This window comes from Mycobacterium sp. GA-2829, assembly GCF_001499965.1.
Taxonomy (GTDB): Bacteria; Actinomycetota; Actinomycetes; order Mycobacteriales; family Mycobacteriaceae; genus Mycobacterium.
This window is the reverse complement of record NZ_LQIT01000021.1, coordinates 1-54978: the sequence shown is the minus strand read 5'-3', so window position 1 is coordinate 54978 and position 54978 is coordinate 1. Positions and strand designations below refer to the sequence as shown.

The 54978-nt window shown below is 68.5% G+C and carries 67 protein-coding genes and 2 pseudogenes (1 of these 69 only partly in view); 54 read left to right on the top strand and 15 right to left on the bottom strand.

Annotated features, from left to right (window positions below):
• Window positions 1-290, bottom strand: partial view of a zinc-dependent alcohol dehydrogenase family protein gene (locus AU194_RS14320; RefSeq protein WP_059089918.1) — the 5' portion only. 691 nt of this gene lie to the left of the window's left edge; only the first 290 of its 981 coding nucleotides appear in the window; its start codon is at window positions 288-290; its stop codon lies beyond the left edge, outside the window.
• Between the two features lie 73 nt (window positions 291-363).
• Here AU194_RS14320 and AU194_RS14315 point away from each other — a divergent pair, with 73 nt between their 5' ends.
• Complete coding sequence (locus AU194_RS14315) at window positions 364-1113, top strand: deoxyribonuclease IV (protein WP_059089917.1); 750 nt, start codon at window positions 364-366, stop codon at window positions 1111-1113.
• A 94-nt stretch (window positions 1114-1207) separates the two neighbouring features.
• Window positions 1208-2260, top strand: a pseudogene (locus AU194_RS14310) (phosphatase PAP2 family protein); the annotation flags it as partial.
• On the opposite strand, the gene AU194_RS32605 reads toward AU194_RS14310, so the two are convergent.
• On the bottom strand, window positions 2255-2596 hold the full coding sequence (locus AU194_RS32605) for a cupin domain-containing protein (RefSeq protein ID WP_082698651.1): 342 nt from the start codon (window positions 2594-2596) through the stop codon (window positions 2255-2257). The pseudogene AU194_RS14310 and the gene AU194_RS32605 overlap by 6 nt on opposite strands.
• Window positions 2597-2656: 60 nt before the next feature.
• Here AU194_RS32605 and AU194_RS14305 point away from each other — a divergent pair, with 60 nt between their 5' ends.
• The 4 genes from AU194_RS14305 (at window position 2657) to AU194_RS14290 (ending at window position 6792) form a co-directional block, all read left to right on the top strand.
• Window positions 2657-4285 carry an acyl-CoA dehydrogenase family protein gene (locus AU194_RS14305; protein ID WP_059089916.1) on the top strand — a complete coding sequence of 543 codons (1629 nt, stop codon included), beginning with the start codon at window positions 2657-2659 and terminating at the stop codon, window positions 4283-4285.
• 88 nt (window positions 4286-4373) lie between these two features.
• The gene (locus AU194_RS14300) at window positions 4374-5312 is read left to right on the top strand and encodes a crotonase/enoyl-CoA hydratase family protein (RefSeq protein WP_059089915.1); all 939 of its coding nucleotides are present in this window, start codon (window positions 4374-4376) and stop codon (window positions 5310-5312) included.
• A gap of 2 nt (window positions 5313-5314) precedes the next feature.
• The gene (locus tag AU194_RS14295; protein ID WP_059089914.1) at window positions 5315-6031 is read left to right on the top strand and encodes a PaaX family transcriptional regulator C-terminal domain-containing protein; all 717 of its coding nucleotides are present in this window, start codon (window positions 5315-5317) and stop codon (window positions 6029-6031) included.
• Window positions 6028-6792: a crotonase/enoyl-CoA hydratase family protein gene (locus AU194_RS14290; protein ID WP_059089913.1), complete on the top strand. Its 765-nt coding sequence runs from the start codon at window positions 6028-6030 to the stop codon at window positions 6790-6792. Before AU194_RS14295 ends, AU194_RS14290 begins: the two co-directional genes overlap by 4 nt.
• A 45-nt stretch (window positions 6793-6837) precedes the next feature.
• On the opposite strand, the gene AU194_RS14285 is transcribed toward AU194_RS14290, so the two are convergent.
• Together AU194_RS14285 and AU194_RS14280 are read right to left on the bottom strand one after the other, a co-directional pair.
• On the bottom strand, window positions 6838-7251 hold the full coding sequence (locus AU194_RS14285; RefSeq protein WP_059089912.1) for a DUF3060 domain-containing protein: 414 nt from the start codon (window positions 7249-7251) through the stop codon (window positions 6838-6840).
• Between the two features lie 26 nt (window positions 7252-7277).
• Entirely contained in the window at window positions 7278-7637 is a 360-nt protein-coding gene (locus AU194_RS14280) for a DUF3060 domain-containing protein (RefSeq protein WP_231743370.1), read from the bottom strand.
• A gap of 142 nt (window positions 7638-7779) precedes the next feature.
• Here AU194_RS14280 and AU194_RS14275 point away from each other — a divergent pair, with 142 nt between their 5' ends.
• From AU194_RS14275 to AU194_RS14235, 9 genes are all read left to right on the top strand, one after another.
• Window positions 7780-8325 (top strand): DUF3558 domain-containing protein, encoded by a 546-nt coding sequence (locus AU194_RS14275; RefSeq protein ID WP_059089910.1) that lies wholly within the window; start codon window positions 7780-7782, stop codon window positions 8323-8325.
• Entirely contained in the window at window positions 8325-8840 is a 516-nt protein-coding gene (locus AU194_RS14270) for a DUF3558 domain-containing protein (RefSeq protein WP_059089909.1), read from the top strand. The genes AU194_RS14275 and AU194_RS14270 overlap by 1 nt, the downstream gene beginning before the upstream one ends.
• 68 nt (window positions 8841-8908) lie before the next feature.
• Window positions 8909-9547: a TetR/AcrR family transcriptional regulator gene (locus AU194_RS14265; protein WP_059089908.1), complete on the top strand. Its 639-nt coding sequence runs from the start codon at window positions 8909-8911 to the stop codon at window positions 9545-9547.
• 309 nt (window positions 9548-9856) lie between these two features.
• The gene (gene rpsL / locus AU194_RS14260; RefSeq protein WP_011558401.1) at window positions 9857-10231 is read left to right on the top strand and encodes a 30S ribosomal protein S12; all 375 of its coding nucleotides are present in this window, start codon (window positions 9857-9859) and stop codon (window positions 10229-10231) included.
• A complete protein-coding gene (rpsG, locus tag AU194_RS14255; protein ID WP_011558402.1) occupies window positions 10231-10701 on the top strand; it encodes a 30S ribosomal protein S7 in 471 nt (156 codons plus the stop codon). Before rpsL ends, rpsG begins: the two co-directional genes overlap by 1 nt.
• Window positions 10702-10770: 69 nt before the next feature.
• The gene (fusA, locus tag AU194_RS14250; RefSeq protein ID WP_082698650.1) at window positions 10771-12876 is read left to right on the top strand and encodes an elongation factor G; all 2106 of its coding nucleotides are present in this window, start codon (window positions 10771-10773) and stop codon (window positions 12874-12876) included.
• Between the two features lie 77 nt (window positions 12877-12953).
• A complete protein-coding gene (gene tuf / locus AU194_RS14245; RefSeq protein ID WP_059089907.1) occupies window positions 12954-14144 on the top strand; it encodes an elongation factor Tu in 1191 nt (396 codons plus the stop codon).
• 120 nt (window positions 14145-14264) lie between these two features.
• Window positions 14265-15092, top strand: a complete 828-nt coding sequence (locus AU194_RS14240; protein WP_059089951.1) for a cutinase family protein — start codon at window positions 14265-14267, stop codon at window positions 15090-15092.
• Between the two features lie 70 nt (window positions 15093-15162).
• On the top strand, window positions 15163-15987 hold the full coding sequence (locus tag AU194_RS14235) for an SHOCT domain-containing protein (RefSeq protein WP_059089950.1): 825 nt from the start codon (window positions 15163-15165) through the stop codon (window positions 15985-15987).
• On the opposite strand, the gene AU194_RS14230 is transcribed toward AU194_RS14235, so the two are convergent.
• Window positions 15988-16821 carry a universal stress protein gene (locus AU194_RS14230; RefSeq protein ID WP_059089906.1) on the bottom strand — a complete coding sequence of 278 codons (834 nt, stop codon included), beginning with the start codon at window positions 16819-16821 and terminating at the stop codon, window positions 15988-15990.
• A gap of 122 nt (window positions 16822-16943) precedes the next feature.
• On the opposite strand from AU194_RS14230, the gene AU194_RS14225 reads away from it, so the two are divergent.
• The gene (locus AU194_RS14225; protein WP_082698649.1) at window positions 16944-17795 is read left to right on the top strand and encodes a mycofactocin-coupled SDR family oxidoreductase; all 852 of its coding nucleotides are present in this window, start codon (window positions 16944-16946) and stop codon (window positions 17793-17795) included.
• On the opposite strand, the gene rocD is transcribed toward AU194_RS14225, so the two are convergent.
• Entirely contained in the window at window positions 17782-18990 is a 1209-nt protein-coding gene (rocD, locus tag AU194_RS14220) for an ornithine--oxo-acid transaminase (RefSeq protein WP_197417625.1), read from the bottom strand. The two genes, AU194_RS14225 and rocD, sit on opposite strands and share 14 nt — an antisense overlap.
• A 5-nt stretch (window positions 18991-18995) precedes the next feature.
• The gene (gene ddaH / locus AU194_RS14215) at window positions 18996-19793 is read right to left on the bottom strand and encodes a dimethylargininase (protein ID WP_059089904.1); all 798 of its coding nucleotides are present in this window, start codon (window positions 19791-19793) and stop codon (window positions 18996-18998) included.
• Window positions 19794-19906: 113 nt separating this feature from the next.
• Between ddaH and AU194_RS14210 the strand changes: the two genes are divergently transcribed.
• Together AU194_RS14210 and AU194_RS14205 are read left to right on the top strand one after the other, a co-directional pair.
• On the top strand, window positions 19907-20353 hold the full coding sequence (locus tag AU194_RS14210; RefSeq protein ID WP_059089903.1) for an Lrp/AsnC family transcriptional regulator: 447 nt from the start codon (window positions 19907-19909) through the stop codon (window positions 20351-20353).
• A gap of 23 nt (window positions 20354-20376) precedes the next feature.
• Window positions 20377-21582 carry an NAD(P)/FAD-dependent oxidoreductase gene (locus AU194_RS14205; protein ID WP_197417624.1) on the top strand — a complete coding sequence of 402 codons (1206 nt, stop codon included), beginning with the start codon at window positions 20377-20379 and terminating at the stop codon, window positions 21580-21582.
• 24 nt (window positions 21583-21606) lie between these two features.
• On the opposite strand, the gene AU194_RS14200 is transcribed toward AU194_RS14205, so the two are convergent.
• The 3 genes from AU194_RS14200 to mftR form a co-directional block, all read right to left on the bottom strand.
• Window positions 21607-22860 carry a VOC family protein gene (locus AU194_RS14200; protein WP_059089901.1) on the bottom strand — a complete coding sequence of 418 codons (1254 nt, stop codon included), beginning with the start codon at window positions 22858-22860 and terminating at the stop codon, window positions 21607-21609.
• Entirely contained in the window at window positions 22857-23375 is a 519-nt protein-coding gene (locus AU194_RS14195) for an RNA polymerase sigma factor (RefSeq protein ID WP_059089900.1), read from the bottom strand. Before AU194_RS14195 ends, AU194_RS14200 begins: the two co-directional genes overlap by 4 nt.
• Before the next feature lie 100 nt (window positions 23376-23475).
• Window positions 23476-24087 carry a mycofactocin system transcriptional regulator gene (gene mftR / locus AU194_RS14190; RefSeq protein ID WP_059089899.1) on the bottom strand — a complete coding sequence of 204 codons (612 nt, stop codon included), beginning with the start codon at window positions 24085-24087 and terminating at the stop codon, window positions 23476-23478.
• Between the two features lie 94 nt (window positions 24088-24181).
• On the opposite strand from mftR, the gene mftA reads away from it, so the two are divergent.
• From mftA to mftG, 7 genes are all read left to right on the top strand, one after another.
• Window positions 24182-24274 carry a mycofactocin precursor MftA gene (mftA, locus tag AU194_RS14185; protein ID WP_082698648.1) on the top strand — a complete coding sequence of 31 codons (93 nt, stop codon included), beginning with the start codon at window positions 24182-24184 and terminating at the stop codon, window positions 24272-24274.
• A 2-nt stretch (window positions 24275-24276) separates the two neighbouring features.
• Window positions 24277-24564, top strand: a complete 288-nt coding sequence (gene mftB, locus AU194_RS14180) for a mycofactocin biosynthesis chaperone MftB (protein WP_059089897.1) — start codon at window positions 24277-24279, stop codon at window positions 24562-24564.
• Window positions 24561-25748: a mycofactocin radical SAM maturase gene (gene mftC, locus AU194_RS14175; protein ID WP_059089896.1), complete on the top strand. Its 1188-nt coding sequence runs from the start codon at window positions 24561-24563 to the stop codon at window positions 25746-25748. Before mftB ends, mftC begins: the two co-directional genes overlap by 4 nt.
• A gap of 6 nt (window positions 25749-25754) precedes the next feature.
• A complete protein-coding gene (gene mftD, locus AU194_RS14170; RefSeq protein ID WP_059089895.1) occupies window positions 25755-26948 on the top strand; it encodes a pre-mycofactocin synthase MftD in 1194 nt (397 codons plus the stop codon).
• Window positions 26949-27035: 87 nt separating this feature from the next.
• The gene (mftE, locus tag AU194_RS14165) at window positions 27036-27767 is read left to right on the top strand and encodes a mycofactocin biosynthesis peptidyl-dipeptidase MftE (protein ID WP_059089894.1); all 732 of its coding nucleotides are present in this window, start codon (window positions 27036-27038) and stop codon (window positions 27765-27767) included.
• A complete protein-coding gene (mftF, locus tag AU194_RS14160) occupies window positions 27764-29176 on the top strand; it encodes a mycofactocin biosynthesis glycosyltransferase MftF (RefSeq protein ID WP_059089893.1) in 1413 nt (470 codons plus the stop codon). The genes mftE and mftF overlap by 4 nt, the downstream gene beginning before the upstream one ends.
• A gap of 7 nt (window positions 29177-29183) precedes the next feature.
• A complete protein-coding gene (gene mftG / locus AU194_RS14155) occupies window positions 29184-30620 on the top strand; it encodes a mycofactocin system GMC family oxidoreductase MftG (RefSeq protein ID WP_369804117.1) in 1437 nt (478 codons plus the stop codon).
• On the opposite strand, the gene AU194_RS14150 is transcribed toward mftG, so the two are convergent.
• Window positions 30607-31269 carry an aspartate/glutamate racemase family protein gene (locus AU194_RS14150; protein ID WP_059089892.1) on the bottom strand — a complete coding sequence of 221 codons (663 nt, stop codon included), beginning with the start codon at window positions 31267-31269 and terminating at the stop codon, window positions 30607-30609. The two genes, mftG and AU194_RS14150, sit on opposite strands and share 14 nt — an antisense overlap.
• Window positions 31270-31280: 11 nt before the next feature.
• A complete protein-coding gene (locus tag AU194_RS14145; RefSeq protein ID WP_059089891.1) occupies window positions 31281-32882 on the bottom strand; it encodes an MFS transporter in 1602 nt (533 codons plus the stop codon).
• Window positions 32883-32993: 111 nt separating this feature from the next.
• Between AU194_RS14145 and AU194_RS14140 the strand changes: the two genes are divergently transcribed.
• Window positions 32994-33638, top strand: coding sequence for a TetR/AcrR family transcriptional regulator (locus tag AU194_RS14140; RefSeq protein ID WP_059089890.1), 645 nt, complete (start codon window positions 32994-32996; stop codon window positions 33636-33638).
• Here the strand turns inward: AU194_RS14140 and AU194_RS14135 are convergent.
• Both AU194_RS14135 and AU194_RS14130 read right to left on the bottom strand, forming a co-directional pair.
• Window positions 33604-34866, bottom strand: coding sequence for a cytochrome P450 (locus AU194_RS14135; protein WP_059089889.1), 1263 nt, complete (start codon window positions 34864-34866; stop codon window positions 33604-33606). The two genes, AU194_RS14140 and AU194_RS14135, sit on opposite strands and share 35 nt — an antisense overlap.
• A 92-nt stretch (window positions 34867-34958) precedes the next feature.
• Complete coding sequence (locus AU194_RS14130) at window positions 34959-36209, bottom strand: cytochrome P450 (RefSeq protein WP_059089888.1); 1251 nt, start codon at window positions 36207-36209, stop codon at window positions 34959-34961.
• 163 nt (window positions 36210-36372) lie between these two features.
• Between AU194_RS14130 and AU194_RS14125 the strand changes: the two genes are divergently transcribed.
• From AU194_RS14125 to rpsQ, 12 genes and pseudogenes are all read left to right on the top strand, one after another.
• Window positions 36373-37920, top strand: coding sequence for a carboxylesterase/lipase family protein (locus AU194_RS14125; protein ID WP_197417623.1), 1548 nt, complete (start codon window positions 36373-36375; stop codon window positions 37918-37920).
• Between the two features lie 354 nt (window positions 37921-38274).
• Window positions 38275-38580: a 30S ribosomal protein S10 gene (gene rpsJ / locus AU194_RS14120; protein ID WP_003883485.1), complete on the top strand. Its 306-nt coding sequence runs from the start codon at window positions 38275-38277 to the stop codon at window positions 38578-38580.
• A gap of 12 nt (window positions 38581-38592) precedes the next feature.
• Window positions 38593-39246, top strand: coding sequence for a 50S ribosomal protein L3 (gene rplC, locus AU194_RS14115; RefSeq protein WP_059089886.1), 654 nt, complete (start codon window positions 38593-38595; stop codon window positions 39244-39246).
• Window positions 39247-39894, top strand: a complete 648-nt coding sequence (gene rplD, locus AU194_RS14110) for a 50S ribosomal protein L4 (protein ID WP_059089885.1) — start codon at window positions 39247-39249, stop codon at window positions 39892-39894.
• Window positions 39894-40196 carry a 50S ribosomal protein L23 gene (rplW, locus tag AU194_RS14105; protein WP_059089884.1) on the top strand — a complete coding sequence of 101 codons (303 nt, stop codon included), beginning with the start codon at window positions 39894-39896 and terminating at the stop codon, window positions 40194-40196. Before rplD ends, rplW begins: the two co-directional genes overlap by 1 nt.
• Window positions 40197-40228: 32 nt before the next feature.
• Window positions 40229-41062 carry a 50S ribosomal protein L2 gene (gene rplB, locus AU194_RS14100; protein WP_059089883.1) on the top strand — a complete coding sequence of 278 codons (834 nt, stop codon included), beginning with the start codon at window positions 40229-40231 and terminating at the stop codon, window positions 41060-41062.
• A 15-nt stretch (window positions 41063-41077) separates the two neighbouring features.
• Window positions 41078-41359, top strand: coding sequence for a 30S ribosomal protein S19 (gene rpsS, locus AU194_RS14095; RefSeq protein ID WP_003892827.1), 282 nt, complete (start codon window positions 41078-41080; stop codon window positions 41357-41359).
• Window positions 41356-41814 (top strand): annotated as a pseudogene (gene rplV, locus AU194_RS14090) (50S ribosomal protein L22); the annotation flags it as partial. The gene rpsS and the pseudogene rplV, both read left to right, overlap by 4 nt.
• A 5-nt stretch (window positions 41815-41819) precedes the next feature.
• Window positions 41820-42686 carry a 30S ribosomal protein S3 gene (rpsC, locus tag AU194_RS14085; protein ID WP_059089881.1) on the top strand — a complete coding sequence of 289 codons (867 nt, stop codon included), beginning with the start codon at window positions 41820-41822 and terminating at the stop codon, window positions 42684-42686.
• A 2-nt stretch (window positions 42687-42688) separates the two neighbouring features.
• Window positions 42689-43105, top strand: coding sequence for a 50S ribosomal protein L16 (gene rplP / locus AU194_RS14080; RefSeq protein ID WP_059089880.1), 417 nt, complete (start codon window positions 42689-42691; stop codon window positions 43103-43105).
• A complete protein-coding gene (gene rpmC / locus AU194_RS14075; RefSeq protein WP_059089879.1) occupies window positions 43105-43338 on the top strand; it encodes a 50S ribosomal protein L29 in 234 nt (77 codons plus the stop codon). The genes rplP and rpmC overlap by 1 nt, the downstream gene beginning before the upstream one ends.
• Complete coding sequence (gene rpsQ, locus AU194_RS14070) at window positions 43338-43646, top strand: 30S ribosomal protein S17 (protein WP_059089878.1); 309 nt, start codon at window positions 43338-43340, stop codon at window positions 43644-43646. Before rpmC ends, rpsQ begins: the two co-directional genes overlap by 1 nt.
• Before the next feature lie 29 nt (window positions 43647-43675).
• Here rpsQ and AU194_RS14065 read toward each other — a convergent pair whose 3' ends face one another.
• Window positions 43676-44386 (bottom strand): TetR/AcrR family transcriptional regulator, encoded by a 711-nt coding sequence (locus AU194_RS14065; protein WP_059089877.1) that lies wholly within the window; start codon window positions 44384-44386, stop codon window positions 43676-43678.
• Between the two features lie 55 nt (window positions 44387-44441).
• Here AU194_RS14065 and AU194_RS14060 point away from each other — a divergent pair, with 55 nt between their 5' ends.
• The 16 genes from AU194_RS14060 to AU194_RS13985 form a co-directional block, all read left to right on the top strand.
• A complete protein-coding gene (locus AU194_RS14060; protein WP_082698647.1) occupies window positions 44442-45098 on the top strand; it encodes a DUF2306 domain-containing protein in 657 nt (218 codons plus the stop codon).
• Between the two features lie 9 nt (window positions 45099-45107).
• Entirely contained in the window at window positions 45108-47456 is a 2349-nt protein-coding gene (locus AU194_RS14055) for an arylsulfatase (RefSeq protein ID WP_059089875.1), read from the top strand.
• Between the two features lie 18 nt (window positions 47457-47474).
• Window positions 47475-48347, top strand: coding sequence for a formylglycine-generating enzyme family protein (locus AU194_RS14050; RefSeq protein WP_059089874.1), 873 nt, complete (start codon window positions 47475-47477; stop codon window positions 48345-48347).
• A gap of 183 nt (window positions 48348-48530) precedes the next feature.
• Window positions 48531-48899, top strand: coding sequence for a 50S ribosomal protein L14 (gene rplN / locus AU194_RS14045; RefSeq protein ID WP_059089873.1), 369 nt, complete (start codon window positions 48531-48533; stop codon window positions 48897-48899).
• Entirely contained in the window at window positions 48900-49217 is a 318-nt protein-coding gene (gene rplX / locus AU194_RS14040; RefSeq protein WP_059089872.1) for a 50S ribosomal protein L24, read from the top strand.
• Between the two features lies 1 nt (window position 49218).
• Window positions 49219-49782, top strand: a complete 564-nt coding sequence (gene rplE / locus AU194_RS14035) for a 50S ribosomal protein L5 (protein ID WP_059089871.1) — start codon at window positions 49219-49221, stop codon at window positions 49780-49782.
• A 4-nt stretch (window positions 49783-49786) separates the two neighbouring features.
• A complete protein-coding gene (locus tag AU194_RS14030) occupies window positions 49787-49972 on the top strand; it encodes a type Z 30S ribosomal protein S14 (protein ID WP_059089870.1) in 186 nt (61 codons plus the stop codon).
• A gap of 77 nt (window positions 49973-50049) precedes the next feature.
• The gene (gene rpsH, locus AU194_RS14025) at window positions 50050-50448 is read left to right on the top strand and encodes a 30S ribosomal protein S8 (RefSeq protein WP_059089869.1); all 399 of its coding nucleotides are present in this window, start codon (window positions 50050-50052) and stop codon (window positions 50446-50448) included.
• A 13-nt stretch (window positions 50449-50461) separates the two neighbouring features.
• Window positions 50462-51001 (top strand): 50S ribosomal protein L6, encoded by a 540-nt coding sequence (gene rplF, locus AU194_RS14020; protein WP_059089868.1) that lies wholly within the window; start codon window positions 50462-50464, stop codon window positions 50999-51001.
• A 2-nt stretch (window positions 51002-51003) separates the two neighbouring features.
• Window positions 51004-51417, top strand: a complete 414-nt coding sequence (gene rplR / locus AU194_RS14015; RefSeq protein ID WP_059089867.1) for a 50S ribosomal protein L18 — start codon at window positions 51004-51006, stop codon at window positions 51415-51417.
• 34 nt (window positions 51418-51451) lie between these two features.
• A complete protein-coding gene (gene rpsE, locus AU194_RS14010; RefSeq protein ID WP_197417620.1) occupies window positions 51452-52117 on the top strand; it encodes a 30S ribosomal protein S5 in 666 nt (221 codons plus the stop codon).
• 2 nt (window positions 52118-52119) lie between these two features.
• On the top strand, window positions 52120-52302 hold the full coding sequence (rpmD, locus tag AU194_RS14005) for a 50S ribosomal protein L30 (protein WP_059089865.1): 183 nt from the start codon (window positions 52120-52122) through the stop codon (window positions 52300-52302).
• Complete coding sequence (gene rplO / locus AU194_RS14000) at window positions 52299-52748, top strand: 50S ribosomal protein L15 (RefSeq protein WP_059089864.1); 450 nt, start codon at window positions 52299-52301, stop codon at window positions 52746-52748. The genes rpmD and rplO overlap by 4 nt, the downstream gene beginning before the upstream one ends.
• Before the next feature lie 135 nt (window positions 52749-52883).
• Complete coding sequence (locus AU194_RS13995) at window positions 52884-53618, top strand: SDR family oxidoreductase (protein WP_059089863.1); 735 nt, start codon at window positions 52884-52886, stop codon at window positions 53616-53618.
• Entirely contained in the window at window positions 53599-54558 is a 960-nt protein-coding gene (locus tag AU194_RS13990) for an AraC family transcriptional regulator (protein WP_059089947.1), read from the top strand. Before AU194_RS13995 ends, AU194_RS13990 begins: the two co-directional genes overlap by 20 nt.
• Before the next feature lie 130 nt (window positions 54559-54688).
• A partial coding sequence (locus tag AU194_RS13985; RefSeq protein WP_157576088.1) for a DUF222 domain-containing protein occupies window positions 54689-54978 on the top strand: 290 nt, incomplete at its 3' end.

Sequence of the window (54978 nt, the reverse complement as noted above, 5' to 3'; positions counted from 1 at the left end):
CAGGTGCCGGATTCGTACGTGGGCAGGAGGAGGACGCGCTTCCCGACGATGTCACGGTCCACGTCCGCGCCGGCCTCCTCGACGATGCCGACCCCTTCGGCGCCGACGCCCGCGGGCGGCTGAGGGCGGACGAGGTATCTGCCGGCGATGAGCAGGATGTCCGACGGGTTGATCGCCGCGGCTTCGAGGCGGACCGCGACCTGGCCGGCCGCCGGTGTGGGTGGTGGGCTGTCGATCAGGTCGACCGAATCCTCGGGCCTGCCGAACCGGGTCAATTGGAGATGCTTCATGACGCTGAGTTTATGACGCTATACCCAGACTTGGCCAGTGTCGGGTGTCGGTGGGCGTCTCTAGACTGGCCTCGTGCTCATCGGTTCCCACGTCCGCAGTGACGACCCACTGGCCGCCGCCCAGGAGGACGGCGCCGACGTCGTGCAGTTCTTCCTCGGTGACCCGCAGAGTTGGAAGAAACCCAAACCCCGCGAGGACGCCGACGCGCTGAAGGCCTCGAGCATCCCGCTCTACGTGCACGCGCCGTACCTGATCAACGTCGCGTCGGCGAACAACCGGGTGCGCATCCCGTCGCGCAAGATCCTGCAGGACACCTGCGACGCGGCCGCCGAGGTCGGCGCGACAGCGGTGATCGTGCACGGCGGGCACGCCGACGACAAGGACATGGAGGCCGGGTTCGAGCGGTGGGCCAAGGCGCTCGACCGGCTCGAGACCACGGTGCCCGTCTATCTGGAGAACACCGCGGGCGGCGACCACGCGATGGCCCGGTACTTCGACACCATCGGGCGACTGTGGGACCACATCGGTGACTTCGGCATCGGCTTCTGCCTCGACACCTGCCACGCGTGGGCGGCGGGGGAGGCGCTCGTCGACGCCGTCTCCCGGATCAAGCGCATCACCGGCCGCATCGACCTGGTGCACTGCAACGACTCCCGCGATGCCGCGGGGTCGGGGGCCGACCGGCACGCCAACTTCGGCAACGGCCAGATCGACCCCCAACTGCTCGCCGCGGTGGTGCAGGCCGCCGATGCGCCCGTGATCTGTGAGACCTCAGACGAGGGCCGCAAGGACGACATCGCGTTCCTGCGCGAGAACGTCTGATTGTCACACTTCGATACCGAACAGACATCGAACGGCGGGTATCCAAGGGGTTAACTAGGCTGACTCGGGCCAGCCCCGACTCCGAAAGGCCCCAGTGTCCGCGATTGACCAGCCGTCGATTGTGCTGACGCGACCCGACGCCACGTCGAGGGAGCGCCGGTGGAAGATCGCGCGGTGGACGGCGATCGCGGCCTGGGCGGCCTTCGTGATCTACCGGACCGCCACCCACGGCTTCGCGTTCAACCGCGAATGGCTGCTGATCTACATCGCCTCCGGATTGATGGCCGCCAGCATCGGACAGAGCCGCCGGATGCTGTACGTGATCCGCGACTGGCTGCCGTTCGCGCTGCTGCTGCTGGCCTACGACCTCAGCCGCGGCGCGGCCACCCTCATCGGGCGGCCGACCCTGTGGCACTGGCAGGCCGATGCCGACCGGTGGCTGTTCTTCGGCACCATGCCGACGGTCTGGCTGCAGGAGCGGCTGAAGCAACCCAAACCACCGGTGTGGGAGATCGGCATCAGCACCGTCTACATGTCGTTCTTCATCCTGCCGTACGTGATCGCCGGGGTGCTGTGGCTGCGCAACCGCGAGGAGTGGAAGGCGTTCGTCCGGCTCTTCGTGGGGCTCAACGTCGCCGGGCTGATCGTCTACGCCCTGGTGCCCGCCGCACCGCCGTGGGCCGCGGCGCGCTGCACCGCCGCCGACGTGGCCGACGGCCCGTCCGGTCCGTCGTGCATGTTCCGCTCGGCGCGCGGGGTGCCCGACGGCGGTGTGCTCGGTGCGATGCAGTCCAGTCAGGACGGGGCGAACCAGTGGGTCGAGCGGATCGTCGGCCGCGGGTGGGGTGCGATGAACCTGCACTCGGCCAGCGCGCTGATCGATCAGGGGCAGGCCAACGTCAACCTGGTGGCGGCGATCCCGTCGTTGCACGCCGGGATGACCGCCGCGATCGCGGCGTTCCTGTGGCACCGCCTGCATCGCCGGTGGCGGCCGCTGCTGGTCGCCTACGTGCTGGTGATGGCGTTCACGCTGGTCTACACCGCCGAGCACTACGTCGTCGACATCCTGCTGGGCTGGGCGTTCGCGGCCGCGGCGGTGTTCGCGTTGAACCGCTACGACGCCCGGCGGCGATCGCGGACGTCAGCCGGCGGTGAGATAGACCTTGCGGAGGGGCTCGGTGACCGTCCAGACCGTCTGGGCGCCTGCCGCGAGCCGGACGACGTCGCCGGTCTCGAGGTTGAGCGTCGGGCTGTCGTCGGCGAACTCGACCCGCGCTGACCCGCTGAGCACGACGAACACCTCGTCGGCCTCGACGTCACGCATCCCGCCGACGCTCATCTCCCAGACGCCGACCTCGACGCCGCCGAAATCGGTGAGCGTGCGGACGGCGGTGGTGGGGTTGCCTTCGGTCACCTGATCGTCCGGGACGGGTTCGTGGTCGAGGGCGAGCGTGGCGGCGGAGACGGCGGAGTTCGGTTGCACCCGGTCAGTATGTCATTACAACTCTTGTGCGGTTGTCGGCTGAGGTGTAACACTGCAGACATGCCCGACACGCATGTCGTCACCAACCAGGTCCCGCCGCTGACGGACCACAACCCGGCCACCTCGCCGGTGCTCACCGAGGCGCTGATCCGCGAAGGCGGGGAGTGGGGCCTCGATGAGGTCGTGGAATTGGGAGCGCTCGCCGGCAGCGCGCAGGCCCAGCGCTGGGGTGAGCTCGCCGATCGCAACCGTCCCGTGCTGCACACCCACGACCGGGTCGGCCACCGCGTCGACGAGGTCGAGTTCGACCCGGCCTACCACTCGCTCATGGAGACCGCGATCGCCCACGGTCTGCACGCGGCGCCGTGGGCCGACGACCGCCCCGGCGCCCACGTCGTCCGCGCGGCCAAGACGTCGGTGTGGACACCCGAACCCGGCCACATCTGCCCGATCTCGATGACCTACGCCGTCGTCCCTGCGCTGCGGTTCAACCCCGAACTCGCCGCGGTCTACGAACCGCTGCTGACCAGCCGGGTGTACGACCCCGAACTGAAGGTGCCGTCGACGAAACCCGGCATCACCGCGGGCATGTCGATGACCGAGAAGCAGGGCGGCTCCGACGTGCGCGCGGGCACCACCCAGGCGGTCCCCAACGCCGACGGCACCTACTCGCTGACCGGGCACAAGTGGTTCACCTCCGCGCCGATGTGCGACATCTTCCTGGTGCTCGCCCAGGCGCCAGGCGGGCTCTCCTGCTTCTTCCTGCCGCGCATTTTGCCCGACGGCACCCGCAACCGAATGTTGTTGCAGCGCCTCAAGGACAAGCTCGGCAACCACGCCAACGCCTCCAGCGAGGTCGAGTACGACGGCGCCACCGCGTGGCTGGTCGGCGAGGAGGGCCGCGGGGTCCCGACCATCATCGAGATGGTCAACCTCACCCGGCTGGACTGCACGCTGGGCAGCGCGACGAGCATGCGCAACGGGCTCACCCGCGCCGTCCACCACGCCCAGCACCGCACGGCCTTCGGCGCACACCTCATCGACCAACCGCTGATGCGCAACGTGATCGCCGACCTGGCCGTCGAGGCCGAGGCCGCCACGATGGTCGCGATGCGGATGGCCGGCGCCACCGACGCCGCCGTGCGCGGCGACGCCCGGGAGGCGCTGCTGCGCCGGATCGGCCTGGCCGCCGCGAAGTACTGGGTGTGCAAACGCGCCACCCCGCACGCCGCGGAGGCGATGGAATGCCTGGGCGGCAACGGTTACGTCGAGGACTCGGGGATGCCGCGGCTCTACCGCGAGGCGCCACTGATGGGTATCTGGGAGGGTTCCGGCAACGTCAGCGCGCTGGACACGTTGCGCGCCATGGTCACCCGCCCCGACAGCGTCGAGGTGCTGTTCGACGAGCTCGCGCAGGTCTCCGGTGACGATCCGCGCCTCGGTGTGCACGTCGACGAACTCAAGCAGGCGCTCGGCGACGTCGAGACCATCCAGTACCGGGCCCGCAAGGTCGCCGAGGACATCTGCCTGGCGCTGCAGGCAGCGCTGCTGGTCCGGCACGGCCACCCCGCCGTCGCCGAGGCGTTCCTCGCCACGCGATTGGACCGCCGCTGGGGCGGGGCGTTCGGCACGCTGCCCGTCGGGCTCGACCTCGACCCGATCATCGACCGCGCGCTGGTCAAGGCATGACGGTTTTCCGCGAACAGACACAGATTCGCGTGATCGCGCGGCGATTCACGCGAATCTGTGTCTGCTCGTGCGGGGGAGGGGACGCGCGATGACGCACGCGATCAGGCCCGTCGACTTCGACAACCTCAAGACCATGACCTACGAGGTCACCGGTCGCATCGCCCGGATCACGTTCAACCGCCCCGAAAAGGGCAACGCGATCGTCGCCGACACCCCGTTGGAGCTGTCCGCGCTCGTCGAACGTGCCGACCTCGACCCGAACGTCCACGTCATCCTGGTGTCCGGGCGCGGGGAGGGGTTCTGCGCCGGATTCGATCTCTCCGCCTACGCCGAGGGCTCGTCGTCGGCCGGAGGCGGCAGCCCGTACCGCGACACCGTGCTCTCCGGTAAGACCCAGGCGATCAACCATCTGCCGGACCAGCCGTGGGATCCCATGGTCGACTACCAGATGATGAGCCGCTTCGTCCGCGGTTTCTCCAGCCTGTTGCACTGCGACAAGCCGACGGTGGTCAAGATCCACGGCTACTGCATCGCCGGCGGCACCGACATCGCGTTGCACGCCGACCAGGTGATCGCCGCCGCCGACGCCAAGATCGGCTACCCGCCCACCCGCGTCTGGGGGGTGCCCGCCGCCGGCATGTGGGCCCACCGGCTCGGGGACCAGCGCGCGAAACGCCTTCTGCTGACCGGGGATTCCCTCACCGGGCGCCAGGCCGCCGAATGGGGACTGGTCGTCGAGGCACCTGAACCCAAGGATCTCGACGAACGCACCGAACGCCTGGTCGAGCGCATCGCCGCAGTGCCGATCAACCAGCTCATCATGGTCAAGCTCGCGATGAACTCCGCGCTCCTGCAACAGGGTGTGGCCACCAGCCGGATGGTCAGTACCGTGTTCGACGGCATCGCAAGGCACACCCCCGAGGGGCACGCGTTCGTCGAGCAGTCCCGCGAGCACGGGTTCCGCGAGGCCGTCCGGCAGCGCGACGAACCGTTCGGCGACCACGGCCGCCGCGCCTCCGGGGTGTAGCCGTGCGGTTGACGGCGCGGTCGGTGGTGCTGTCGGTCATGCTCGGCGCGCACCCGGCATGGGCGACCGCGAGCCAACTGATCCGTCTCACCTCCGATTTCGACATCCGCGAGCAGACCGTACGGGTCGCGCTGACCAGGATGGTCAGCGCCGGCGACCTGGTGCGCTCGGCCGACGGCTACCGGCTGTCGGACCGACTGCTCGCCCGCCAGCGCCGTCAGGACGATGCCATCAACCCGCGGCTGCACCCGTGGGACGGCACCTGGACCACGCTGGTGATCACCAGCGTCGGCACCGACGCCCGCACCCGCGCCGCCCTGCGGAACACGTTGCAGGACAACCGGTTCGGAGAGCTCCGCGAAGGGGTGTGGCTGCGGCCGGACAACCTCGACACCGCGCTGCCCGACGACGCCACCGAGCGGGTACGCGTCCTGCACTCCCGCGACGACGATCCCGCCGACCTGGCGGCGCGGCTGTGGGACCTGCCCGCGTGGGCGGCCCACGGCCGTCGACTCGTCGACGACATCACCGCTGCCGCCGACATCCCGGGACGCTTCGTCGCCGCCGCGGCGATCGTGCGGCACCTGCTCACCGACCCCGTCCTACCCGCCGAACTGCTGCCCGCCGACTGGCCCGGCGACCAATTGCGTTCGGCCTACACCGCTTTCGCCGGCGAACTGGTCGAGCGGCGCGACAACCACCTGATGGAGGCGACATGAGCGAACCCGTGCGCGTCGAACGCAACGGTGCGGTGACCACCGTCATCATCGACCGGCCCGAGGCCCGCAACGCCGTCAACCGGCCGACCGCCGAAGCGTTGTTCGAGGCCTTCGACGCCTTCGACCGCGACGACTCCGCAGCCGTCGCCGTGCTCACCGGCGATCACGGAACCTTCTGCGCCGGAGCCGATCTCAAAGCCTTCGGCACCCCGGACGCCAACGCTGTGCACCGCACCGGACCGGGACCGATGGGCCCGTCACGCATGGTGCTGTCCAAACCGGTGATCGCCGCGATCAGCGGCTACGCCGTCGCCGGTGGACTGGAACTGGCGCTGTGGTGCGATCTGCGCGTCGTCGAGGAGGACGCCGTGCTCGGGGTGTTCTGTCGCCGCTGGGGGGTCCCGCTGATCGACGGCGGCACCGTGCGGCTGCCGCGGCTGATCGGGCACAGCCGGGCGATGGACCTGATCCTCACCGGCCGCCCCGTCGACGCCGCCGAGGCCCACGCCATCGGCCTGGCCAACCGCGTCGTCGCGAAGGGGGCGGCCCGCCGTCAGGCCGAGGAGTTGGCCGCCGAGATCGCCCGGTTCCCGCAGCAGTGCATGCGCGCCGACCGGCTCTCGGCGATCAACCAGTGGGGGCTGTCGGAGGCCGACGCGATCGACCGCGAGTTCGGGAGCATCTCGCGAGTCAAGGACGAGGCGCTCGAGGGGGCCGGCCGGTTCGCCGCGGGTGCGGGCAGGCACGGCGCCAAGGCGTGATTTCGGTGTCGTCGGTTGCGCTCACCGCAACCAACTACACCGAAATCACCCCTGTTTGGTGATCTTGTTGTTCGAGCCGAGGTCGTCGATCTTGGGGTCGCCGTCGGCGTAGGTGACGGTGTTGTTCAACCCGACGACGGTGATCTCCTTGTCGACCCGCTCGAAGCTGATCGTGTTGTCGGTGCCGCCGATGTTGACGTTCGCGCACGTGCCCCGCACCGTCAGCTTGTTGTTCGAGCCGCCGACGTTGAGCGCCTTGCCGTCGGCGCAGTCCACCTCGGCGGTGGTGCCCACCGAGCCGTAGTTGATGGTGTTGCCGATCTCGACCTGCGCACCCGAGGACCCCGCCGTCGCGGTCGGGGTGTTGGTGTCGCTGCTCTCCGCACCACACCCGGCCAGCCCGAACGCGGCGGCCACCGCCAGCGTCACGAATGAGGTGCGGACAAGGTTGGCGGACATGCGTCCTCGCTTTCCTCCTCGGACGGTCAGGCCGGCACGCGGCTGATCCGGTTCGTCATACCGAGTTCGCGGCCGCGGTCCCAGACGAAGGGATCGCCGTTCTTGTACATCACGGTCTGGTCCCACCCGTAGACGGTGATGTCGTTGATCACGTCGTCGGCGACCACGAGGTTTCCCGACCCCTGCATCGTCACCGCCCAGCACGTGCCGAGCGCGTAGACCTTGTTGCCGTTGCCGTTGACGTGCAGAGTCGCGTTGCGGCAGTCGATGGTCTGCGTGACCCCGGTGCCGGTGATGTGGGTGTCGCCGTTGATGGCGGCTGCGCTCGGCGCTCCCACCGTCGTCGCGGCGAACAGCACGGCGGCTCCCGCCGCCACACAACCGATCGATCGCACCGTCGGATCCCTTCGTCGCGCCACTCGTTAGGAGCAGCGTACGTGGCCCCGCTCACGGCCGCGGGGGCCTTCCGAGAGATCGGAGTTTGCACAGGTCGCTGAACACAGGATGGCTGGGTACCCTCTCTCGGTGATGGGTCGTCGTGTCGGTGTTGGTGCGGGTTTGGCCGCTGCGGCGATCGCCGCGGTGGTCACCACCGCGGGCTGTGCGCACCAGGTCACGGGCACCGCGACACCCGTCCGCACCGGCGTCGCCCCCGATCCCGACCGCGACTACGGCTACGTCGACAACCGCTGCGGGCTGCTCGAGGACTCCACCGTCTCGGAGACCCTCGCCGCCGACGAGGTCGTGCGCCCCTACAGCGGAGCCGTCTGCCAGTACGTCCTCATGCGCGGCGAGGTCATGCTCGACGTGACCTTCTCCTGGTTCGACAGCGGCAACCTGGGCCGGGAACGCTCACTCGCCGTCGAACGCGGCGCCGAGGTCACCGACACCGACGTCGAACGGCATCCCGCCTTCCTCGCGCGGCGCGACACCACCGGGGTCGGCTGCTCGGCGACCGCGGCCGCCGGGCAGGGCGTGCTCAGCTGGTGGGTGCAGTACCGCGGCCAGCAGTCCGGCGACCCGTGCGCGGACGCGGAGAAGTTGTTGTCGGCCACCCTGTCGGCGGATCTGTGATGAAGCGGCTCATTCTCGGCATCTCGGCGGCGGCGCTACTGCTGGCCGGGTGCGGCGGCGCCGAGGACCAGACGCCCACCCCGCCGGCCGGGCCGTCCACCGGGGCGTTCCGCAGCGACGGCTGCAACGGCGTGACCGACGCCGACGTCACCAAGGCCGCCGGATCGTCGGTGTTCAAGAAGGTCGTCGACAGCGATGCCGGCTGCTTCTGGCAGGAGGACACCATGCTCGGCTCGTTCGGCGCGGGCATGGGCATCTCCACCTGGTGGTACCGCGGCAGCGACATGGACGTCGAACGCGAACTCGAACAGCAGGCGGGCCGCAGGCTCACCGAACTGTCGCTGGATGGGAACAAGGGGTTCAAGGCCGCCGACACCAACGCCTGCAGCATCTACGTGGCCAAGGGCGGTGACGTCATCACCTGGTCGATCCAGACCATGAATCCCGACATGCTGCCCGATCTGTGCTCGATCACCGAACGCCTCGCCCAACTCAGTCAGCAACGCGTGAACTGAGCAGCCGTAGGGTTAGAGTCTGCGCCGACCGCTTTCGGCGATCGGCGACGACGAAGGGTGAACAGCACATGCCGGCTCAACCGGACCCGCGACAGGCGGGCGGTCGGGCGCGTGCAGCGGCCAGGACCACCCGTCTGAGCCGTGACTCCATCGTCAACGCCGCACTGACCTTCCTGGACCGCGAGGGCTGGGACGCGCTGACCATCAACGCGCTGGCCACCCAGCTCGGCACCAAGGGGCCGTCGCTGTACAACCATGTGCACAGCCTCGACGACCTGCGGCGCACCGTGCGGATGCGGGTCGTCGGCGACATCATCGACATGCTCAACACCGTCGGCGGTGGCCGCACCCGCGACGACGCGGTGATGGCGATGGCCGGGGCCTACCGCAGCTACGCCCACCACCACCCGGGCCGCTACTCGGCGTTCACCCGGATGCCGCTGGGCGGCGACGACCCCGAGTTCACCGAGGCCACCCGCGCCGCGGCCACCCCGGTGATCGAGGTGCTGGCCTCCTACGGCCTCGACGGCGAGGACGCGTTCTACGCCGCCCTGGAGTTCTGGTCGGCCATGCACGGGTTCGTCCTGCTGGAGATGACCGGGGTGATGAACGGCCTCGACACCGACGTCGTGTTCACCGACATGGTGCTGCGCCTGGCCTCGGGTATGGAACGCCGCAACGGTGGCGTGGGGGCTGACCTGCGGTAAGCGCCGGTCAGAGCGCTGCGGGTACCGTCGGGAACGACTTTTGGAGCGACGGGGCCACCCTGGTATTGTGGGGGATCGTGCCTGGCCGTCGAGGCGCATGCGACGGGGTGAGAACCAGACAGCATGCCCACATGCCGGGCCAATTCGCATGTCTACCACGCAGCGGAAAAGCTTCGAGGTGTGCGCGTGCGACACGCCCGGACGCGGGGGACGCGGACGGGCTGAAACAGCAGTACAGAGACCTGAGCAGTACAGATACAGACGCAACGAACACGTAGCACCACCCGAAAGAACACAGAAAGCCGGTACATGCCAACCATCAACCAGCTGGTCCGCAAGGGTCGCCGCGACAAGATCGCCAAGGTGAAGACCGCGGCCCTCAAGGGCAGCCCGCAGCGTCGTGGCGTGTGCACCCGCGTGTACACCACCACCCCGAAGAAGCCGAACTCGGCGCTTCGCAAGGTCGCGCGCGTGAAGCTGACCAGCCAGGTCGAGGTCACCGCCTACATCCCCGGTGAGGGCCACAACCTGCAGGAGCACTCCATGGTGCTGGTGCGCGGTGGTCGTGTGAAGGACCTCCCCGGTGTGCGTTACAAGATCATCCGCGGTTCGCTCGACACCCAGGGCGTGAAGAACCGCAAGCAAGCGCGCAGCCGCTACGGCGCCAAGAAGGAGAAGAGCTGATGCCGCGCAAGGGCCCCGCACCCAAGCGTCCGTTGGTCAACGATCCGGTCTACGGGTCGCAGCTGGTCACCCAGCTGGTCAACAAAGTGTTGCTGGACGGGAAGAAATCGCTGGCCGAACGCATTGTTTATGGTGCGCTCGAGCAGGCCCGCGACAAGACGGGCACCGATCCGGTGGTCACCCTCAAGCGCGCTCTCGACAACGTCAAGCCCGCCCTCGAGGTGCGCAGCCGCCGCGTCGGTGGCGCGACCTACCAGGTGCCGGTCGAGGTTCGTCCCGACCGCTCCGTCACGCTGGCCCTGCGCTGGCTGGTGAGCTTCTCGAAGGCCCGCCGGGAGAAGACCATGGTCGAGCGTCTGGCGAACGAGATCCTCGACGCCAGCAATGGCCTGGGTGCCGCCGTCAAGCGGCGTGAGGACACCCACAAGATGGCCGAGGCCAACCGCGCCTTCGCGCACTACCGCTGGTGACGTGACGTCCCCGCGGAGCTGCGGGGACGGTCAGACAACAGCAACTACCAAGCGAGAGAGAAGACTTCTGTGGCACAGAAGGACGTGCTTACCGACCTGAACAAGGTCCGCAACATCGGCATCATGGCGCACATCGATGCCGGCAAGACCACGACGACCGAGCGCATCCTGTACTACACGGGCGTCAACTACAAGATCGGTGAGACGCACGACGGTGCCTCGACCACCGACTGGATGGAGCAGGAGCAGGAGCGCGGCATCACCATCACCTCCGCCGCGGTGACCTGCTTCTGGAACGACAACCAGATCAACATCATCGACACCCCGGGCCACGTCGACTTCACCGTCGAGGTGGAGCGCAGCCTGCGCGTGCTCGACGGTGCCGTCGCCGTCTTCGACGGCAAGGAAGGTGTCGAGCCGCAGTCCGAGCAGGTCTGGCGGCAGGCCGACAAGTACGACGTCCCGCGCATCTGCTTCGTCAACAAGATGGACAAGCTCGGCGCCGACTTCTACTTCACCGTGCGCACCATCGAGGAGCGCCTCGGCGCCAAGCCGCTGGTCATCCAGCTGCCGATCGGCGCGGAGAACGACTTCATCGGCATCATCGACCTGGTCGAGATGAAGGCCAAGGTGTGGCGCGGCGAGACCGCCCTCGGTGAGAAGTACGAGGTCGAGGACATCCCCGCCGACCTCGCCGACAAGGCCGACGAGTACCGGACCAAGCTGCTCGAGACGGTCGCCGAGACCGACGAGGCGCTGCTCGAGAAGTACTTCGGTGGCGAAGACCTCACGGTCGAGGAGATCAAGGGCGCGATCCGCAAGCTGACGGTCGCCTCCGAGCTGTACCCGGTGCTGTGCGGCAGCGCGTTCAAGAACAAGGGCGTGCAGCCCATGCTCGACGCGGTCATCGACTACCTGCCGTCGCCGCTGGACGTCGAATCCGTGCAGGGTCACGTGCCCGGCAAGGAAGACGAGGTCATCAGCCGCAAGCCGTCGGTCGACGAGCCGTTCTCGGCGCTGGCGTTCAAGATCGCCGTGCACCCCTTCTTCGGCAAGCTGACCTACGTGCGCGTCTACTCCGGCACCGTCGAGTCCGGGTCGCAGGTCATCAACTCGACCAAGGGCAAGAAGGAGCGGCTGGGCAAGCTGTTCCAGATGCACGCCAACAAGGAGAACCCGGTCGAGCGGGCGTCCGCGGGTCACATCTACGCGATGATCGGCCTGAAGGACACCACCACCGGTGACACCCTGTGCGATCCGAACCAGCAGATCGTGCTCGAGTCGATGACCTTCCCCGATCCGGTGATCGAGGTGGCCATCGAGCCCAAGACCAAGAGCGACCAGGAGAAGCTCGGCACGGCGATCCAGAAGCTGGCCGAAGAGGATCCCACGTTCAAGGTCCACCTGGACCAGGAGACCGGCCAGACCGTCATCGGCGGTATGGGCGAGCTCCACCTCGACATCCTCGTCGACCGCATGCGGCGCGAGTTCAAGGTCGAGGCCAACGTCGGTAAGCCCCAGGTGGCCTACCGCGAGACCATCAAGCGCAAGGTCGAGAAGGTCGAGTTCACCCACAAGAAGCAGACGGGTGGCTCCGGCCAGTTCGCGAAGGTGCTCATCGACCTCGAGCCGTTCAGCGGCGAGGACGGTGCGACCTACGAGTTCGAGAACAAGGTCACCGGCGGTCGCATCCCGCGCGAGTACATCCCGTCGGTGGATGCCGGTGCCCAGGACGCCATGCAGTACGGCGTGCTGGCCGGCTACCCGCTGGTGAACGTCAAGGTGACCCTGCTCGACGGCGCCTACCACGAGGTCGACTCCTCGGAAATGGCGTTCAAGGTCGCCGGTTCCCAGGTGTTGAAGAAGGCCGCCCAGGCGGCCCAGCCGGTGATCCTCGAGCCCATCATGGCGGTCGAGGTGACCACACCCGAGGACTACATGGGTGAGGTGATCGGCGACCTGAACTCCCGCCGTGGTCAGATCCAGGCCATGGAGGAGCGGTCCGGTGCGCGCGTCGTCAAGGCGCAGGTGCCGCTGTCGGAGATGTTCGGCTACGTCGGCGACCTCCGGTCGAAGACCCAGGGCCGGGCGAACTACTCCATGGTGTTCGATTCGTACGCCGAAGTTCCGGCGAACGTCTCGAAGGAGATCATCGCGAAGGCGACGGGCCAGTAACCGTCTCCTTCTCGGACCACAACTGAAAACCCAAAACCTGCTGTAAAAAGCACCAACAAGTCCAGGAGGACACAGAAGTGGCGAAGGCGAAGTTCGAGCGGACGAAGCCGCACGTCAACATCGGGACCATCGGTCACGTTGACCACGGCAAGACCACGCTGACTGCAGCAATCACCAAGGTTCTGCACGACAAGTACCCCGAGTTGAACGAGTCGCGCGCATTCGACCAGATCGACAACGCGCCTGAGGAGCGTCAGCGCGGCATCACGATCAACATCTCGCACGTCGAGTACCAGACCGACAAGCGCCACTACGCGCACGTCGACGCCCCCGGTCACGCCGACTACATCAAGAACATGATCACCGGCGCTGCCCAGATGGACGGTGCGATCCTCGTGGTCGCCGCGACCGACGGCCCGATGCCGCAGACCCGCGAGCACGTGCTGCTGGCCCGCCAGGTCGGCGTGCCCTACATCCTCGTCGCGCTGAACAAGTCCGACGCCGTCGAGGACGAGGAGCTCATCGAGCTCGTCGAGATGGAGGTCCGCGAACTGCTGGCCGCCCAGGACTTCGACGAGGACGCCCCGGTCGTGCGCGTCTCGGCGCTCAAGGCGCTCGAGGGTGACCCGCAGTGGGTCAAGTCCGTCGAGGATCTGATGGACGCCGTCGACGAGTCGATCCCGGACCCGGTCCGCGACACCGATCGTCCGTTCCTGATGCCCGTCGAGGACGTCTTCACGATCACCGGCCGCGGCACCGTGGTCACCGGTCGTGTCGAGCGCGGCGTGGTCAACGTGAACGAGGAAGTCGAGATCGTCGGCATCCGCCCCGGCACCACCAAGACCACGGTCACCGGTGTCGAGATGTTCCGCAAGCTGCTCGACCAGGGCCAGGCCGGTGACAACGTCGGTCTGCTGCTGCGCGGCATCAAGCGCGAGGACGTCGAGCGTGGCCAGGTCGTGGTCAAGCCCGGCACCACCACCCCGCACACCGAGTTCGACGGCCAGGTCTACATCCTGTCCAAGGACGAGGGCGGCCGCCACACGCCGTTCTTCAACAACTACCGTCCGCAGTTCTACTTCCGTACCACGGACGTGACCGGCGTGGTGACCCTCCCCGAGGGCACCGAGATGGTGATGCCCGGTGACAACACCGACATCTCCGTCAAGCTGATCCAGCCCGTCGCCATGGACGAGGGCCTGCGGTTCGCCATCCGTGAGGGTGGCCGTACCGTCGGCGCCGGCCGCGTGACGAAGATCCACAAGTAGTCCCCGGACTACGCCGAAGCGGCGCCCACCATCAGGTGGGCGCCGTTTTGCGTTGCGGGGTAACGCGGATCGCCGGTCCGCCGATAACCCTGGCAGTGATCTTCAGAAGGGTTGGGGTTCGTGTTTCGTCGTCTTCATGCATTGGCCGGTGCCGTCGCGCTCAGTGGCGCGGCGCTGCTCGGCGTGGCTGGTACCGCCAACGCCCAGCCGCAGTGCCCCGACGTCCACCTCATCGGGGCGGCCGGTTCCGGTGAGCGCGGCGCCGAGGTCTCGCTGAACGACGGGATGGGCCGGGTGGTCTCCCGCTCGCGCGCCGACCTGCAGCGGCTCGTCCAGAGCGACGGCCGCACCATGACCGCCGAGGCCGTCGTCTACCCGGCGACCGAGGTGCCCGCAGACGGCGGCATCCTCGACTGGGCCGGCTTCATCAGCAGCGTCGACGCCGGCACCGCCGCACTGGCCAACCAGTACGCGACGTTCGTGCAGCAGTGCCCCACCAGCAAGGTCGTGCTCGCCGGTTACTCGCAGGGCGCGATGGTCGTGCACCGCAACCTGCACACGCTCGGCACCAGCCCGAACTTCGCCGGTGCGCTGCTGGTCGCCGACGGCGACCGGCTGCCCACCGATCCCACCTACAACCTCGGCTCGGTCACCGCGGTCCCCGGTAAGGGCAAGGGCGTCGCGCAGGACTGGCCGATCCTCGCCCACGCGCCCGCGCCGCTGCCCGCCGCGGTCGGTGCGCGCACGATCAGCGTCTGCGACCTCGGCGACGCGGTGTGTGACTACGACCCGGACACCGACGAGATCACCGCGACCGCGGTCTCGGTGCACACCAGCTACGCCCGCTCGGCGAGCGGCGGCTACCCGTGGACCGCACCGCTGTACCAGCTGCTCGGCCCCGCGGCGTCCGCGCCGACGGCCGACACCATCGCCGTCGCGGCCGGCTGAGGTTTAGGCCGGTCCGGCGCCGCCCTTGCGGTTAGTCTGTGGTCGCCCGCGCGACCACAGGAGCATGGCCATGTCGATCTTCTGGCGCTACATCCGCATCCAACTGTTCGTGCTGCTGTGCGGCATCGTCGGCCCGATCTTCCTCGCGATGTACTTCGTGCTCGGGCCCGACTCGACAATCGAGTGGATGTTCTGGGCGGGGCTGCTGATCACCGCCGCCGACGTGCTGGTCGCCCTGGGCATCACCGCGTTCGGTGCGCATTCGGCCGCCAGGACTGCCGAACTCGAAGCGCGGGGTGTGTTGGCGCTGGCGCAGGTCACCGCCATTCACGACACCAACACCAGGATCAACGAACAACCGCTGGTCAAACTCGACCTGCACATCAGCGGTCCGGGGCTGACGCCGTTCGCCACTCAGGACCGCGTGGTGGCATCGGTGTCGCGGCAGGCCACGATCACCGGCCGCAGACTCGTCGCGATCGTCGACCCGGCCACCAACGAGCACCGGATCGACTGGGAGAGAAGCGCTCTGGTGGCCGGTCTGATGCCCGCGACGTTCACGGTCAGTGAGGACAACCGGACCTACGACCTCACCGGACAGTCCGGTCCGCTGCTCGAGATCCTGCAGATCCTCAAGACCCACGGCATCTCGATGAACAACATGGTCGACCTCCGCGCGAATCCCGCTGCACGCCAACAGGTCCAGACCGTCGTGCGACAGGCCGTCCAGCAGATGCCCGCGCCGGTGACGATGGCGCCGACCGGTCCGGTGGGAGCGCCGGCCGAACCGTCGACCGCGCAGCGCCTGCAGGAACTCGAGACGCTGCGCGCCACGGGCGCGATCACCGACGCCGAATACGCGGCCAAACGTCAGCAGATCATCGACTCCCTGTGATCAAGGCCCCGGCACCACCAGCACCGGGCGGTGCGCGCAGCGCAGCGTCGCGCGGGCGACACTGCCCAACAGCACCTGGCGGACCCCGGACTGCCCCCGCGAGCCCACCACCACCGCGGCCGCCCTGCGGTGGGCGGCGAAACCGGTCAGCGTGTCGGCGACGACGTGTTCCTTGTCGGCGTGCGGCACCTCGATGTGTTCGACGACGACACCCTCGGGCGGCGGTTCGGTGATACCGGGGCCCACCGACACCACGATCACCTGCCGGGCGGGGAACAGGTGCTGGGCGCCGGCCAGCGCGGTGCGCGCACCCCCGGACCCGTCCCAGCCGACCACGACCGGACCGTCGGCCAGCGCCTCGTACTCCTCGGACAGCATCGGCGCCGGTGCCACCAGCGTCGGCCGCGACGCGTAGTGCACCGCGGTCTCCGACACGCTGCCCAGCAGCGCCTGTGCACCGCCGAGCCCGCGTGAGCCGACCACCAGCACATCGGCCGAGACCTGTTCGGCCAGCTGCGCGAGCACCAAACCCTCACCGCCCCAAGACCTTTTCACCAGCGGTTCGGCGTCCAGGCCCGCGGCCTTGGCCAGTGTGGTGCCGGTGGCGGCGACACGCTGGGCCTCGTGCTCGCCCTCGCGTTCGGTGCGCTCGACCAACTCGCTGGCACTGCCGACCGTGGCCCGCAGCCGTTTACGCAGCCCCTCGCTGGCGAACGGCGGTGTCCACAACTGGGCGACCCAGGCGTGCGCCTGGGGGAGCAACCGGCCGGCCACCTCGATAGCCGCGGTGGCGGCCGGTGACCCGTCGAATCCGATGAGCACGCCGAGCGGCATGGTGTCCTCCCTTGATCTCGACCGATGGTATGCGCCGAACGGGCGCGGGTCACGCAACGTTCCTAGAACACGTTCCAGTTCTGCTGTTAGCCTGACGGCAGTTTCGAGCGAAAGGAGCGCCGGTGAGCGCAGTCGAGGGTCCGCTGGCAGGTCGGGTCGCGTTGATCACCGGGGCCGCGCGCGGTCAGGGTCGCGCGCATGCCGTTCGCCTCGCCGCCGACGGCGCCGACATCATCGCGATCGACATCTGCGCGCCGGTCGACGACACCATCACCTATCCGGCCGCGACCGCCGAGGACCTCGCCGACACGGTGCGCGCCGTCGAGGCCACCGGGCGCAAGGTGCTCGCCCGTGAGGTCGACATCCGCGATCTGGCAGCGCTGCAGCAGCTCGTCGCCGACGGCGTCGAACAGTTCGGCCGGCTCGACATCCTGGTCGCCAACGCCGGTGTACTGAGCTGGGGCCGGCTGTGGGAGATGACCGAGGAGCAGTGGACCGCGGTCATCGACGTCAACCTCAACGGCACGTGGAAGACCATCCGCGCCGCGGTGCCCGCGATGATCGAGGCGGGTAACGGCGGTTCGATCATCATCGTCAGCTCGTCGGCGGGGCTCAAGGCGACCCCCGGCAACGGCCACTACGCCGCCTCCAAGCACGGGCTGACCGCGCTGACCAACGGGCTGGCGCTCGAGGCGGGGGAGTACGGCATCCGCGTCAACTCCATCCACCCGTACTCCATCGACACCCCGATGATCGAACGCGACGCGATGATGGAGATCTTCGCCAAGCATCCGAGCTACCTGCACAGCTTCGCGCCCATGCCGCTCAAGGCAGCCAAGAACTCCACCGGCTCGCTCGGCGACTTCATGACCGCCGACGAGGTGGCCGACGTGGTGGCCTGGCTGGCCGGCGACGGGTCCGCGACGCTGTCGGGCAGTCAGATCGCCGTCGACCGCGGCGTCATGAAGTACTGATCACCTCGGCGAATCTGTCCACCGCCCAGTCGATCTCGGCGGCGGTGATGACCAGCGGCGGGGCGAACCGCAGCGTGGCGCCGTGGGTGTCCTTGACCAGCACCCCGCGCTGCGCGAGCGTCAGGCTGACCTGCTTACCGGTGCCCAGCGCCGGGTCGAGGTCGACACCGGCCCACAGGCCCCGCCCGCGCACCGCCGTCACCCCTTGACCGAGTAGCCCGCGCAGCCTGCCGTGCAGGTGCTCGCCGAGGTCGGTGGCCCGTCTCTGGTATTCGCCGGTGCGCAGCAGGTCGACGACGGTCGCGCCGATCGCCGCGGCCAGCGGGTTGCCGCCGAACGTGGAGCCGTGCTCGCCCGGATGCAGTACGCCGAGCACGTCGCGGTCGGCGACCACCGCGGACAGCGGCACCACGCCGCCGCCGAGCGCCTTACCCAGCAGGTACACGTCGGGCACCACACCCCAGTGGTCGCAGGCGAACGTGCGCCCGGTCCGCGCCAGCCCGGACTGGATCTCGTCGGCGATCATCAGGACCCCGCGGTCGGTGCACAGCCGTCGCACCCGGGGCAGGTAGTCGTCGGGCGGGACGATGATGCCCGCCTCGCCCTGGATCGGTTCGAGCAGCACCGCGACGGTGTTCTCGTCGATGGCCGCGGCCAGCGCGTCGGCGTCCCCGAACGGCACCAGCCGGAACCCGGGCGTGTACGGGCCGAAGCCGCGGCGCGCGGTGTCGTCGTCGGAGAAGCTGATGATCGTGGTGGTGCGGCCGTGAAAGTTGTTGTGCGCCACGATGATATTCGGGTTCGTGACGCCCTTGACGTCGGTGCCCCACTTGCGGGCGACCTTGATACCGCTCTCGACGGCCTCGGCGCCGCTGTTCATCGGCAGCACCATGTCCTTGCCGCACAGCTCGGCCAGCGCCCGGCAGAACGGGGCCAGCCGGTCGGAGTGGAACGCGCGGCTCACCAGGGTGACCGCGTCGAGCTGCGCGTGTGCGGCCGCGATGATCCGCGGATGCCGGTGGCCGAAGTTCACCGCCGAGTACGCGGCCAGGCAGTCGAGGTACCGCCTGCCCTCCACATCGGTGATCCAGGCGCCCTCGGCGGAGGCGGCGACCACCGGCAGCGGGGAGTAGTTGTGCGCGACGTACCGGGCGTCGAGGGCGATCAGCCCGTCGGTTGCGGTCGTGTGGTCCATGAGGGTCACGGGTGTACCTCCAGCGTGCAGCATTTGACCGAGCCCCCGCCCTTGAGTAGTTCGGACAGGTCCACCCCGATGGGCGCGAAACCGGCCGCCCGCAGTTGCTCGGCGAAACCGGTTGCGGCCGCGGGCAGTACGACGTGGTGGCCGTCGGAAACCACGTTGAGGCCGAGCACGTGGGCGTCGGCGTCGGCGACCTCGATGGCGTCGGGGTACAGCGCACGCAGGCGGTCCCGCGACGGGGTGTCGAAGGCGGGCGGGTAGAACGCGATCGTGCTGTCGTCGAGGACGGCCAGTGCGGTGTCGAGGTGGTAGAAGCGGGGGTCGACGAGCCGGAGGCTGACCACGGGCAGGCCGACCGCGGCGGCGATCTCGTCATGGGCGCGGCGGTCGGTGCGGAACCCGTGTCCCGCCAACAGGATTCGGCCGGCCACCAGCAGATCGCCCTGACCCTCGTTGGTGTGCCGGGTCTCGACCGGGGTGTAGCCGTGCCTGCTCATCCACTCGGCGTAGGCCGCCGATTCGGCGGCGCGTTGCGGGTGGGCGAACCGGGCGACCACCGCATGGCCGCCGACCAGCAGTCCGCCGTTGGCGGCGTAGACCATGTCGGGCAGGCCGGCGACCGGTTCGACGAGTTCGACGGTGTGGCCCAATTCCTTGTAGGTGCGGCGCAGCGCCTCCCACTGGTCGAGGGCGCGGTGGGGGTCGACGGGGATGGTGGGGTCCATCCACGGGTTGATGGCGTAATCGACGGCGAAGAATGTCGGCGGGGTCATGACGTAGTGGCGGATCCGCTGCATGAGCCGACCATATGGGGGCCTGGAGGCGCAAACAATCGCCGAGCATTGCGTCCTGACGCCCGATCTGTTGTGCTTACGGCGGGTATGCAGTGATTTATTGCGCGGGAGGCCGAATGGACCGGTTGGACGACACCGACGAACGCATCCTGGCCGAACTCGCCCAGCACGCCCGGGCCACGTTCGCCGAGATCGGTCAGCGGGTCAACCTGTCGGCGCCCGCGGTCAAACGCCGGGTGGACCGCATGCTCGACGACGGGGTGATCCGCAACTTCACCACCGTCGTCGACCGCAACGCCGTCGGCTGGAACACCGAGGCCTACGTTCTGGTGTACTGCCACGGAACCATTGCGCCGGAACGGCTTCGGGCCGCGTGGGCGGACATCCCCGAAGTGGTCAGCGCGGCCACCGTCACCGGCACCGCCGATGCGATCCTGCACGTCCTCGCCCGCGACATGAGCCATCTCGAGGAGGCGCTCGAACGCATCCGGTCCAGCGCCGACATCGAACGCAGCGAGAGCATCGTGGTGCTGTCCAACCTCATCGAGCGGGCCAGGCCCTAGAGAGTGCACAGGGTGGCGTACCGATCCGGGCGTCCATCGTGTACAACCACCACGTGAGCACTTCAGGTGGCATCGTCATCGTCGGCGGCGGTCTCGCGGCGGCCCGCACCGCCGAGCAACTGCGGCGTTCGAACTACTCCGGGCCGGTCACCATCGTCAGCGACGAGGACCACCTGCCCTACGACCGGCCGCCGCTGTCGAAGGAAGTGCTGCGCGCCGAGACCGACGACGTCACGCTCAAACCCGCCGAGTTCTACTCCGAGAACGACATCACGGTGCTGCTCGGCGCCGGTGCGGCCGGCCTGGACACCACCGCGCAGAAGATCACGCTGACCGACGGCCGCGAGATCGGCTACGACGAGCTGGTGATCGCGACGGGCCTGGTGCCCAAGCGGATTCCGTCGTTCCCCGATCTGGCGGGCATCCACGTCCTGCGCAATTTCGACGAGAGCCTCAAGCTGCGCCAGGAGGCCGGGTCGGCCCGGCGCGCCGTCGTGATCGGCGCCGGGTTCATCGGCTGCGAGGTCGCCGCGAGCATGCGCAAACTCGGCGTCGACGTGGTGCTGGTCGAACCGCAGCCCGCACCGCTGGCGTCGGTCCTCGGGGCTCAGATCGGTGAGTTGGTCGCCCGGCTGCACCGCGCCGAGGGCGTCGACGTGCGCTGCGGCGTCGGGGTGTCCGAGGTCCGCGGTGAGGACAAGGTGCGCACCGTCGTGCTGTCCGACGGCTCCGAGGTCGAGGCCGACATCGTGGTCGTGGGCATCGGCTCGCGCCCCGGCACCGACTGGCTCGACGGCAGCGGGATCACCCTCGACAATGGTGTGGTGTGCGATTCGCAGGGCCGCTCGAGCGCACCGCACGTGTGGGCCATCGGTGACGTCGCCTCGTGGCTCGACACCGTCGGCAACCAAGTGCGCGTTGAACACTGGAGCAACGTCGCCGACCAGGCGCGGGTGCTGGTGCCCGCGATGCTCGGCCAGGACATCCCCGCCGTGGTGTCGGTGCCGTACTTCTGGAGCGACCAGTACGACGTGAAGATCCAGTGCCTCGGCGAACCCGAGGCCGACGACACCGTGCACATCGTCGAGGACGACGGCCGCAAGTTCCTGGCGTACTACGAACGCGACGGCGTGGTCGCCGGCGTGGTCGGCGGCGGGATGCCCGGCAAGGTCATGAAAACCCGCAACAAGATCGCCAACGGCGCGCCGATCGCCGACGTGCTGGGCTGAGCTGTTTCGCGCGAGAAATGGCCGTCAGAACTGGCCGAGGTAGAACCGCGCGCCCTGATCGTCGACGCATTCGGCGGAGATCCCGTAGTGCTGCCGGGTGGGTTCCTGCAGCACCGACCCACCGGCTTCGCGGACCCGGCGCACCGCGTCCTCGATGTCGGTGACCGTCCACTGCGGCACCGTCGCCGACCGCGCACTGCCGCCCGCGATGCCCGTCATCGGATGCGCGTGCTCGACCTGCCACCCGTCGGCGATGCGCCCCGACTCGAACGTCCACGACAGCACCCGCCCGTAGAAGTCGCGGAACAGCGCCGAATCGACCACCTCGTGGGTGAGGTAGGACAGTTCGCCGGGTCCGGTGCCGTTGAGCGCGGGCCGCGGGGTCGGGCGTGCCGGCGTGAACACCGCGAACGCGTTACCCAGCGGATCGGTCGCGTCGAGCGTCGTCCCGAAATCGTGTTCGGTTGTGGCGCCGACGGTCCCGCCCGCCGCGATGATCGCCCCGCGGGCCTCGTCGAGGTCGTCGACCGCGTAGCAGCAGAACAGTGTCGCCGGGCCCGCGCCCGCGAAGATGCCGGTGGGCAGGTCGGTGTTGGTGATCTGCCGCGTCGTCGGGTCGTAGCGCCACCCGAGCACGTGTCCGTAGAACGCGGCGGCACGCTCGGCGTCGGGCGCCCACACCGACACATAGCCCAGGTCGCCGTGCCGAATCCTGGCGCCGACGCCGGTGACCGGGCCGGACAGCATCCAGCGATGCCCGAACGGGTCGATGATCGCGGCGGTGCGCGAGCCGTGGTCCTCGTAGGGTTCGCGCTGCACCTGCGCGCCGCGTTCGCGGGCCCGGTTCAGCGCGGCGTCGGTGTCGGCGACCTGCAGCAGCAGACTCACCGAAACCTCTTCGGGCGCAGGCGCTTTCAATCCCAGCTCGGGGAATTCGTCGGCCAGGTAGAGCTCGCCGCCCGCCAGCGTGAGCTCCGCATGGCCGATGCGGCCGTCGTCCATCACGATCGGGGCGCCCGCCTGCCGCGCGCCGAACACGTCGACGTACCAGTCGATAGCCGCGCGGGCATCGCCGACGGCGAGGTAGGGCAGTGCGGCGGGCCGCGCGATCGCGGCCACAGCGGTATCGGTGCCACTCATCTCCACTCCTTCTGTGCGATTCGGCAATCTGAGTGCCGACTCCAGCCGCGCGCGCAGCCGGGCCGCGAACGCCGGGTCGGGGTCGACCGGGAGCTCGTCACCGTGCATTACCCACAGCGGGTCCGGGTGGTCGGTCACGGTGTGCTCCCCTCCGGGTAGTGCGAGCGGAAGGCGCGACGGGCCCGGACCAGCAGAGCCTCGGTCGCGTGCACGGTGCGGCCGATCAGCTCCGCGCATTCGGGCACCGTGCAGCCGTCGAGGTAGCGCAGCGACAGGACCGTGCGGTGGTGCTGGGGCAGTTGCGCAAGCACGCTCTCGGCGACGATGCGGTCCAGCTGCGCGTCCCAGTCGTCGTGCGGCTCACCGGGTTCGGGCACCTCGGCGACTGGGATGCTGTTGCGGTCGTGCCGTCGGCGGTAGTGGTCGGCGAGTTTGTGTCGCGCCACCCCGATCAGCCAGGGGACGCCGATCGGCGCCGTCGAGCCCCGCCTGGCTGCGTCCATCGCCGCCAGGAACGTCTCCGAAGTCAGGTCCTCGGCGGTCCCGCGGTCGGCCACCCGCCGGACGAAGTAGCCGTACACCGCCGGCAGGGCGTCGTCGTAGAGCGCCAGCAGGGCCCGCGGGGGGTCGTCGCTCCCGGTTTCGCCGCTCACACTCTCATCGTCGCCGTTGCGTCCGATACTCCGACGCCCATTTCTAGAGTGATTTCGGTGTAGTTCGTTGCGCTCACCGCAACGAACTACACCGAAATCGCTAGCGGAGGGCGCGCAGGCCGTCGCGGACGGTGTCGAACGCGGTCCCGAGCACCTGGTCCAGCGCCGCCGCCTCGTCGGCCAGCCACTGCTCGTAGGCCGACAACGCCACCCCGAGCATCGTCCACGCCACCGTCTGCGGCACCAGGTCGGCGGGGGAGAGGCCGACGCGGGCGGCCACGAAATCGGCGACGACGGCCCGCCAGCCGGCGTACATGGTCATCGAATACGCCTGCAGCGCATCGGTTTGCAGGATCAGGCGCATCCGCTCGCGGTGCCGGGCGGTCTCGGCGGCGTCGTACCGGTTGAACGCGAGCAGGGTCTCGCGCAGCGCCTCGTCGAGGGGGACGGCCGGGTCCAGATCGTCGAACAGTTGACGCATGTGCTCGAGGTGGGCGTCGAAGTCGCCCCACGGGATCGCGTTCTTCGACGAGTAGTAGCGGAACAGTGTGCGCCGGGCGATCCCGGCGGCGGCCGCGACGTCGTCGACGCTGACGTCGTCGAAGCCCCGCGCGGCGAAGAGTTCCAGGGCGACGTCGGTGATGTGGTCCTGGGTGGTGGAGCGTCTTCTACCCACACGAGGGCCCACGCGAGGCGCGGAATCCTGTCGCATGGAAACCCACCCTTCCGTTCTGGCACCCGATGCCATATCGTAGGCGACCTAGGTCACAATCCACTGCGACCCTACTCGACGAAAGGCAGTGCTCATGGAGCCCAATCAGCACACCGAAGACACCGAACTCGTCACCGAGACCCTCGTCGAAGAGGTCTCCATCGACGGGATGTGCGGGGTCTACTGACCGTGACGGCGCCTGTTGCGTTCGACCCCGATCTGCGGTGGCGACTGCACCACCAGGTGGCGGTGCGGCCCGAACCGTTCGGGGCGCTGCTCTACCACTTCGGGACCCGCAAGCTGTCGTTCCTGAAGAACCGCACGATCGTCGACGTGGTGAACTCGCTGGCCGACCACCACGACGCCCGGTCGGCTTGTCGCGCAGCGGGTATCGACGACGCGCAACAGGCGCCGTACCTGCACGCCCTCGGCGTGCTCGTCCAATCCAAGATGCTCGTCTGCGAGGAGACGCGATGACGTCCACACTCCCGGCGCCGGTTCCGCGCCTGGTCGATCAGTTCGAGCGCGGCCTCGACGCGCCGATCTGCCTGACCTGGGAACTCACTTACGCCTGCAACCTGTCATGTGTGCACTGCCTGTCCTCCTCGGGCAAACGAGACCCCCGCGAACTGTCCACGCAGCAGTGCAAGGACATCATCGACGAGCTCGAGCGCATGCAGGTGTTCTACGTGAACATCGGTGGCGGCGAACCGACTGTGCGCCCGGACTTCTGGGAGCTGGTCGACTATGCGACCGCCCACCACGTCGGGGTGAAGTTCTCCACCAACGGGGTGCGCATCACCCCCGATATCGCCGCGAAGCTCGCCGCCAGCGACTACGTCGACGTGCAGATCTCCCTCGACGGCGCGACCGCCGAGATCAACGACGCTGTCCGCGGCCCCGGGTCGTTCGCGATGGCCGTGCGGGCGCTGGAGAACCTCGCCGACGCGGGGTTCAAGGACGCGAAGATCTCCGTCGTCGTCACCCGGCACAACGTCGATCAGCTCGACGATTTCGCGGCGCTGGCGAACCGTTACGGCGCCACGCTGCGCATCACCCGGCTGCGGCCGTCGGGCCGCGGCGCCGACGTGTGGGACGACCTGCACCCGACCGCCGAGCAGCAGGTGCAGCTCTACAACTGGCTGGTCGCCAAGGGTGAGCGGGTGCTCACCGGCGACTCGTTCTTCCACCTCTCGGGGCTGGGCGAACCGGGTGCGCTGGCCGGACTGAACCTGTGCGGTGCGGGCCGGGTGGTCTGCCTGATCGACCCCGTCGGCGACGTCTACGCCTGCCCGTTCGCCATCCACGACAAGTTCCTGGCCGGAAATATCCTGTCGGACAACGGTTTCCAGAACGTCTGGCAGAACTCGCAGCTGTTCCGCGAACTGCGCGAACCGCAGTCGGCCGGCGCCTGCAGCGGCTGCAACCACTACGACGCCTGCCGCGGCGGCTGCATGGCCGCCAAGTTCTTCACAGGTCTGCCGCTCGACGGACCCGACCCCGAGTGCGTCCAGGGATACGGTGCGCCGGCCCTCGAGGTCGACCGCGTCAAGCCGAAGCCCAGCGGTGACCACTCCCGCGGGACCAAACTGACCGGTCCCATCCCGCTCAAACTGCTGACCAAGCCGCCCGCTCGGCTCTGTAACGAAAGTCCGGTGTAACTCCAGATGGCCCGCGATACCTGGTTCGAAACCGTCGCCATCGCGCAGCAGCGTGCGAAGAAACGCCTGCCCAAGTCGGTGTACTCCTCGCTGATCTCCGCCAGCGAGAAGGGCGTCACCGTCTCCGACAACGTGGAGTCGTTCTCGGAGCTCGGATTCGCCCCGCACGTGGTGGGCGCCGCGCAGAAGCGTGACATGGCGACAACGGTGATGGGGCAGGAGATCTCCCTGCCGGTGATGATCTCGCCGACCGGCGTGCAGGCCGTCGACCCCGACGGTGAGGTCGCGGTCGCACGCGCCGCCGCCGCGCGCGGCACCGCGATGGGGCTGTCCTCGTTCGCCAGCAAGCCGATCGAAGAGGTCATCGCGGCCAACCCCAAGCTGTTCTTCCAGATCTACTGGCTGGGCGGGCGCGAGGCGATCCTCGAGCGGGCGCAGCGCGCCAAGGAGGCCGGGGCGGTCGGGCTGATCGTCACCACCGACTGGAGCTTCTCGCACGGCCGCGACTGGGGCAGCCCGAAGATCCCCGAGCAGATGAACCTCAAGACGATGTTGAAGATGTCGCCGGAGGTGCTCACCAAACCCCGCTGGCTGTGGGATTTCGGCAAGACCATGAGCCCGCCCGACCTGCGCGTGCCCAATCAGGCCCGCCGCGGCGAGCCCGGCCCGCCCTTCTTCCAGGCCTACGGCGAGTGGATGGGCACACCGCCGCCGACCTGGGAGGACATCGCGTGGCTGCGTGAACATTGGGACGGTCCGTTCATGCTCAAGGGCATCGTGCGGGTCGACGACGCCAAACGCGCTGTCGACGCGGGGGTTTCGGCGATCTCGGTGTCCAACCACGGCGGCAACAACCTCGACGGCACGCCCGCCGCGATCCGCTGCCTCCCGGCGATCGCGGATGCGGTCGGTGACCAGGTCGAGGTGCTGCTCGACGGCGGCATCCGCCGTGGCAGCGACGTCGTCAAGGCCGTCGCACTCGGTGCGCGTGCGGTGATGATCGGCCGCGCCTACCTGTGGGGGCTGGCCGCCAACGGGCAGGCGGGCGTCGAGAACGTGCTCGACATCCTGCGCGGCGGGATCGACTCGGCGCTGATGGGTCTCGGCCATTCGTCGATCCACGATCTGACCCCGGACGACATCCTGATCCCGGCGGGTTTCACCCGTGCGCTCGGCGTACCCACTGGTGAGGGGAGTTGAGCCGTCCCGTGCTGTGACGCAGGGGGCGGACGGTGCTGCCGGGAGGAAATCAGTGAATCCCATGCGCCAACAACCGGCGCACGCCAGGTGAATTCGGCCTACCATCGCGGGGTGGCTTCTCCCAGCGAACTTGGGAACTCGACGTCGAGGCAGCTGCGCAGCACGTCGGCGGCGTTGATGGTTCCCTTAGGTTCCACCGAGCAGCATGGACCCCATTTACCGCTGGACACCGACACCCGCATCGCCACCGCGGTGGCCCGCGAGGTGGTGCGCGCATTGACGTCGTCGTGGTCACTGGCGCCCGCCGTCGGCTACGGGGCCAGCGGCGAGCACGAGAGCTTCCCCGGCACCATCTCGATCGGGACCGCCGCGCTGCGCCAGCTGCTGGTGGAGTTCGGCAGGTCGGCCACCAACTGGGCCACGCGCGTGCTGTTCCTCAACGGCCACGGCGGCAACACCGAGGCGCTGGCGGGGGCTACCGCGCTGCTGCGGTCGGAGGGCCGTGACGTGGCCTGGTGCCCGTGTCTGGCCGCCGGCGCCGACGCGCACGCGGGCCACACCGAAACGTCCGTACTGCTGCACATCTCACCCGAGCACGTGCACACCGAACACTGGCAGCGTGGCAACACCGCACCGCTGCGGGAACTGATGCCCGCGCTGCGGCAGGGCGGGGTGGCGGCGGTCAGCGAGGTCGGCGTGCTCGGCGACCCGACCACGGCCACCGACGCCGACGGCGCCCGGTTGTTCGACGAAATGGTGCGGCACTGCACCGACCGCATCGCACGCTGGACCCCCGACGCCACCGGGATGCTGCGGTGACCGGGCCGCGGCTGCCCGACGGGTTCGCAGTCCAGGTCGACCGCCGGGTCAAGGTGCTCGGCGAGGGCGCCGCGCTGCTCGGCGGCTCACCCACCCGGCTGCTGCGGTTGGCGCCCGCCGCCCAGACCATGCTGTGCGACGGCCGCCTCGAGGTGAACGACGCCAGGAGCGCGCAGCTGGCGCGGACCCTGCTCGACGCGACCGTCGCCCACCCGCGCCCCGCGAGCGGACCGTCACACCGCGATGTCACCGTCGTTATCCCGGTGCGCGACAACCTGTTCGGAGTCCAGCGGCTGCTGTCGTCGCTACGCGGACTGCGGGTCATCGTCGTCGACGACGGTTCGGCGATCCCCGTCGAGCTGACCGATATGGCCGGATTGCACTGCGATGTGCGGGTGATCCGGCACGACCGCAGCCGGGGGCCCTCAGCCGCGCGCAACACCGGTGCCGCGGCCGCCACCACCGACTTCGTGGCATTCCTGGATTCCGATGTGCTGCCCCGCCGCGGCTGGCTCGAGGCGTTGCTGGGCCACTTCTGCGATCCGGCGGTCGCGCTGGTCGCACCCCGCATCGTCGGACTGCGCACCGCCGACAACGTGGTGGCGCGCTACGAGGCGGTGCGGTCCTCCCTCGACCTCGGGCACCACGAGGCGCCCGTGGTGCCCTACGGTCCGGTGTCCTATGTGCCGAGCGCCGCGATCATCTGCCGGCGCCGTGCACTCGAAGAGGTGGGCGGCTTCGACGAGACCCTGACCTCTGGCGAGGACGTCGACCTGTGCTGGCGGCTCGTCGAGTCGGGCGCCCGGCTGCGGTACGAGCCGATCGCGCTGGTCGCCCACGACCACCGGACCGATCTGGGGGAGTGGTTCCTGCGCAAGGCGTTCTACGGGAAATCCGCGGCACCGCTGTCGGTCCGCCACCCGGGGAAGACGGCGCCGATGGTGATCTCGGCGTGGACGCTGCTGGCCTGGGTGCTGATGGCGATGGGCAACTCCCTCGGCTACGCCGCGTCGGTGCTCGCCGCCGGATGGGGTGCCCGACGGGTGGCCAGCTCGCTGCGCGCGGTGGAGACCGAACCACGGCAGGTCGCCGCGATCGCCGCACACGGGCTGTGGTCGGCTGCGCTGCAGTTGGCCTCGGCGATCTGCCGTCACTACTGGCCGATCGCACTGCTCGCCGCGTTGGTGTCGCGGCGCTGTCGGCAGGCGGTGATCGTCGCGGCGGTGGTCGACGGTGTCGCCGACTGGGCGGCGCGACGCGGCACCACCGACGACGACACCAGACAGGTCAACCTCCTGACCTACGTGCTGCTGCGGCGGCTCGACGACATCGCCTACGGGCTGGGGTTGTGGACCGGGGTGGTGCACGAACGCCACCTCGGCGCGCTCAAACCGCAGATCCGGGCATAAGGCCGCGTTGTCGATCTTTGGCGACGTGGTGGTCGTCGGCGCCGGAAGCGCGGGATCCGTGCTGGCCGAACGGCTTTCGCGAGACCCTGATTGCCGGGTGGTGGTGGTGGAGGCCGGACCCGCCCCGTCCGATCCGCGGGTGGCCCAGCAGATCAGCGACGGGCTGCGGCTGCCGATCGGCGCCGCCAGTTCCGTGGTCCGCCACTACCTCACCACCCTCACCGACACCCCGCCGCGGCGGACCCAGATCACCCGCGGTGCGGTGGTCGGCGGATCGGGCGCGGTCAACGGCGGCTACTTCTGCCGCGGGCTACCCGCCGACTTCGACGGGTGGGGGATTCCCGGGTGGACGTGGCGCGACGTGCTCCCGCACTTCCGGGCGATCGAGACCGACCTCGACTTCGCCGGCCCGCTGCACGGCGCCGACGGCCCCATCAAGGTCAGCCGGGTCACTGATTTCGACGGCTGCACCGCATCATTCGTCGAGGCCACCCGGGAGGCGGGTTTCCGGTGGCTCGACGACCTGAGCGGACTCGACACCGGGATGCCCGCCGACGGGGTGGGTGCCGTGCCGCTCAACATCGAGCGCGGGACACGCCTGGGACCGGGCGGGGCGTTCCTGCGGCCCGCCGCCGACCGCGACAATCTCCTGCTGCTCGCCGACACCCGCGTCACCGGGGTGCGGATCACCGGCGGCCGCGCCGTCGCGGTCGAATGCACGGGTCCGGCGGGCGTCCGAACCGTGTCGGCCGATCGAATCGTGTTGTGCGCGGGCGCGATCGGTAGCGCGCAACTGCTGATGCTGTCCGGTGTCGGACCTGCTGATCCGTTGCGGGCGTTGGGGATCCGGGTGTGGTCGGATCTGCCGGTCGGTGCGTCGACCTCCGACCACCCGGAATGGGTGATTCCCGTCGGGTGGACACCGACCCACGACCTACCGCCGCTCGAGGCGGTGCTCACCACCGCCAACGGCCTCGAGATTCGGCCCTACACATCGAGTTTCGCGGCGATGGTGCACGGTCCGGACCATGACCCGGCGGACCGTCCGCACATCGGGGTCGCGTTGATGCGGCCCCGGTCGCGTGGCCGGGTCAGGCTCGCATCCGCCGATCCGCTGGTCCCGCCGGTCATCGAGCACCGCTACGACACCGCACCCGACGACGTGGCCGAACTGGCCGCCGGCGCCGAACTCGCGTACGAGATCATCGGTGCCACAGCCACTTCCGGTGAACCTTCCTGGTCGACATCGCAGCACCTGGCGGGCACCGCGCCGATGGGCGCCGACGACGATCCACGCGCCGTCCTCGACGAGCAGTGCCGGGTGCGCGGCGTCGACGGCCTGTGGGTGGTCGACGGTGCGGTGATGCCCGCCATCACCAGCCGGGGTCCGCACGCGACGATCGCGATGATCGGACACCGCGCCGCCGAGTTCATCGCGGGCTGAGCGGCCCCAGCGCCTCGGCCAGGCGGGTCGCGGCGGATACCCCATCGACCACCGGCACGCCCAGCCGCTGCGACAGCGGTGCGGCGAACCGGGCCATCGCCGCGCAGCCGAGCACGATCGCGCGGCTGTCGTCCGCGCGCAGCGCGTGCGCACACAACTCGGCGATCGGTTCGATGGTCGTCGGATCGCTGTCGATCCGCAGCACCGGGATGTCGCAGGCGTACACACCCAGACACGCGTTCGGGGTGTAGGCCTTGGCCAGCTGCCAACCGCGGGGCACCGTCGCCGACATCGAGGTGACCACCGAGAACGTGCCCGCCAGCAGGGTGGCGGCGTGCATGGCGGCCTGGGCGATGCCGAGTACCGGGGCGTCGGCCAGTGCCCGCGCCTCGTCGAGGCCTGGATCGCCGAAACACGCGATGACGTAGGCATCCGGCCGGTCCCGCTCGCGGTCGTGCGCATCCCGTACGACGTCGAGAAGATATGGGACACAACGCTGTTCGTCGGCGTCGTTCTCGATGCTGGGCGGTCCCTCGGCGGGGTTGAGCGCCTCGATCACCGTCTCGGGCCGGGCCACTGCCGCCGCACCGGCGGCGATCGCGGCGGTCATCGACGCCGTCGTGTTCGGGTTCACCAGAAGCAGCCGCACACTGCGAAAGCCTAGGGCGTGTTCTCCTCGGCCGCTGACCGGTTCTCCCGCAGACGCCGGACGAGGCTCCACTGCCGCCCATCCCGCCCCGGCGACCAGACCGCGACGAACACCGCCCCGACCACCAGCAGCGCCGACAGTGCGAACAGCGCCTGGTCGGCGGCCTGCATGAAGGCGTCCTGGGCGAGGCCGGCCAACTGGTCGCCCTGCGGGCCCATTCGCTCGGCCATCGACAGTGCGTGCGCAAGCGAATCGGTTGCCGTGGCGCGGAGCTCCTCGGGCATGCCGGCGAGCTTCGGCGCCAGTGCGCTGTGATAGACGGCGGCCAGGATCGATCCCGCCACGGCGATACCCACGGCGGCACCGATCTCGCGGGTGGCGTCGTTGACCGCCGACGCGACCCCCTGCTTCTCGGTGGGTACCGCGTTCATGATCGCCGACGTCGTCGGGGCGGTGGCCAACCCGATGCCGGATGCGGCGAGCAGCATCGGCCACATGATGTCCAGGAACGTCGCGTCGGCCGTCAGGTACCGCATGAGGAACAGGCCGACGGCAAGCAGTAGAAGGCCGACTGTGACGGCGAATCGAAGCCCCACCTTCGGTAGATACAGCGGCAGTGTGCCGCCGAGAATCAGCACGGGGACGGCCAACGGGGACAAGGCGAATGCGGTCTCCAGAGCGCTGTATCCCATGACCAGCTGCATGAACTGCATGGCGACGAAGAAGAAGCCGAAGTTGGCGATGAACAGGAAGGTGATGCCTGCGGCGCCGGTCGCGAAATCCGGCCGGCGGAACAGGCGGACGTCGAGCAGCGGGTGCTCGCGACGCAACTGCACCAGCGCGAACAACACCGCCAGCACGACGCCGGCGACCAGGCATCCGAGCACGAACACGTCGGTCCAGCCGCGCGCCGGCGCTTCGACCACACCCAGGACGAAGACGGCGATCGCGGTGCCGACCAGCGCGCCCCCCACCCAGTCGATGGGGGTGGCGGTCTCGTCACGGGAGGAGCCGATGGTGCAGGTCGCCACGAACATCAGCAGCGCACCCGCGGCGAACATGTAGAAGATCGACTGCCACGAGAAGTAGTGCAGCAGTACGCCGGTGCCGAGGAATCCGAAGATGGCGCCGGACCCGGCGACACCGGCCCAGATGCCGACGGCCTTGTTGCGCTCGGACTTCGGGAACGCGGCGGTCAGCAGCGACAGGGTGGCGGGCATGATGAACGCCGCCCCGGCACCCGCGACGGCGCGCGCCACGATGATCTGCATCGGACTGTCGAACACCACCGGGGCCAGCGAGGCCAGGGCGAACACGGCGAGGCCCACCAGCAGCGCGCCCCGTCTGCCGTAGCGGTCGCCGATCGCGCCCGCGGGCAGCAGCAGACAGGCCAGTGCCAGCGTGTAACCGTCGACGATCCAGGTCAGCTGGGACTGGGTGGCGGAGGTCTGCAGCGCGATGTCGGGCAGGGCGGCGTTGAGCGCCACCATCGAGGAGATGACCAGGAGCACGTCAACGCTGGCGACCGCGAGCAGCCAGATCCGCTTCCACTTCGACAGGGTGGCGATCTCGGCGTCGATATCCTGGTCAGTGCGCGGGAGGGTGTCGACCATGTCATCTCTCTTCGGAGGGGTTCGAGACCGACGCCTCGAACGTGTAACGAGACTAACGGTCTCGTTGCAAGACCGATAGTCTTGTTCCCGCCCCGGAGGTGAAGGAAACATATGACCGCCGCGAACGGCGATCCGAGACCGGCCCGGTCCCGCGCCCGTCTGCTCGAGGCCGCGACGGCCCTGCTGCGCTCCGGCGGTCCCAGCGCGGTGACGATCGACGCGGTCACCCGCACCGCGAACGTCGCCCGCGCCACGCTCTACCGGCATTTCCCCAGCGCCAACGATCTGCTCGCCGCCGCGTTCCAGAGCATGCTGCAGCCCGCCCCGATGCCGCCGGACGACGGCAGCCTGCGCGATCAGCTGATCGCCGTCGTCGTCGGCTGGGCCGATCCGATCTCGGAGGTGCCCACCACGCTGGCCGCGATGACGTGGCTGGCGTCGGGACCGGACCTCGGCCCGTGGGCCGAGGCGCGCGATCCGGACGCGGGGAGTTCGGTGGCCTCGCTGCGCGAGCGCATCCTGCAGTCCTACGCCGCGCCGTTCGACGCGATCTTCGACGGCCCGCAGGCCGCCGAACTGGGCCTGGCCGGCGTGGACCGGATTCAGGCCATCGCGCTACTGATCGGCCCGCTGATCCTGGGCCGGCTCAGCACCCTGCCCGACTTCGACTACCACGCGTGTGCGGAAGCCGCCGTCGACGGCTTCCTGGCCACCCACGCCGTCAGCGCAGGGAGTATCGAATCGGCAGGTGCTTGAGGCCGCCGACGAACGTCGTCGCCGACAGTTCGGGCTCACCCGCCAGTTCGATGTGCTCCAACCGCGGCAGCAGTTCGGAGAACAGGCTGTTCATCTCCATCCGCGCGAGCGCCGCGCCGAGGCAGAAGTGCACGCCGTACCCGAACGCCACGTGCCGGTTGGGGTCGCGGCCGACGTCGAAGCGGAACGGCTCGTCGAACACCTCTTCGTCGCGGTTGCCGGAAACGTATGCGAGATAGACGCTTTCGCCCTTCTTGATCTGCACCCCGCGTACCTCGGTGTCTTCGGCGGCGGTGCGCATGAACTCCTTGACCGGGGTGGACCAGCGGATCATCTCCTCGACCGCGGTGCCCATCAGCGACGGATCGGCCTTGAGGCGGGCCATCTCCGCGGGGTTCTCGATGAGTGCGAGCAGCCCGCCCGAGATCGCGTCCTTGGTGGTGTCGTGGCCGGCGGCGGCGACGATGACGTAGTACGACAGCGTGTCCATGTCCGACATCGGCTCACCGTCGACGAGCCCGTTGGCGATCGCCGAGGCCAGATCCTCGGTGGGGTGCTCCCGCCGTGACGCGGTCAGCGCCGCGAAGTAGTTGAAGAAGTCGGTCAGCACCTCCATCTGCTCCTCGGGGGTGGTGCCGCGTTTGTACTCGTCGTCGTCACCGCCGAACATCTCCTGGGTCAGCAGGTGCATCCGGCCGAAGTCCTCCTCGGGCAGGCCGAGCAGCGACAGGATCACGTACAGCGGGAAGTTGACCGCGATCTCGGTGACGAAGTCGCACTCCGGGCCGATGTCGCGCATCTTGTCGACGTAGCGTTTGGCGAGTTCGTCGACGCGGATCTTCAGGTCCCGCATGGCTTTCGGCCGGAACCAGTCGGCCCCGATCGCGCGGATCTTGCGGTGGTGCGGATCGTCCATGTGGATGAGCGTCCGCAACCCCACCCCCATGTCCTGCTGGGCCTTGGCGAGGTCGTCGGCCTCGGCGGTCACCAGCAGCGGCCGCGGTTCGGACAGGAACAGATCGTTGGCCCGCTCGATCGCCATGATGTCGGCGTGTTTGGTGATCGCCCAGAACGGCCGGTACGGCGGATTGTCCACCCAGGCCACCGGGTTCTCGGCGCGCAGGCGGGCCAGCGCGGTGTGGAGTCGTCGATCGTCGGCGTAGGCCGTCGGATCGGCGAGGACCTTGGCGGCCTCGTCCATCTCCAAATCCACTGCGGACGTGCTCATGGGACTCCTCACACGGGGCTGTCTTGACGGGTGTCAGAAGTCAGCTTATGTGATCGGTGCCACTCTCGTGGAGAGCGGGTGGTCCGCGCCACTCAGCGCAGCGCGTACCGGATCGGCAGGTGCTTGAGGCCGCCGACGAAGATCGTCGAGATGAACTCCGGGTCACCGGCCAGTTCGATCGACTCCAGGCGCGGGATCAGTTCGGTGAAGAAGCTGTTCGTCTCCATCCGCGCGAGCGCGGCGCCCAGGCAGAAGTGCACGCCATAGCCGAACGACAGGTGCTTGTTGGGGTCACGGCCGACGTCGAACCGGAACGGCTGGTCGAAGACGTCCTCGTCGCGGTTGGCCGAGACGTACGACAACAGCACCGACTCGCCCTCGGCGATCGGCACCCCACGCACCTCGGTGTCGGCGGTCGCGGTGCGCATGAACTCCTTGACCGGGGTGGTCCAGCGGATCATCTCCTCGACCGCGGTGCCCATCAGTTCGGGCTGCGCCGCCAGCCGCGCCAGCTGGTCCTGGTTCTCGATCAACGCGAGCAGGCCACCGGAGATCGCGGCGCTGGTGGTGTCGTGGCCCGCGCTGGCGACGATGACGTAGTAGGACAGGCAGTCGATGTCGTTGAGGTACTCGCCGTCGAGTTTGGCGTTCGCGATCGCCGAGGCCAGATCGTCGGTCGGGTTGGCGCGCCGCTCGGCGGTCAGCGCGGTGAAGTAGCGGAAGAAGTCGGTGATGACCTCGTGCAGCTCCTCGGGGGTCTTACCGCGGGTGAACTCGTCGTCGTCGCCGCCGAACATCTCCTGGGTGAGCTTGAGCATGCGGCCGAAATCCGACTCCGGCAGCCCGAGCAGCGACAGGATCACGTACAGCGGGAAGTTGACCGCGACCTCCTGGACGAAGTCGCACTCCGGCCCCTTCTCGACCATCTTGTCGACGTAGATCTTGGCCAGTTCGTCGACGCGAGTCTTCAACGCGCGCATGGCCTTTGGGCGAAACCAGTCGGCACCCACCTTGCGGATGTCGCGGTGCAGCGGATCGTCCATGTGGATGAGCGTGCGGATGCCGCCGCCCGCGGCGAGGTTGGCCTGCGACAGGTCGTCGGTGGCGGCGGTGACGAGCATCGGGCGTGGCGCGTTGATCCACAGTTCGTTGTCCCGCTCGATCGCCATGATGTCGGCGTGCTTGGTGATCGCCCAGAACGGCCGGTAATCGGGCACGTCGACCAGTGACACCGGTGCGTGCGCGCGCAGATGCGTCAGGGCGGCGTGCAGCCGTGCCTCATCGGCGTAGGCCTTCGGATCGGCCAATACCTTCGCCGCGTCGTCGACGATTAGACTGCTCATGGTGCCTCGCTCGCTGCCAAACTTGACGGGTGTCAAAAGTCAGCTTATGTGATCGCGGCCACGAAAGGTAGTGGGGGCGGAGTGGCGCGTCGGTAGTGTCGGGGACGTGCCGCCCAGACCGGTCCGTCACCGCTGGTGTGCGGCGCTGTTGCTCGTGATCGCGATGGTCGCCGGATGCAGTTCGGCCACCCCGTCCCTCGACGCCCCCGCCGGTCCGGATCCGGCCGTCGTGCACACCGCGTCCGGCACGCTGCGTGGCGCCGTCACCCCCGACCACCGCCTGTTCGCCGGCGTTCCCTACGCCACCCCGCCCGTCGGCGCATTGCGTTGGCGTCCACCCGAACCGGCGGCGGCGTGGGAGGGCGAACGCAAGGCCACCCGATCGGGTCCCCGCTGCCTGCAGGACCCCGACGGCGACCTCGAACTCGGTCGGCAGACCGATGAGGACTGCCTGACGCTGAACGTGTGGACGCCGCCGGTGTCCGACGAGAAGCGGCCGGTGATGGTGTGGATCCACGGCGGCGCGTTCGTCAACGGCAGCGCTGCGCTCTACGACGCCGGCCGGCTGGCCGCGCGCGGCGACATCGTCGTCGTCACCGTCAACTACCGGCTCGGCACGATGGGCTTCCTCGCGCACCCCGCGCTGGGGGAGCGGGGCGACGTCGGCAACTACGGCCTGGCCGACCAGCAGGCCGCGCTGCGCTGGGTGCGCGACAACATCGCCGACTTCGGGGGTGACCCGCAGAAGGTGACCGTGGCCGGCGAATCGGCGGGCGGCATGTCGGTGTGCGACCACCTCACCGCGCCCGGGTCGCAGGGACTGTTCCGGGCCGCGATCATCCAGAGCGCGCCGTGTCTGGCGCAGGCCCCGCTTCCCGTCGCCGAACAACGCAGCCTCTATTACGCCGCGGACGCCGGCTGCCCCGATCCGGTCACCGCCGCGGCCTGCCTGCGCGCGCTCCCGGCGGACAAACTGCGCAAACCCGTCTGGTTCGTCGGCATCGGCGCCGACGAGCTGACTGGCCCCGTCACCGGTTCCGCGGCGCTGCCGACCGACCCCGTCCGCGCCATCGCCGACGGCACCGCGGCGCGGGTGCCGGTCCTGATCGGGACCAATCACGACGAGTTCACGCTGTTCGTCGCGATGCGCTATCTCCGCAACGGCGACCGCTTCACCCGCGAGGACTACCCCGGCCTGCTGGCCGACACGTTCGGCCCGGACGCCGCGCGAGTCGCCGAGCAGTACCCGCCCGAGCGTTACGGCACCGACCCGCGCGCCAACGTCGCACTCGCCTACGCGGCGGCGGTGACCGACGGCGAGTTCGCCTGCCTGGCCGACCGGATGGCCGCCGATCTCGCAGGCCGGGCCCCGGTCTACGCCTACGAGTTCAACGACCTGGAAGCCCCCGCGCCCGAACCGCTGCGCACCCTGCCGTTCCCTGTCGGCGCCAGCCACTCGCTGGAGCTGCGCTACCTGTTCGACGTCGGCGACGCGCCGGACCTGTCGCCGCCGCAACGGACGCTGGCCGATCAGATGGTCGACTACTGGAGTTCCTTCGTCACCTCCGGCGAGCCGGTCGCGGCGGGCACCCCGGCCTGGCCGCAGTTCGGGGACGGCTCCTACATGTCGCTGCAGCCGGACGGCAATCGGGTGACGACCGACTTCGCCGAGAAACACCGATGCGCCTTCTGGCGGGCATTGCAGGACTGATCCGCGAGGGCCCGGAGCGGCCCGTTCGGTACCGTGGGCGAGGCATGCCGGATGCCGTCGGCAGGGATTTGGACCAGGCCGGGATCTGGGGCATACTGTTCGGGTTGCCTTGAGCCGGGACGGTGCCTGTCGGGACCGCCTCGCGAAGGCATCCGACCGGCGCCCCACGGGCGCATCGGTCCCACTTCTCGGGTGTGACGGATTTCCGCCGCAGACGAGTGCGCGTAGGGCGACACACCCGACCGCGGGGACCGGCGAACCACAGACAGGTAAACAGCGGCGGCGACAGCCAACACTGGCCGCGCAGGGGTTTTCCCCGGCGCGGGTCACAAGCAGGAGTGAGGTAGGAAAAGCGTGGCGGGACAAAAGATCCGCATCAGGCTCAAGGCCTACGACCACGAGGCGATCGACGCCTCGGCGCGCAAGATCGTGGAGACGGTCACCCGTACCGGTGCCAGCGTGGTGGGCCCCGTGCCGCTGCCGACCGAGAAGAACGTGTACTGCGTTATCCGCTCACCGCACAAGTACAAGGACTCGCGGGAGCACTTCGAGATGCGGACGCACAAGCGGTTGATCGACATCCTCGACCCGACGCCGAAGACCGTCGACGCGCTCATGCGCATCGACCTTCCGGCCAGCGTCGACGTGAACATCCAGTAGGAGACCCGAGAAATGGCACGTAAAGGCATTCTGGGCACCAAGCTGGGCATGACGCAGGTGTTCGACGAGAACAACAAGGTCGTGCCGGTGACGGTCGTCAAGGCAGGCCCGAACGTCGTGACCCGGATCCGTACCCCGGAGCGCGACGGTTACAGCGCGGTGCAGCTCGCCTACGGCGAGATCAGCCCCCGCAAGGTCATCAAGCCGGTGACCGGTCAGTACGCCGCCGCCGGCGTCAATCCGCGCCGCCACCTCGCCGAGCTGCGGCTCGACGACGAGTCGGCCGTCGCGGAGTACGAGGTCGGCCAGGAGCTGACGGCGGAGGTCTTCGCCGAGGGCGCATACGTCGACGTCACCGGCACCAGCAAGGGCAAGGGTTTCGCGGGCACCATGAAGCGCCACGGCTTCAAGGGCCAGGGCGCCGCGCACGGCGCGCAGGCGGTGCACCGCCGCCCCGGTTCCATCGGTGGCTGCGCCACCCCGGGCCGTGTCTTCAAGGGCACCCGCATGTCAGGCCGGATGGGTAGCGACCGTGTGACGACGCAGAACCTCGTCGTGCACAAGGTCGACGCCGACAACGGCGTCCTGCTCATCAAGGGCGCCATCCCGGGTCGCAACGGTGGACTGGTGATGGTCCGCAGCGCAATCAAGCGAGGCGAGAAGTAAATGGCAACCACAATTGAGGTCAAGACGCCGGCAGGCACCACCGACGGATCCGTCGAACTGCCCGCCGAGCTGTTCGACGTCGAGCCCAACATCGCGCTGATGCACCAGGTGGTCACCGCGCAGCTGGCCGCCAAGCGGCAGGGCACGCACGCGACCAAGACCCGCGGCGAGGTCTCCGGTGGCGGCAAGAAGCCGTACCGCCAGAAGGGCACCGGCCGCGCCCGTCAGGGTTCGACGCGTGCACCGCAGTTCACCGGTGGTGGCACCGTGCACGGCCCGCAGCCGCGCGACTACAGCGAGCGGACCCCGAAGAAGATGATCCGCGCCGCACTGCGCGGGGCGCTCTCGGACCGGGCCCGCAACGGCCGCATCCACGCGGTCACCGAACTGGTGGAGGGTCAGACCCCGTCGACCAAGAGCGCCAAGGCGTTCCTGTCGACGCTGACCGAACGCAAGCAGGTCCTCATCGTGATCGGCCGCGCCGACGAGACCAGCACGCGCAGCGTGCGCAACCTGCCCGGCGTGCACCTGATCTCGCCGGATCAGCTCAACACCTACGACGTGCTCAAGGCCGACGACGTGGTGTTCAGCGTCGAGGCGCTGAACGCGTACATCGCTGCCAACAGCAAGCAGGAGGCGACGGCCTGATGGCAACCGTGACTGATCCCCGCGACATCATCCTGGCGCCGGTCATCTCGGAGAAGTCCTACGGACTGATCGAGGACAACGTCTACACGTTCATCGTGCACCCGGACTCGAACAAGACCCAGATCAAGATCGCCATCGAGAAGATCTTCAAGGTCAAGGTCGATTCGGTGAACACGGCCAACCGGCAGGGCAAGCGTAAGCGCACCCGCACCGGGTACGGACAGCGCAAGAGCACCAAGCGCGCGATCGTGACCCTGGCGGCGGGCAGCAAGCCGATCGACCTGTTCGGAGCACCGGCCTGAGCCGGGCGAGAAGCTAGAGAGACTTAAGAGAAATGGCAATTCGCAAGTACAAGCCGACGACCCCGGGTCGCCGCGGTGCCAGCGTCTCCGATTTCGCCGAGATCACTCGCTCGACCCCGGAGAAGTCGCTGGTCCGCCCGCTGCACGGCAAGGGTGGGCGTAACGCGCACGGCCGCATCACCACCCGGCACAAGGGTGGCGGCCACAAGCGCGCCTACCGCGTCATCGACTTCCGTCGCCACGACAAGGACGGCGTCAACGCCAAGGTCGCTCACATCGAGTACGACCCCAACCGCACTGCGAACATCGCACTGCTGCACTACCTGGACGGCGAGAAGCGCTACATCATCGCGCCGTACGGCCTGAAGCAGGGGGCGATCGTCGAGTCCGGCGCCAACGCCGACATCAAGCCCGGCAACAACCTGCCGCTGCGCAACATCCCGTCGGGCACCGTGATCCACGCTGTGGAGCTGCGGCCCGGTGGTGGCGCGAAGTTGGCCCGCTCGGCCGGCGTCAGCATCCAGCTGCTGGGTAAGGAAGGCGCGTACGCCACGCTGCGTATGCCCTCGGGCGAGATCCGCCGCGTCGACGTGCGCTGCCGCGCCACCGTCGGCGAGGTCGGCAACGCCGAACAGGCCAACATCAACTGGGGCAAGGCCGGCCGTATGCGGTGGAAGGGCAAGCGCCCCACCGTCCGCGGTGTCGTGATGAACCCGGTCGACCACCCGCACGGTGGTGGTGAGGGTAAGACCTCCGGTGGCCGTCACCCGGTCAGCCCGTGGGGTAAGCCCGAGGGTCGTACTCGCAAGAACAAGCCGAGCGACAAGCTCATCGTCCGACGCCGGCGCACCGGCAAGAAGCGCTAGGCAGGGGAGTAAACAATGCCACGCAGCCTGAAGAAGGGCCCGTTCGTCGACGACCATCTGCTCAAGAAGGTCGACGTCCAGAACGAGAAGAACACCAAGCAGGTCATCAAGACCTGGTCGCGTCGGTCGACCATCATCCCGGACTTCATCGGTCACACCTTCGCCGTCCACGACGGTCGCAAGCACGTGCCGGTGTTCGTCACCGAGGCGATGGTCGGGCACAAGCTGGGCGAATTCGCCCCCACCCGCACCTTCAAGGGTCACATCAAGGATGACCGGAAGAGCAAGAGGCGATGACAACCACCATTGAGTATCCGTCGGCGACCGCAAAGGCCCGCTTCGTGCGCGTCTCGGCGACCAAGGCGCGCCGGGTGATCGACCTGGTGCGCGGTAAGTCCGTGTCCGAGGCGCTCGACATCCTGCGCTGGGCGCCGCAGCAGGCCAGCGAGCCGGTCGCCAAGGTGATCGCCAGCGCCGCCGCCAACGCGCAGAACAACGAGGGCCTCGACCCGGCGACGCTCGTGGTTGCCGCGATCTACGCCGACGAGGGCCCGACCGCCAAGCGCATCCGTCCGCGCGCCCAGGGGCGTGCGTTCCGGATCCGCAAGCGGACCAGCCACATCACGGTGATCGTCGAGAGTCGCCCGCAGAAGAACCAGGGAGCCTCGGCTTCAGCGGCGCGTGCGCGTCGTGCGCAGGCCAGCAAGGCTGCGTCCTCGAAGACCGCCGCCGCCGATTCGAAGGAGGGCTCGGAGTAGTGGGCCAGAAGATCAACCCCCACGGCTTCCGCCTCGGCATCACGACCGAGTGGAAGTCCCGGTGGTACGCCGACAAGCAGTACAAGGACTACGTCAAGGAAGACGTGGCGATCCGCCGGCTGCTGGCCACCGGTCTCGAGCGCGCCGGCATCGCCGACGTGGAGATCGAGCGGACCCGCGACCGGGTGCGCGTCGACATCCACACCGCGCGTCCCGGCATCGTGATCGGCCGCCGCGGCACCGAGGCCGACCGCATCCGCGCCGACCTGGAGAAGCTCACCAAGAAGCAGGTGCAGCTGAACATCCTCGAGGTGAAGAACCCTGAGTCGCAGGCTCAGCTCGTCGCCCAGGGTGTCGCCGAACAGCTCAGCAACCGTGTGGCGTTCCGCCGCGCGATGCGCAAGGCGATCCAGTCGGCCATGCGGCAGCCCAACGTCAAGGGCATCCGGGTGCAGTGCTCCGGCCGTCTCGGCGGCGCCGAGATGAGCCGCTCGGAGTTCTACCGCGAAGGCCGGGTGCCGCTGCACACGCTGCGCGCCGACATCGACTACGGCCTGTACGAGGCCAAGACCACCTTCGGCCGCATCGGCGTGAAGGTGTGGATCTACAAGGGCGACATCGTCGGTGGGAAGCGTGAGCTGACCGCCGCCGCGCCCGCGGGCGCCGACCGTCCGCGCCGTGAGCGTCCGTCGGGCAGCCGCCCGCGTCGCAGCGGTGCGTCGGGGACCACGGCAACCAGCACCGACGCCGGCCGGGCCGCCACCAGCGGCACGGCACCTGCGGGCAGCGCCGCGGCCAATGCCACGGCTCCGGCTGCGGCCGACGCGGTGGCCGCCGAATCGACTACAGAGAATTCCGGGAGCTGAGCATGCTGATCCCTCGTAAGGTCAAGCACCGCAAGCAACATCACCCCAAGCAGCGCGGCATCGCCAGCGGGGGCACGTCGGTGAGCTTCGGTGACTATGGCATCCAGGCGCTTGAACACGCCTACATCACCAACCGGCAGATCGAGTCCGCTCGTATCGCCATCAACCGGCACATCAAGCGTGGCGGCAAGGTGTGGATCAACATCTTCCCGGACCGTCCGCTGACCAAGAAGCCCGCCGAGACCCGTATGGGTTCCGGTAAGGGTTCGCCGGAGTGGTGGGTCGCCAACGTCAAGCCCGGCCGCGTGCTCTTCGAGCTGAGCTACCCGGACGAGAAGACCGCCCGTGACGCGCTGACCCGCGCCATCCACAAGCTGCCGATCAAGGCGCGCATCGTTACCAGAGAGGAGAACTTCTGATGGCAGTTGGAGTTTCGCCTGGTGAACTGCGCGAGCTGACCGACGACGAGTTGACCGAACGGCTGCGTGAGTCGAAGGAAGAACTGTTCAACCTTCGCTTCCAGATGGCCACCGGACAGCTCGCCAACAACCGCCGGCTCCGTGTCGTGCGGCAGGAGATTGCGCGCGTGTACACCGTGCTGCGCGAACGTGAACTGGGCCTGGCTTCCGGGCCCGCAGGTGAGGAATCGTAATGGCAGACACAGGAACTTCGGGTAAGGGGCCGGCATACACCCCCCGCACCGAGAAGCCGCGTAACCGCCGCAAGACGGCCATCGGCTACGTGGTGAGCGACAAGATGCAGAAGACCATCGTCGTCGAGCTGGAATCGCGTAAGAGCCACCCGCTCTACGGCAAGATCATCCGGACCACGACCAAGGTCAAGGCCCACGACGAGAACGGCGAAGCCGGCGTCGGCGACCGCGTCTCGCTGATGGAGACTCGGCCGCTGTCGGCCACCAAGCGGTGGCGCCTGGTCGAGATCCTCGAGAAGGCCAAGTAAGCAGCTGATCTACGGCAAACCCCGACACGTCATGTGTCGGGGTTTTCTGTATCTGCGGACGTCCCGATGCCGGCGACCACCGCGGCCAGCCCGGTCCGGAAGTCGGACATCCGGTCGGTGTCCCCGTCGAAGGCGCCGGCGTCCAGCGCGGCGGCGAGCGCCGCGAACCGTGTGGGGTCGACGACCTGGCGCAGCAGGTGCGGGAAGGCCGTGTCGGATTCGTCTGCGGCGATGTCGAGCGCCGCCGCACCGCGGACGTAGTGCAGGACGGCCATCACCGCGGCCAGTTTCCCCCGCTCCGAAAGCCCCGTATCCGTCAGCGCGGCCAGACCCTGGTTCAGCCATGCCAGCTGACCCGGGTCGGCGGGCGGTCCAGCGGCAGCGGCGGCGAGTATCCAGGGGTGGCGGTGGTAGACGTCCCACAGCCCTTCGGCCCACGTGGTGATCGCGGTGCGCCACCCGTCGCCCGGTAGTTGCGGTGGGGTGCCGGATGCGGCGGACAGCATGAACGTGACGAGTTCGTCCTTGTTGGCGACGTGCCGGTAGAGCGACATCGTGCCGCACCCCAGCCGTTGCGCGAGCCGGCCCATCGACAGCGCGGCGAGCCCGTCGGCGTCCGCGAGGTCGATCGCCGCGTCGACGATGCGTTCCCGCGACAGGCCACGCGGGCGCGGCGGCGGCGTGCCGTCCTGCTGCCACAGCACGGCGAGGGCGCGGGGGAGGGGTGGCGGTTCGTCCATCGGCGTTCAGCGTAGTGCTTCCCGTGGTATGTGCGTATGTCATACGCTTATGCGTATGCGATACGCAAAGTGGGTGACGGTGCTGATGGTCGCCGTTTTCATTGGCTACTCCGTCCCGCCCTACCTGACAGGCGGGACGCGGGTCCCGCCCACCTTCGCCCTGCACCACCCGCTGTTGGTGGTGCACGTGTTCTGTGCATCGGTCGCGATGGTCGGCGCGGTGATCCAGCTCTGGTCGGCGACGTGGCGCGGGGTGCCGCGGTGGCACCGCGCCATCGGTCGGGTCTACGTCGCGGCGACGGTCCCCGCGGCGCTCACCGCGCTGGTGATCGGCGCGGCCACGCCGTTCGGGCCGCTGCTGGCGGTGAGCAACGTGGTCCTCGGCGTGTTGTGGCTGTGGTTCACCGTCGCCGGGTTCCGCGCGGTGCGGCGCGGCCGCATCGTCGCGCACCGGCGGCACATGCTGTGCAGCGCGGTGCTCGCGCTGTCGGTGATCAGCAACCGGATCTGGACACCGGTGTTGTTCGTGGCGCTCGACCCGTTGCGCGACAGCGTGTTTCGGGGCAACGACGAGCACTATCTCTGGTTGGTGGCCGGGATCGGCGGCTGGCTCGGGTGGCTGCTTCCGCTGCTGCTGGTGAATCTGTGGCTGCGACGGCGGATTCCGCGATCGTCACCTGTTCAACGGAGTCGGGAGGATCATCCGGTGTAATCTCCGGGCGTGGCGACGGAATTCAAGGGCAAGATCGAACTGGACATCCGTGATTCCGAACCGGACTGGGGCCCGTTCGCCCCGCCGACGGCACCACCCGATGCGCCCAATGTGCTCTATCTCGTCTGGGACGACATCGGCATCGCGACATGGGACTGCTTCGGCGGCCTGGTCGAGATGCCCGCGATGAGCCGGATCGCCGAACGCGGTGTGCGACTCTCGCAGTTCCACACCACCGCGCTGTGTTCGCCGACGCGCGCCGCGCTGCTCACCGGGCGCAACCCCACCACCGTCGGCATGGCGACCATCGAGGAATTCACCGACGGTTTCCCGAACGCCAACGGCCGCATCCCGTTCGACACCGCGCTGATCTCCGAGGTGCTCGCCGAGAACGGCTACAACACCTACTGCGTCGGCAAATGGCATCTCACCCCGCTCGAGGAGTCGAATCTCGCATCGACCAAACGGCATTGGCCGCTGTCGCGCGGATTCGAACGGTTCTACGGCTTCATGGGCGGTGAGACCGACCAGTGGTATCCCGAACTCGTCTACGACAACCACCCGATCGCACCGCCCGGCACCCCCGACGACGGCTACCACCTGTCGAAGGACCTGGCCGACAAGACCATCGAGTTCATCCGCGACGCCAAGGTGATCGCACCGGACAAGCCCTGGTTCTCCTACGTGTGCCCCGGCGCAGGCCACGCACCGCACCACGTGTTCAAGGAGTGGGCCGACCGCTACGCCGGCCGCTTCGACATGGGTTATGAGCGCTACCGGGAGATCGTGCTGGAGAACCAGAAGCGGTTGGGCATCGTACCGCCGGACACCGAACTCTCCCCGGTCAACCCGTACGCCGACGTGACCGGGCCCAACGGCGAACCGTGGCCTGCCCAGGACACCGTGCGGCCGTGGGATTCGTTGTCGGACAACGAGAAGCGGTTGTTCAGCCGGATGGCGGAGGTGTTCGCCGGGTTCCTGTCCTACACCGACGCGCAGATCGGCCGGATCCTCGACTACCTCGAGGAGTCGGGTCAGCTCGACAACACGATCATCGTGGTCATCTCCGACAACGGCGCCAGTGGCGAAGGCGGACCGGACGGTTCAGTCAACGAGACGAAGTTCTTCAACGGCTACATCGACACCGCCGAGGAGGGGCTCAAGGTCATCGACGACCTCGGCGGCCCGCACACCTACAACCACTATCCGATCGGCTGGGCGATGGCGTTCAACACGCCCTACAAGCTGTTCAAGCGCTACGCCTCACACGAGGGCGGGATCGCCGACACCGCGATCATCTCCTGGCCCAACGGGATCGCCGCGCACGGCGAGGTCCGCGACAACTACGTCAACGTCGCCGACATCACCCCGACGGTCTACGACCTGCTCGGCATCACCGCACCCGCATCCGTGCGCGGAGTGCCGCAGAAACCGCTCGACGGCGTGAGTTTCAAGGTGACACTGGACAATCCGACCGCACCCACCGGCAAGGACACCCAGTTCTACTCGATGCTGGGCACCCGCGGCATCTGGCACAAGGGCTGGTTCGCGGGCACCGTGCACGCCGCGTCGCCCGCAGGCTGGTCGCATTTCGACAAGGACCGGTGGGAGCTGTTCCACATCGAGGCCGACCGCGCACAGATCCACGATCTGGCCGCCGAACACCCCGAGAAACTCGAGGAGCTCAAGGCGCTGTGGTTCAGCGAGGCCGACAAGTACAACGGGCTGCCGCTGGGCGATCTCAACATCTTCGACACCATCGGCCGGTACCGGCCGGGTGTGGCCCCGGCCCGTGAGAAGTACGTGTACTACCCGGGCACCGCGGACGTGGGTGTGGGCGCGGTCGTGGAACTGCAGGGCCGCTCGTTCGTCGTGCTGGCCGAGGTGGCCGTCGACGACGGCGCGCAGGGCGTGGTGTTCAAACATGGCGGCGCACACGGCGGTCACGTGATGTTCGTGCAGGACGGGCGGTTGCACTACGTCTACAACTTCCTCGGCGAGTCCGAACAGAAGCTGACGTCGTCGCAGCCGGTTCCGGTGGGCCGCCACACTTTCGGCATCGCCTACACCAGGACCGGCACGGTCGAGGGCAGCCACACCCCGCTCGGGGACGCGGTGCTCTACATCGACGACGCCGAGGTCGCGTCGTATCCGGGCATGGTGACCCACCCGGGAACGTTCGGACTGGCCGGCGCCACGCTGGCCGTCGGCCGCAACACCGGATCGCCGGTGTCGCGGGACTACCGGCCGCCGTTCGCGTTCACCGGCGGCACCATCGCCCAGATCTCCTACGACGTCTCGGGCACGCCGTACCTGGACCTCGAGCGGGAACTCGCCCGCGCGTTCGCCAAGGACTGAGACGCCTACGCTGCAACCATGTTGACCGAGCTGGTCGAACTGCCCGGCGGCGCCTTCCGGATGGGTTCGGTGCAGTTCTATCCGGAAGAGGTCCCGGTGCACACCGTGACCGTGGAACCGTTCGCGATCGAACGCCACCCCGTCACCAACGCGCAGTTCGCCGCGTTCGTCGACGCGACCGGATACGTCACCGTCGCCGAACAGGCCCTCGACCCCGCGCTGTATCCCGGGGTGCCGCCCGCGGACCTCGTCCCCGGTGCGCTGGTGTTCCAGCCCACGCCTGGACCCGTCGACCTGCGGGACTGGCGGCAGTGGTGGACGTGGTCACCGGGCGCGTGCTGGCACCGCCCGTTCGGGGAGGGCTCCACCTGGCGGGACCGGCCCGACCACCCCGTCGTGCAGATCGCCTATCCCGATGCGGCGGCCTACGCGAAGTGGGCAGGTCGGGCACTGCCCACCGAGGCGCAGTGGGAGTACGCCGCCCGCGCCGGTGCGGTGAGCACCTACGCCTGGGGTGACGAGCCGCAGCCCGGCGGCACGCTGATGGCCAACACCTGGCAGGGCCGGTTCCCGTACCGCAACGACGGTGCGCTCGGCTGGGTCGGCACCTCGCCGGTGGGGACGTTCCCCGCCAACGGCTTCGGGCTCGTCGACATGATCGGCAATGTGTGGGAGTGGACGACCACGCGCTTCTCCGCACATCACCGCCCCGACGGCGCCGTCGAGTCCTGCTGCAGCCCGACCGCCCCGGATCCGACCGTCAACCAGACGCTCAAGGGCGGCTCGCACCTGTGCGCACCGGAGTACTGTCATCGCTACCGGCCCGCCGCGCGCTCCCCGCAGTCACAGGACAGCGCCACCACGCACATCGGATTCCGCTGCATCGGCTGACGTGCGCGGAGGCTGACCTGCGGCGATTTTGTTCTGTGCCGGTCCTCACCTAGAATCAAACGGTTGCCTTGGGCAGACCTCGGCTGATCTCGATATCAGCCCTGCGTGCTCTTCGGTGACAGCAAGGACCGCGTACGTCAGGTCGGTATCTGGCGTGCAGACATAACCAGGTCAGGAGATCGAGTGATTCAGCAGGAATCGCGGTTGAAGGTCGCCGACAACACGGGCGCCAAGGAGATCTTGTGCATCCGCGTTCTCGGTGGTTCATCGCGACGCTACGCAGGCATCGGTGATGTCATCGTGGCCACCGTCAAGGAAGCCATCCCGGGCGCCAACGTCAAACGCGGCGACGTCGTCAAGGCCGTCGTGGTGCGCACCGTCAAGGAGCGCCGCCGCGCCGACGGCAGCTACATCAAGTTCGACGAGAACGCCGCAGTGATCATCAAGAACGACAACGATCCGCGCGGCACCCGCATCTTCGGGCCCGTCGGCCGCGAGCTGCGTGAGAAGAAGTTCATGAAGATCGTCTCGCTCGCCCCGGAGGTGTTGTAGATGAAGGTCCACAAGGGCGACACCGTGCTGGTGATCTCCGGTAAGGACAAGGGCGCCAAGGGCAAGGTCCTGCAGGCCTACCCGGATCGCAACAAGGTCCTCGTCGAGGGCGTCAACCGCATCAAGAAGCACACCGCGCAGTCGGCCAACGAGCGCGGCGCATCGTCGGGCGGGATCGTCACGCAGGAGGCGCCGATCCACGTCTCGAACGTGATGCTCGTCGATTCCGACGGCAACCCCACCCGCATCAGCTACCGCGTCGACGAAGAGACCGGCAAGAAGGTGCGCGTCTCCAAGCGCAACGGCAAGGACATCTGAGATGACTACCGCAGAGAAGACCCTCCCGCGTTTGAAGCAGCGCTACCGCGAGGAAATCCGCGAGTCGCTGCAGCAGCAGTTCGGCTACGCCAACGTCATGCAGATCCCCGGCGTGGTGAAGGTCGTCGTCAACATGGGCGTCGGCGACGCCGCCCGTGACGCCAAGCTGATCAACGGCGCGGTCAACGACCTCGCCCTGATCACTGGGCAGAAGCCGGAGATTCGGCGCGCCCGCAAGTCCATCGCTCAGTTCAAGCTGCGCGAGGGGATGCCGATCGGCGCCCGCGTGACCCTGCGCGGCGACCGGATGTGGGAGTTCCTCGACCGCCTGGTCGCGATCGCGCTGCCGCGTATCCGCGACTTCCGCGGCCTGAACCCCAAGCAGTTCGACGGCACCGGCAACTACACCTTCGGTCTGACCGAGCAGTCGATGTTCCACGAGATCGACGTGGACAGCATCGACCGCCCGCGCGGTATGGACATCACCGTCGTGACCACGGCGACGAACGACGAAGAAGGACGAGCGCTGCTGCGGGCGCTGGGCTTCCCCTTCAAGGAGAACTGAGCTAATGGCAAAGAAAGCACTGGTCAACAAGGCCAACAAGAAGCCGAAGTTCAAGGTGCGGGCTTACACCCGTTGCCAGCGCTGCGGTCGTCCGCATTCCGTGTTCCGCAAGTTCGGCCTGTGCCGGATCTGCCTGCGGGAGATGGCCCACGCCGGCGAACTGCCCGGTGTGCAGAAGTCCAGCTGGTAAGCCAGCCCAACTAACAAAGCAGTTGCGGAAGGCCCTGGCGCACAGGGAACCGCCGCGAGAAAGGTGAACCGGCTGTCATGACCATGACGGATCCGATCGCAGACTTCTTGACACGTCTGCGCAACGCCAATTCGGCGTACCACGATGAGGTGACTCTGCCGCACTCGAAGATCAAGGCGAACATCGCCGAGATCCTCAAGGCGGAGGGCTACATCTCCGATTACCGCACCGAGGACGCCCGCGTCGGCAAGTCCCTGGTGGTTCAGCTCAAGTACGGCCCCAGCCGTGAGCGCAGCATCGCCGGCCTGCGACGGGTGTCCAAGCCCGGTCTGCGGGTCTACGCGAAGTCGACCAATCTGCCCCGCGTGCTCGGTGGCCTGGGCGTGGCGATCATCTCCACGTCGTCGGGTCTGCTCACCGATCGCCAGGCAGCTCGATCCGGCGTGGGCGGCGAAGTCCTCGCCTACGTCTGGTGAGGGGGTAGGAAACATGTCGCGTATTGGAAAGCAGCCGGTTCCGGTTCCCGCCGGCGTCGACGTCACGATCGATGGTCAGAACGTGTCGGTGAAGGGTCCCAAGGGCACCCTGTCGCTGGCCGTCGCCGAGCCGATCGCCGTGGCGCGTGACGACGAGGGCGCCATCGTGGTGACCCGCCCCAACGACGAGCGCCGCAACCGCTCGCTGCACGGGCTGTCCCGCACCCTGGTGGCCAACCTCGTCGAGGGCGTCACCCAGGGCTACACCACCAAGATGGAGATCTACGGCGTCGGTTACCGCGTCGCGCTCAAGGGTTCCAACCTGGAGTTCGCGCTCGGATACAGCCACCCCGTGGTCATCGAGCCGCCGGAGGGCATCACCTTCGCGGTCGAGACGCCCACGAAGTTCTCGGTCACGGGTATCGACAAGCAGAAGGTCGGCCAGATCTCGGCGATCATCCGCCGCCTGCGCCGCCCCGACCCCTACAAGGGCAAGGGCGTGCGGTACGAGGGTGAGCAGATCCGCCGCAAGGTCGGAAAGACAGGTAAGTAGACATGGCTACAGCTCAACAAGCTGATGCAACCAAGCTGCACAAGCCGGTCGGGGCGAACATCTCCCAGACGCGCCGGCGCGACCGCATCCGTCGCCACGCGCGGCTGCGCAAGAAGGTCTCGGGTACGGCAGAACGGCCGCGTCTGGTCGTCAACCGCTCCTCGCGGCACATCCACGTACAGTTGGTGGACGATCTCACCGGTACGACGCTGGCCGCCGCCTCCTCGATCGAGGGTGACGTGCGGGCCGTCGAAGGTGACAAGAAGGCGCACAGCGTGCGGGTCGGTCAGTTGATCGCCGAGCGCGCGAAGGCGGCGGGTATCGAAGAGGTGGTGTTCGACCGTGGTGGCTACACCTACGGCGGTCGGATCGCCGCGCTAGCCGACGCCGCGCGTGAAGGCGGGCTGAAGTTCTGATGACCGACGTGTACAAGACTGGAAGGACTGCATGATGGCCGAGCAGGCAACCAATGCCGGGCCGGCGACATCCGACGGCCGCGGCGGGCGGGACGACCGTGGTGGTCGTGGCCGCCGCGACGACCGTGGCGGCCGTGGCCGCGACGGCGGCGACAAGAGCAACTACCTCGAGCGGGTCGTCTCGATCAACCGCGTCTCCAAGGTGGTCAAGGGCGGTCGGCGGTTCAGCTTCACCGCGCTGGTCATCGTCGGTGACGGCAACGGCATGGTCGGTGTCGGCTACGGCAAGGCCAAGGAAGTCCCGGCCGCCATCGCCAAGGGCGTCGAGGAGGCTCGTAAGGGCTTCTTCCGCGTGCCGCTGATCGGCGGGACCATCGTGCACCCGGTGCAGGGTGAAGCCGCCGCGGGTGTGGTCATGCTGCGCCCGGCCAGCCCGGGTACCGGTGTGATCGCCGGTGGTGCGGCTCGCGCGGTGCTGGAATGCGCCGGCGTGCACGACATCCTGGCCAAGTCACTGGGCAGCGACAACGCGATCAACGTGGTGCATGCCACCGTTGCCGCGCTGAAGATGATCCAGCGTCCCGAAGAGGTCGCGGCCCGCCGTGGTCTGCCGCTGGAAGACGTTGCGCCGGCCCGCATGCTCAAGGCCCGGCGTGAGGCTGACGCGCTCGCCGCGTCCTCGGCACGCGAGGGGTCCTGATCATGGCAGAACTGAAGATCACCCAGGTCCGCGGCACCATCGGTGCGCGCTGGAAGCAGCGGGAGAGCCTGCGCACGCTCGGCTTGCGGAAGATCCGCCAGTCGGTCGTCCGTGAGGACAATGCGCAGACCCGCGGCCTCATCAAGACCGTGCATCACCTCGTAGAGGTGGAGGAAGTGCAATGACAGAGCCGATCAAACTCCACGACCTGAAGCCCGCTCCGGGGTCGAAGACCGCGAAGACGCGCGTCGGCCGTGGTGAGGGTTCCAAGGGTAAGACCGCGGGTCGCGGTACCAAGGGCACCGGCGCCCGCAAGAACGTCCCCGTGGGCTTCGAGGGCGGGCAGATGCCGATCCACATGCGGCTGCCGAAGCTCAAGGGCTTCCGCAACCGCTTCCGCACCGAGTACGCCGTCATCAACGTCGGCGACCTCGGCCGGCTGTTCCCGAACGGCGGCGAGGTGGGCATCGACGAGCTCGTTGCCTCCGGCGCCGTTCGCAAGAACACGCTGGTCAAGGTTCTCGGCGACGGCAAGCTGAGCGCGGCGGTCAACGTCACCGCTCACAAGTTCAGCGGTAGCGCCCGCGAGAAGATCACGGCGGCAGGCGGTTCGGCCACCGAGCTGTCCTGATACGTCCGCAGAAGACCCCGGCACACTTCGGTGCGCCGGGGTTTTCTCGTTTCACGGTGTGCGCCAGACGATCCGTGAAGGATTCCAGACGCCGCGTTATTTCCCGCGGTGTCTGGCGGACATAGCGTTTCCGGTATGCAGACAGTGATGATCACCGGGTGTTCGTCGGGCTACGGCTTGGCAACCGCACAACACTTCCACCGCGCGGGCTGGAACGTCGTGGCCACCATGCGCACACCGCGCGACTCGGTGCTGACGCCGGGGGAGCGGTTGACGGTGCTGCCTTTGGACGTGACGTCGCCGGCCAGCATCGCCGACGCGGTCGCGGCCAGCGGACCGATCGACGTGCTGGTCAACAACGCGGGGATCGGCGCCGTCGGCGCGTTCGAGGCCACCCCCATGGCTCTCATACGAGAGTTGTTCGAGACCAACACCTTCGGGGTGATGGCGATGACACAAGCCGTGCTGCCGCAGATGCGGGAACGGCGCAGCGGTGTGGTCGTGAACGTGACCTCCAGCGTGACGCTGACGGCGGTGCCGCTCGCCGCGGTCTACACCGCGAGCAAGATGGCCGTCGAGGGGTTCACCGCCTCGCTGGCACTGGAACTGGACCAGTTCGGTGTCCGGGCCAAACTCGTCGAGCCGGGATACGGACCGTCGACGCGGTTCGCCGCCAACGGGAGTGAGCGGTTGGCGGGGTTGGTCACCGAACCGTATGCGGCGTACGCCGCGTCCGTCATGGCCGGGTTCCGGGATTCGGACGCCGTGACGACGCCCGAGGACGTGGCGGAGGTGGTGCTGAGTGCGGCTCTCGACACCTCGGAGCGGCTGCGCTTCGCCGCCGGTGCGGATGCGGTGGCATTGGCATAGCTTGTCGTGTGTGAACCCTGCCGACGGCGCGGGACCGGTCGAGACGCTGGTGTCGCTGCTGCGTCCGCGGACGGTCGATTCGAAGATCATCAGCGGCGCTGGGTCATGGAGCGTGCGCGAGGCACCGTATGCCGATCCGGCGTTCTGCGTAATGCTGGAAGGGTCGTGCGTGTTGCGGCTCGACGGTCACGATCCGCTCGACCTGCGCGGCGGCGACTTCCTGCTCGTCACCGACATGCCGGGCTTCGTCATGGCCAGCGGGCACGACGTGGACGCACCGTCTTCGGTGTCCCTGCCGGCGTCGCGGGATGTGCGGCACGGCTCCTCGTCGGAGGTTGTGACGATGCGGATGCTCGGGGGGTACTTCCGGTTCGAACCCGCGAACGCGTCGCTGCTGGTGCCGTTGTTGCCGCGGATCGTGCTGGTGCGCCGCGATGACCCGGCCGCGGCGAGATTGCACCGGTTGGTGGGGTTGATCGGCGAGGAGACGTCGTCGGTGACGCCGTCGGCGCTGATCCTCGAGCGGCTCGTGGAGGTGCTGCTGGTCGACGCGATGCGGCTACGGGCATCGGTGGACGGGCAGCAAGGTCTGCTTGCGGGGCTTTCTGATTCAGTTGCGGCGCCTGCGCTCCGTCGGCTGCACGACCACATCGCGTACGGGTGGACGGTGGAGCGGCTCGCCAGGGAGGCAGGTGTCTCTCGCGCGGTGTTCGCCGAAAGATTCAGCCGGACAGTGGGTTTGGCGCCGATGCAGTACGTCCAGCAGCTGCGGATGGCATTGGCTCGGGAGATGCTGCGCAGCTCGGACGTGTCGATGGGCGAGATCGCGCGCAGGACCGGTTACCAGTCGGCGAGTGCGTTCACCACTGCCTTCACGAGGATGACGGGGTCCTCGCCTAGCGCGTATGCCCGGAGTCGGCGGGTTGATCTGTCGGTCTGAACGCTTGTCGGGTGTGCTGTCGACATTTGCGCGCCTTTCGCGCGGGTGAGTTATCCCCAGCGGCGCGTTCATCCACAGGCGCGGATTCTGGCGTGGTGGCGCACCGACGGTCAATGCCAGAATCGAAAGCATGTTCGGAGATCTCTCGGATGCGGCCGTGGTGGCGGCGATCGAGGAGACCACGCGCGCCGAGGCGATCGCCGCGGCCAGGCGTTCGGCGTTGGTGGCCGAGCTGGCCAGCCGACGCCGTGTCGACGCCGACGACGAGGAACGCCAGCGATGGGTGGTCGACCCGTGGGCGGCCACCGCTGCCGAGATCAGCGCCGCCATGGGGATCAGCCCTCGCGCCGCGTCCACGCAGATGTGCATCGCGCTGGCATTGCGTGACCGGCTCCCGAAAGTGGCTGCCCTGTACGCCCA

Excerpts from the sequence above, each read along its gene's own strand:
- AU194_RS14050 (WP_059089874.1), top strand. The coding sequence starts at position 47,475 with ATGTTGACCGAGCTGGTCGAACTGCCCGGCGGCGCCTTCCGGATGGGT.
- rplC (WP_059089886.1), top strand. The coding sequence starts at position 38,593 with ATGGCACGTAAAGGCATTCTGGGCACCAAGCTGGGCATGACGCAGGTG.
- rpmC (WP_059089879.1), top strand. The coding sequence starts at position 43,105 with ATGGCAGTTGGAGTTTCGCCTGGTGAACTGCGCGAGCTGACCGACGAC.
- AU194_RS14060 (WP_082698647.1), top strand. The coding sequence starts at position 44,442 with ATGCGATACGCAAAGTGGGTGACGGTGCTGATGGTCGCCGTTTTCATT.
- AU194_RS14065 (WP_059089877.1), bottom strand. The coding sequence starts at position 44,386 with ATGGACGAACCGCCACCCCTCCCCCGCGCCCTCGCCGTGCTGTGGCAG.
- AU194_RS14140 (WP_059089890.1), top strand. The coding sequence starts at position 32,994 with ATGACCGCCGCGAACGGCGATCCGAGACCGGCCCGGTCCCGCGCCCGT.
- rplP (WP_059089880.1), top strand. The coding sequence starts at position 42,689 with ATGCTGATCCCTCGTAAGGTCAAGCACCGCAAGCAACATCACCCCAAG.
- mftA (WP_082698648.1), top strand. The coding sequence starts at position 24,182 with ATGGAGCCCAATCAGCACACCGAAGACACCGAACTCGTCACCGAGACC.
- rplX (WP_059089872.1), top strand. The coding sequence starts at position 48,900 with ATGAAGGTCCACAAGGGCGACACCGTGCTGGTGATCTCCGGTAAGGAC.
- rplE (WP_059089871.1), top strand. The coding sequence starts at position 49,219 with ATGACTACCGCAGAGAAGACCCTCCCGCGTTTGAAGCAGCGCTACCGC.
- AU194_RS14305 (WP_059089916.1), top strand. The coding sequence starts at position 2,657 with ATGCCCGACACGCATGTCGTCACCAACCAGGTCCCGCCGCTGACGGAC.
- AU194_RS14270 (WP_059089909.1), top strand. The coding sequence starts at position 8,325 with ATGAAGCGGCTCATTCTCGGCATCTCGGCGGCGGCGCTACTGCTGGCC.
- AU194_RS14275 (WP_059089910.1), top strand. The coding sequence starts at position 7,780 with ATGGGTCGTCGTGTCGGTGTTGGTGCGGGTTTGGCCGCTGCGGCGATC.
- AU194_RS14130 (WP_059089888.1), bottom strand. The coding sequence starts at position 36,209 with ATGAGCAGTCTAATCGTCGACGACGCGGCGAAGGTATTGGCCGATCCG.
- AU194_RS14290 (WP_059089913.1), top strand. The coding sequence starts at position 6,028 with ATGAGCGAACCCGTGCGCGTCGAACGCAACGGTGCGGTGACCACCGTC.
- AU194_RS14135 (WP_059089889.1), bottom strand. The coding sequence starts at position 34,866 with ATGAGCACGTCCGCAGTGGATTTGGAGATGGACGAGGCCGCCAAGGTC.
- rplW (WP_059089884.1), top strand. The coding sequence starts at position 39,894 with ATGGCAACCGTGACTGATCCCCGCGACATCATCCTGGCGCCGGTCATC.
- mftD (WP_059089895.1), top strand. The coding sequence starts at position 25,755 with ATGGCCCGCGATACCTGGTTCGAAACCGTCGCCATCGCGCAGCAGCGT.
- AU194_RS14235 (WP_059089950.1), top strand. The coding sequence starts at position 15,163 with ATGTCGATCTTCTGGCGCTACATCCGCATCCAACTGTTCGTGCTGCTG.
- rpsQ (WP_059089878.1), top strand. The coding sequence starts at position 43,338 with ATGGCAGACACAGGAACTTCGGGTAAGGGGCCGGCATACACCCCCCGC.
- rpsS (WP_003892827.1), top strand. The coding sequence starts at position 41,078 with ATGCCACGCAGCCTGAAGAAGGGCCCGTTCGTCGACGACCATCTGCTC.
- AU194_RS14145 (WP_059089891.1), bottom strand. The coding sequence starts at position 32,882 with ATGGTCGACACCCTCCCGCGCACTGACCAGGATATCGACGCCGAGATC.
- AU194_RS14230 (WP_059089906.1), bottom strand. The coding sequence starts at position 16,821 with ATGCCGCTCGGCGTGCTCATCGGATTCGACGGGTCACCGGCCGCCACC.
- AU194_RS14125 (WP_197417623.1), top strand. The coding sequence starts at position 36,373 with ATGGTCGCCGGATGCAGTTCGGCCACCCCGTCCCTCGACGCCCCCGCC.
- rpmD (WP_059089865.1), top strand. The coding sequence starts at position 52,120 with ATGGCAGAACTGAAGATCACCCAGGTCCGCGGCACCATCGGTGCGCGC.
- rplF (WP_059089868.1), top strand. The coding sequence starts at position 50,462 with ATGTCGCGTATTGGAAAGCAGCCGGTTCCGGTTCCCGCCGGCGTCGAC.
- rplR (WP_059089867.1), top strand. The coding sequence starts at position 51,004 with ATGGCTACAGCTCAACAAGCTGATGCAACCAAGCTGCACAAGCCGGTC.
- mftC (WP_059089896.1), top strand. The coding sequence starts at position 24,561 with ATGACGTCCACACTCCCGGCGCCGGTTCCGCGCCTGGTCGATCAGTTC.
- ddaH (WP_059089904.1), bottom strand. The coding sequence starts at position 19,793 with ATGCAGCGGATCCGCCACTACGTCATGACCCCGCCGACATTCTTCGCC.
- AU194_RS14300 (WP_059089915.1), top strand. The coding sequence starts at position 4,374 with ATGACGCACGCGATCAGGCCCGTCGACTTCGACAACCTCAAGACCATG.
- rpsG (WP_011558402.1), top strand. The coding sequence starts at position 10,231 with ATGCCGCGCAAGGGCCCCGCACCCAAGCGTCCGTTGGTCAACGATCCG.
- rpsL (WP_011558401.1), top strand. The coding sequence starts at position 9,857 with ATGCCAACCATCAACCAGCTGGTCCGCAAGGGTCGCCGCGACAAGATC.
- AU194_RS13990 (WP_059089947.1), top strand. The coding sequence starts at position 53,599 with ATGCGGTGGCATTGGCATAGCTTGTCGTGTGTGAACCCTGCCGACGGC.
- rplD (WP_059089885.1), top strand. The coding sequence starts at position 39,247 with ATGGCAACCACAATTGAGGTCAAGACGCCGGCAGGCACCACCGACGGA.
- rpsH (WP_059089869.1), top strand. The coding sequence starts at position 50,050 with ATGACCATGACGGATCCGATCGCAGACTTCTTGACACGTCTGCGCAAC.
- AU194_RS14285 (WP_059089912.1), bottom strand. The coding sequence starts at position 7,251 with ATGTCCGCCAACCTTGTCCGCACCTCATTCGTGACGCTGGCGGTGGCC.
- mftR (WP_059089899.1), bottom strand. The coding sequence starts at position 24,087 with ATGCGACAGGATTCCGCGCCTCGCGTGGGCCCTCGTGTGGGTAGAAGA.
- rplO (WP_059089864.1), top strand. The coding sequence starts at position 52,299 with ATGACAGAGCCGATCAAACTCCACGACCTGAAGCCCGCTCCGGGGTCG.
- AU194_RS14030 (WP_059089870.1), top strand. The coding sequence starts at position 49,787 with ATGGCAAAGAAAGCACTGGTCAACAAGGCCAACAAGAAGCCGAAGTTC.
- rplB (WP_059089883.1), top strand. The coding sequence starts at position 40,229 with ATGGCAATTCGCAAGTACAAGCCGACGACCCCGGGTCGCCGCGGTGCC.
- AU194_RS14210 (WP_059089903.1), top strand. The coding sequence starts at position 19,907 with ATGGACCGGTTGGACGACACCGACGAACGCATCCTGGCCGAACTCGCC.
- rpsE (WP_197417620.1), top strand. The coding sequence starts at position 51,452 with ATGGCCGAGCAGGCAACCAATGCCGGGCCGGCGACATCCGACGGCCGC.
- AU194_RS14265 (WP_059089908.1), top strand. The coding sequence starts at position 8,909 with ATGCCGGCTCAACCGGACCCGCGACAGGCGGGCGGTCGGGCGCGTGCA.
- rocD (WP_197417625.1), bottom strand. The coding sequence starts at position 18,990 with ATGGACCACACGACCGCAACCGACGGGCTGATCGCCCTCGACGCCCGG.
- AU194_RS13995 (WP_059089863.1), top strand. The coding sequence starts at position 52,884 with ATGCAGACAGTGATGATCACCGGGTGTTCGTCGGGCTACGGCTTGGCA.